This window comes from Endozoicomonas arenosclerae (assembly GCF_001562015.1).
In the GTDB taxonomy this organism is placed as follows: domain Bacteria; phylum Pseudomonadota; class Gammaproteobacteria; order Pseudomonadales; family Endozoicomonadaceae; genus Endozoicomonas_A; species Endozoicomonas_A arenosclerae.
Map to the genome: position 1 here is coordinate 1 of NZ_LASA01000167.1, position 57,671 is coordinate 57,671.

41 protein-coding genes and 1 tRNA gene (1 of these 42 running past the window's edge) are annotated in these 57,671 nt (G+C 46.6%); 14 read left to right on the top strand and 28 right to left on the bottom strand.

Features of this window, described 5'->3' with window-relative positions; genetic code table 11:
- The coding region (locus tag WG89_RS24855) for a transposase (protein ID WP_172806862.1) at window positions 1–136 on the top strand (136 nt) is incomplete at its 5' end.
- 117 nt (window positions 137–253) lie between these two features.
- Here the strand turns inward: WG89_RS24855 and WG89_RS24860 are convergent.
- From WG89_RS24860 to WG89_RS24890, 7 genes are all read right to left on the bottom strand, one after another.
- The gene (locus WG89_RS24860) at window positions 254–718 is read right to left on the bottom strand and encodes a DUF3291 domain-containing protein (protein ID WP_062270380.1); all 465 of its coding nucleotides are present in this window, start codon (window positions 716–718) and stop codon (window positions 254–256) included.
- A gap of 117 nt (window positions 719–835) precedes the next feature.
- Window positions 836–2,197, bottom strand: a complete 1,362-nt coding sequence (locus WG89_RS24865; protein ID WP_062270381.1) for a TolC family outer membrane protein — start codon at window positions 2,195–2,197, stop codon at window positions 836–838.
- Window positions 2,198–2,265: 68 nt separating this feature from the next.
- Window positions 2,266–13,623, bottom strand: coding sequence for a tandem-95 repeat protein (locus tag WG89_RS24870; protein WP_062270382.1), 11,358 nt, complete (start codon window positions 13,621–13,623; stop codon window positions 2,266–2,268).
- A 72-nt stretch (window positions 13,624–13,695) separates the two neighbouring features.
- A complete protein-coding gene (locus tag WG89_RS24875) occupies window positions 13,696–15,021 on the bottom strand; it encodes an HlyD family type I secretion periplasmic adaptor subunit (protein WP_062270383.1) in 1,326 nt (441 codons plus the stop codon).
- Window positions 15,021–17,150, bottom strand: a complete 2,130-nt coding sequence (locus tag WG89_RS24880) for a type I secretion system permease/ATPase (protein ID WP_172806911.1) — start codon at window positions 17,148–17,150, stop codon at window positions 15,021–15,023. The genes WG89_RS24875 and WG89_RS24880 overlap by 1 nt, the downstream gene beginning before the upstream one ends.
- Before the next feature lie 277 nt (window positions 17,151–17,427).
- Complete coding sequence (locus tag WG89_RS24885) at window positions 17,428–18,489, bottom strand: hypothetical protein (protein ID WP_062270385.1); 1,062 nt, start codon at window positions 18,487–18,489, stop codon at window positions 17,428–17,430.
- Between the two features lie 138 nt (window positions 18,490–18,627).
- Window positions 18,628–18,701: transfer RNA gene (locus WG89_RS24890), tRNA-Cys, on the bottom strand.
- 171 nt (window positions 18,702–18,872) lie between these two features.
- On the opposite strand from WG89_RS24890, the gene WG89_RS24895 reads away from it, so the two are divergent.
- From WG89_RS24895 to WG89_RS30675, 3 genes are read left to right on the top strand one after another with little or no spacing between them, the layout of a single operon-like run.
- Window positions 18,873–20,012 carry an efflux RND transporter periplasmic adaptor subunit gene (locus tag WG89_RS24895; protein WP_062270386.1) on the top strand — a complete coding sequence of 380 codons (1,140 nt, stop codon included), beginning with the start codon at window positions 18,873–18,875 and terminating at the stop codon, window positions 20,010–20,012.
- 11 nt (window positions 20,013–20,023) lie between these two features.
- Window positions 20,024–23,092, top strand: a complete 3,069-nt coding sequence (locus WG89_RS24900; RefSeq protein ID WP_062270387.1) for an efflux RND transporter permease subunit — start codon at window positions 20,024–20,026, stop codon at window positions 23,090–23,092.
- Between the two features lie 26 nt (window positions 23,093–23,118).
- Window positions 23,119–23,283, top strand: coding sequence for a hypothetical protein (locus WG89_RS30675; protein WP_153301814.1), 165 nt, complete (start codon window positions 23,119–23,121; stop codon window positions 23,281–23,283).
- 106 nt (window positions 23,284–23,389) lie between these two features.
- Here the strand turns inward: WG89_RS30675 and WG89_RS24905 are convergent, their stop codons facing one another.
- From WG89_RS24905 to WG89_RS24920, 4 genes are all read right to left on the bottom strand, one after another.
- Window positions 23,390–23,695 (bottom strand): helix-turn-helix domain-containing protein, encoded by a 306-nt coding sequence (locus tag WG89_RS24905; RefSeq protein WP_062270417.1) that lies wholly within the window; start codon window positions 23,693–23,695, stop codon window positions 23,390–23,392.
- A gap of 214 nt (window positions 23,696–23,909) precedes the next feature.
- Window positions 23,910–25,424 (bottom strand): DEAD/DEAH box helicase, encoded by a 1,515-nt coding sequence (locus WG89_RS24910; protein ID WP_281177725.1) that lies wholly within the window; start codon window positions 25,422–25,424, stop codon window positions 23,910–23,912.
- Window positions 25,319–26,353, bottom strand: a complete 1,035-nt coding sequence (locus WG89_RS31775; protein WP_062270389.1) for a DEAD/DEAH box helicase — start codon at window positions 26,351–26,353, stop codon at window positions 25,319–25,321. The genes WG89_RS24910 and WG89_RS31775 overlap by 106 nt, the downstream gene beginning before the upstream one ends.
- A 6-nt stretch (window positions 26,354–26,359) precedes the next feature.
- Window positions 26,360–26,962 carry a class I SAM-dependent methyltransferase gene (locus tag WG89_RS24920; RefSeq protein WP_245662974.1) on the bottom strand — a complete coding sequence of 201 codons (603 nt, stop codon included), beginning with the start codon at window positions 26,960–26,962 and terminating at the stop codon, window positions 26,360–26,362.
- A gap of 269 nt (window positions 26,963–27,231) precedes the next feature.
- Here WG89_RS24920 and WG89_RS24925 point away from each other — a divergent pair, with 269 nt between their 5' ends.
- A complete protein-coding gene (locus tag WG89_RS24925) occupies window positions 27,232–27,900 on the top strand; it encodes an AHH domain-containing protein (protein ID WP_062270390.1) in 669 nt (222 codons plus the stop codon).
- A gap of 2 nt (window positions 27,901–27,902) precedes the next feature.
- Window positions 27,903–28,475, top strand: coding sequence for a hypothetical protein (locus tag WG89_RS24930; RefSeq protein ID WP_062270391.1), 573 nt, complete (start codon window positions 27,903–27,905; stop codon window positions 28,473–28,475).
- Between the two features lie 169 nt (window positions 28,476–28,644).
- On the opposite strand, the gene WG89_RS32760 is transcribed toward WG89_RS24930, so the two are convergent.
- The 7 genes from WG89_RS32760 to WG89_RS24960 all read right to left on the bottom strand — a co-directional run bounded on the left by WG89_RS32760 (window position 28,645) and on the right by WG89_RS24960 (window position 35,792).
- Complete coding sequence (locus WG89_RS32760; protein WP_281177724.1) at window positions 28,645–28,770, bottom strand: hypothetical protein; 126 nt, start codon at window positions 28,768–28,770, stop codon at window positions 28,645–28,647.
- 90 nt (window positions 28,771–28,860) lie between these two features.
- Window positions 28,861–29,550 (bottom strand): RNA ligase family protein, encoded by a 690-nt coding sequence (locus WG89_RS24935; protein WP_062270392.1) that lies wholly within the window; start codon window positions 29,548–29,550, stop codon window positions 28,861–28,863.
- Window positions 29,540–30,082 carry a hypothetical protein gene (locus tag WG89_RS24940; protein ID WP_062270393.1) on the bottom strand — a complete coding sequence of 181 codons (543 nt, stop codon included), beginning with the start codon at window positions 30,080–30,082 and terminating at the stop codon, window positions 29,540–29,542. The genes WG89_RS24935 and WG89_RS24940 overlap by 11 nt, the downstream gene beginning before the upstream one ends.
- Window positions 30,079–31,356, bottom strand: a complete 1,278-nt coding sequence (locus WG89_RS24945; RefSeq protein WP_062270394.1) for an AAA family ATPase — start codon at window positions 31,354–31,356, stop codon at window positions 30,079–30,081. Before WG89_RS24945 ends, WG89_RS24940 begins: the two co-directional genes overlap by 4 nt.
- A 140-nt stretch (window positions 31,357–31,496) precedes the next feature.
- Window positions 31,497–33,296 (bottom strand): restriction endonuclease subunit S, encoded by a 1,800-nt coding sequence (locus tag WG89_RS24950; RefSeq protein WP_062270419.1) that lies wholly within the window; start codon window positions 33,294–33,296, stop codon window positions 31,497–31,499.
- A gap of 8 nt (window positions 33,297–33,304) precedes the next feature.
- Window positions 33,305–34,306, bottom strand: a complete 1,002-nt coding sequence (locus WG89_RS24955; RefSeq protein WP_062270395.1) for a virulence RhuM family protein/type II toxin-antitoxin system death-on-curing family toxin — start codon at window positions 34,304–34,306, stop codon at window positions 33,305–33,307.
- Between the two features lie 10 nt (window positions 34,307–34,316).
- Window positions 34,317–35,792: an N-6 DNA methylase gene (locus WG89_RS24960; RefSeq protein WP_062270396.1), complete on the bottom strand. Its 1,476-nt coding sequence runs from the start codon at window positions 35,790–35,792 to the stop codon at window positions 34,317–34,319.
- Window positions 35,793–35,887: 95 nt separating this feature from the next.
- Here WG89_RS24960 and WG89_RS24965 point away from each other — a divergent pair, with 95 nt between their 5' ends.
- Window positions 35,888–36,145, top strand: coding sequence for a hypothetical protein (locus tag WG89_RS24965; RefSeq protein ID WP_062270397.1), 258 nt, complete (start codon window positions 35,888–35,890; stop codon window positions 36,143–36,145).
- Window positions 36,146–36,148: 3 nt separating this feature from the next.
- On the opposite strand, the gene hsdR is transcribed toward WG89_RS24965, so the two are convergent.
- The 4 genes from hsdR to WG89_RS24985 form a co-directional block, all read right to left on the bottom strand.
- Complete coding sequence (gene hsdR / locus WG89_RS24970) at window positions 36,149–38,623, bottom strand: EcoAI/FtnUII family type I restriction enzme subunit R (RefSeq protein ID WP_062270398.1); 2,475 nt, start codon at window positions 38,621–38,623, stop codon at window positions 36,149–36,151.
- 85 nt (window positions 38,624–38,708) lie between these two features.
- On the bottom strand, window positions 38,709–39,140 hold the full coding sequence (locus WG89_RS24975; RefSeq protein WP_153301815.1) for an imm11 family protein: 432 nt from the start codon (window positions 39,138–39,140) through the stop codon (window positions 38,709–38,711).
- 281 nt (window positions 39,141–39,421) lie between these two features.
- On the bottom strand, window positions 39,422–40,699 hold the full coding sequence (locus tag WG89_RS24980) for a type II toxin-antitoxin system HipA family toxin (RefSeq protein WP_062270400.1): 1,278 nt from the start codon (window positions 40,697–40,699) through the stop codon (window positions 39,422–39,424).
- Complete coding sequence (locus WG89_RS24985; protein ID WP_062270401.1) at window positions 40,696–40,974, bottom strand: helix-turn-helix domain-containing protein; 279 nt, start codon at window positions 40,972–40,974, stop codon at window positions 40,696–40,698. The genes WG89_RS24980 and WG89_RS24985 overlap by 4 nt, the downstream gene beginning before the upstream one ends.
- Before the next feature lie 537 nt (window positions 40,975–41,511).
- Between WG89_RS24985 and WG89_RS24990 the strand changes: the two genes are divergently transcribed.
- The 5 genes from WG89_RS24990 (at window position 41,512) to WG89_RS25010 (ending at window position 45,852) form a co-directional block, all read left to right on the top strand.
- Entirely contained in the window at window positions 41,512–42,486 is a 975-nt protein-coding gene (locus tag WG89_RS24990; RefSeq protein ID WP_062270402.1) for a DUF1852 domain-containing protein, read from the top strand.
- 68 nt (window positions 42,487–42,554) lie between these two features.
- A complete protein-coding gene (locus WG89_RS24995; RefSeq protein ID WP_062270403.1) occupies window positions 42,555–43,583 on the top strand; it encodes a methionine synthase in 1,029 nt (342 codons plus the stop codon).
- 298 nt (window positions 43,584–43,881) lie between these two features.
- The gene (locus WG89_RS25000) at window positions 43,882–44,712 is read left to right on the top strand and encodes a sulfite exporter TauE/SafE family protein (protein ID WP_062270404.1); all 831 of its coding nucleotides are present in this window, start codon (window positions 43,882–43,884) and stop codon (window positions 44,710–44,712) included.
- Between the two features lie 160 nt (window positions 44,713–44,872).
- Window positions 44,873–45,229, top strand: a complete 357-nt coding sequence (locus tag WG89_RS25005; protein WP_062270405.1) for a winged helix-turn-helix domain-containing protein — start codon at window positions 44,873–44,875, stop codon at window positions 45,227–45,229.
- A gap of 17 nt (window positions 45,230–45,246) precedes the next feature.
- A complete protein-coding gene (locus tag WG89_RS25010; RefSeq protein WP_062270406.1) occupies window positions 45,247–45,852 on the top strand; it encodes a hypothetical protein in 606 nt (201 codons plus the stop codon).
- A 521-nt stretch (window positions 45,853–46,373) separates the two neighbouring features.
- Here the strand turns inward: WG89_RS25010 and WG89_RS25015 are convergent.
- From WG89_RS25015 to WG89_RS25040, 6 genes are all read right to left on the bottom strand, one after another.
- Entirely contained in the window at window positions 46,374–48,125 is a 1,752-nt protein-coding gene (locus WG89_RS25015) for a VWA domain-containing protein (protein WP_079254032.1), read from the bottom strand.
- A gap of 110 nt (window positions 48,126–48,235) precedes the next feature.
- Window positions 48,236–49,216: a DUF3150 domain-containing protein gene (locus WG89_RS25020; RefSeq protein WP_062270408.1), complete on the bottom strand. Its 981-nt coding sequence runs from the start codon at window positions 49,214–49,216 to the stop codon at window positions 48,236–48,238.
- The gene (locus WG89_RS25025) at window positions 49,216–50,217 is read right to left on the bottom strand and encodes an AAA family ATPase (RefSeq protein WP_245662975.1); all 1,002 of its coding nucleotides are present in this window, start codon (window positions 50,215–50,217) and stop codon (window positions 49,216–49,218) included. The genes WG89_RS25020 and WG89_RS25025 overlap by 1 nt, the downstream gene beginning before the upstream one ends.
- 90 nt (window positions 50,218–50,307) lie before the next feature.
- Entirely contained in the window at window positions 50,308–51,348 is a 1,041-nt protein-coding gene (locus tag WG89_RS25030) for a lambda-exonuclease family protein (protein WP_062270410.1), read from the bottom strand.
- A 6-nt stretch (window positions 51,349–51,354) separates the two neighbouring features.
- Window positions 51,355–52,347: a recombinase RecT gene (locus WG89_RS25035; protein ID WP_062270411.1), complete on the bottom strand. Its 993-nt coding sequence runs from the start codon at window positions 52,345–52,347 to the stop codon at window positions 51,355–51,357.
- A 450-nt stretch (window positions 52,348–52,797) separates the two neighbouring features.
- Window positions 52,798–53,823 (bottom strand): integrase domain-containing protein, encoded by a 1,026-nt coding sequence (locus WG89_RS25040; protein WP_062270412.1) that lies wholly within the window; start codon window positions 53,821–53,823, stop codon window positions 52,798–52,800.
- 1,008 nt (window positions 53,824–54,831) lie between these two features.
- Here WG89_RS25040 and dptF point away from each other — a divergent pair.
- Window positions 54,832–56,433, top strand: coding sequence for a DNA phosphorothioation-dependent restriction protein DptF (gene dptF / locus WG89_RS25045; protein ID WP_062270413.1), 1,602 nt, complete (start codon window positions 54,832–54,834; stop codon window positions 56,431–56,433).
- Window positions 56,433–57,671, top strand: the 5' portion of a protein-coding gene (dptG, locus tag WG89_RS25050) for a DNA phosphorothioation-dependent restriction protein DptG (RefSeq protein ID WP_062270414.1). The gene runs 126 nt beyond the window's last position; the window shows 1,239 of its 1,365 coding nt (coding positions 1–1,239); its start codon is at window positions 56,433–56,435; the stop codon falls past the right edge of the window. Before dptF ends, dptG begins: the two co-directional genes overlap by 1 nt.

Genomic DNA, 57,671 nt, shown 5'->3' on the forward strand with positions numbered 1-57,671 from the left:
GTATTGGGGTAATCACTTTTGGTCAAAAGGCTACTGTGTCGATACTGTCGGAGTAGATGCAGAAATGATCCGTAAATATGTGAAGTACCAAGAAAAGAAAGAACGTCTCCAGCAGGAGATAGATTTCAGGAAATAATCTGCAATCTTGGGGCAACTCTCACCAGCCTTCTCTGAAGGCTGGCGGTTTCAGCCCCCTTATAGGGGGGGCATAAAGCAAAACCACGTTCTAAGAACGTGGATCATTTACTAAATATTAAGTTTGAACAGTCTCCGGTATTGCCCGGGCCGTGTTAAAAGTGAACACCTTTTCGGTCGAGCCTTCCTCTTCTAACTGCTTAAGTACTTTTATAGCATCTTCAACACCAGGCAATTGTTCGACGGGAAGCCACCATAATGCTTGAGTTGGAATGGACATTTTTTCAAACCAGAGTTTTTTGTTCTTCAATAACGCCAGATGCTCACCTGAATAAACAAAGTTTTTGAGTGATTCTATATCTCTCCAGACAGACATATTGATAATGATATTCTCATCTTCAAAAGCCTGAATGGATGTTGCGTCATCCCCTTCTTCCGATTGCAGACGCCAGACAAAACCATCGGATTGTTCAGCCAATTGATTCACTCTGTCCAGCTGATCGACAAAGCCTTTCATAACTGGCGATTCAAGGGAGGCTTTGGTACGGGCAATATTGACTTGGGCTAAATGAAACTGATCCATCAGAAACTCTCACTTTTGTCATTCTATAAAGATTGATGGAGATGAATCAGAGTATTTCAAGGAAGGGGATGTCAGGCTTTCGTAAACTTCGAAAGCCTGATGGAGAATTGAACTAACTCATGAACGACACTGACTGGCCGCTTCTGGCAAGGTAGCCGACAAACCTGATGCCAGAGAACCTGTGCTCTGCAGCAAACGATATTCACTGAATTTGAGATCATTACTGCCACGAATCAGAGCATTGCTGGCATTAAAGAACTCTCTCTGGCTATCCAGCATATCCAGCAGTGTTCGGGTTCCTACCTGGAATTGTTTCTTGTAGTAGTCTCGGGATTCACGGGACAAAGTTACGTGGCTCTCCAACGGACTGAGCCTTTCCTGACCAAAGTTAACTGCAACCCAGGCCAAACGGACTTCTTCTTCAACCTGACGCTGCACCCTGTTTTTGACTTCAATGGCTTCATTCATCAACTGACTTGTTTGCGCTTTTCGAGCTGAATCCGCCCCACCGTTATAAAGGTTAAAATTAAACCTAAGCAATGCTGAATGATCATAAACCGTACCCTTATCTCCGTTTACATCTTTGCCCCAGTTTGCAGCCAGCGCTAACTCAACTGTTGGACTGAATGTGCTTTTGCTGCCTTCATATTGAGCCTCAGCGGCTTCAACATCCGTTCTGGCAATTTTCAGTACCGGATGGTTGCTGCTGGCTAACTTCAAGGCACCTTCAAGGCCTGATGGCGCATCATTGAGTGAATCCGGAGACTCAAACGTTTCAGGTAAATTTCCCACCACTCTTCGATACAGAGTTTCAGCATCTCTTAGAGCAGCCTGACTGGTGATCAGGTTAGCTTTGGCAAGCACTAATCGGCCTTCTGCCTGAGCCTGATCGGCATCAGAACTCAATCCAATATCCGCCTTGCGACGAATTAATTTCACGATTTCTTCATGCTGGGTAAGATTGTCTTCTGCACTCTCAACCAGTGAGCGATTTCGCAGGACTCCAATATAAGCTTCAATCGCATTGAGGCTGATACTCTCAACTATTGAGCAGATTTCAAGATTAGCTGCCTTACTTCTGGCTTCCTGTCGTTCAAGATCATAGGTAGTAAACTGACCATCCCACAACATCTGTGTTGCCGTCAGACTTGCCTGTCGTCTTGTTCTGTCAGCGTGCTTTTCTATCGATAAATCCCTATCAGGGTTAGAGGGGTTGGTAGCCGTTTGATAGGCACCTATAGTTGTTCCATTTCGAGTGCGCTCGTAACCTACGTTACCACTGAGATTGACCTTTGGATAAAACCCCGCCCGAGCCTGTTTCACTTCCTGACTCACTGCATTGGCAGCACTGGTTCTCACCATAATTTCCGGATTGGTGGCTAGCGCCTTGTTGACACTGTCCAGCAAAGTATCTGCGCTGGTATAGCCTGACGTCAGCAAAAAACTCAGACCCAATGTCGTGACTACTCTTGTGGCCATTAGAAATTCTCCCTTTATTGGCATTCTGTTTATTGTTGTATTTACTAAGAGTGTTTCATTGTTTTTGTTTATACGATCAGCTGTCCGTTGCCGATTAACTCTGCAAGTACTTCATCTCCTGTAGCATTTACACCCCAATCGTTACCGGTGCCTTCAAGAACAATTTTCAGCGTTTGCAAATCAGGATCCGAAGTACTGTTGAACTCGATGATCGTATTGTCCTGATCAATGGAAACAGTCAGCCCTTCACCGGCAATATCTGAAATAAACTTTGATACATCCTGAGTGTTGTCTGCTAATAGCAGGTCGCTTAAATCCAGATAGTCAGCTTCTGTATCTGAAGCCGTATCTCCCACTTTAAAATCAAGAATTCGATCGGTCTGAATGGAATCTTCTTCAAGCAACTCATCCATGGTGAACTGGAAGGTATCCGCTCCAGCATGACCGATTAAGACATCATTGCCCGTGGTGCCGGTAATAACATCATCACCGTCAGTACCGGAAATGGCTGCGCCTTTGATATGGACGGCTTTCACTGCACTGGTTGCGCCATCACTATCAACCGCTTTATATGAGAATGAATCACTGACACTGCTCTCAATAGAACTCAACACCCAGTTACTGCCACCGTCGTTGGATGATGCTGAGAAGTCCATCTGCAGAATCCCGAGACCTTCAGTATTGATCTGATACTGGTTGCCATGACCTACAGAAATGTCAGCACTGTAATCGCTGTCACTGATTCCCAGATCGCCTTTATCGAAGGTCCATACGCCCTGGCTACCATCTTCAAAGGTGACAGATATTTTAACTGCGGCATCCTGATTAGCATTGGCATCAAAGTGCCCACCCAGGCCATCAACGCCTATGACTGCAAAGGCAATGGCAGTGGAATATTGAACACTGATGGAGTTACTTCGCTTGATGCCATCATTTTTGAGGCCCAGCCCTACGCCGACATGACCAGGCTGGTTGTATTGTTCAAATTCACCATCCTGTGTGGAAGTTGTTATAACCACACCATCCTGATTACTGGTTAAAACACTGTTACCAGCATTGGCGGTTCCCCAGCCTTGGATGCCTGGCTGCAATGCAGTGCCAAGCTCTAACTCAGCCACCTCATAGTTGAGAGAATCCAGGTTGAAACGGGTATTGCCAAGATCAGATCCTGAAACATCATGCTCAACACCATTATGCTCAAGGAAAAGACGTCCATATTCAGGCAGCTGCTCAATAATGACCTGAAGCTGGGCATCCGAATGATCCGGATCTGAGACAAATTGACTGAAATCAATGCTCTGAGATGCCGGCTCTATGAGAAATCCCTGCGCTAATGGTTGATCATTAACCGCGGTAACAGTGAGCGTTGTCTCCAGAATATCACTATCCAACTCGCCATCATTGACCCAGACCTTGATATCCCGATCCCCTTCTACCGGATCTTCAGAAGTATTTTCATAACGAATTGAGGACAGCAGCGCCTGGTAATCAGCTACAGAAGCAATACCAGTGAAAGTTATCGTCAGCACACCATTCTCGAAACTGTCTTGTCGGACGACCCCTGATGGCGTTTGGGATAAATATTGATCTGACTGGGGATCAAACGGTCCGGTCACTTCAATAACCAGACTGTTTAAAGAACCATCCGGATCAGAAAGTGCCATATCTGAGAATAATGCTACCGGTTCCGACTGATTTTCCTGATAACTCTTTTCAGATGAGTTATTACTGAACAAAAGACTGGAGTCCAGTATCTGTCCATCTTTGGACACCTCCAGAACAGCACCGCCACGATTCTCCCAATAGACGATCTCAATGTCATAAAGGCCATCTGAGTTTGCGCTAAAGCTGCCACTGCTGTTACCGGGACCACGATCCCGATCAAATTCAGTGACTACCTGGCCATTAATCTTCAGGCTGAAACCATCATCGGAACGAACGGTGAAATTATGAGTACCTGCATCCAGTTTGATTTGGCCGGTAAAGCGCAAAGCCATGGTTTCAAACGGCTCACTCCCCAAGCCAGAAAGGTCACTGCCATTGTTACCGATAAAGTTACTGAGCGTATCCGGATTACCGTCGTCAAAGGCCAATATATGGGCCATGAAAGTAGCATCAGCGGTTTCATCATCCATGAAAGTTAACACTTCACTCAATGAGTTGAAGTCGCCACTTGAAGCCGGGCTGGTATCAAATACTTCTACATTCAAGCCGGAGCTGCTAGCCAACAGGGGCTTGTCATTGACAGGAGCCACTGCAATGGCAATTTCTGAGCGTGATTCTTTCGCACCACCATTGCCATTGTTTCCCAGATCATTACTGGTCATGACCAGAGAGTCATTCCCGTTAAAGTCTGGAAGCCCTTTGTACGACAGTGTTTTCAGGGCAAGATTAATGTTTTGCTGACTGCCCTGCATGACCAGACTACCAGTCCCCTGTCCACTCAAACTCAAGCCTGTAGAAGAGCCCAGAGTTAATTGTCCATGTTCAACCTGCAGAGTCACACGGATGGCGTCACCGTTGGCATCAGCATCCTGCACACTGAGATTATCAATTTGCAGAACGGTATCTTCTTCAGCCAATAAAGGCGGTTGTGATGCGAGGTCTGCATTATCGAATAGATTCTCAGGAGCATCATTCACAGCCCTGATTGAAATCTTTGAAACGACGGGCTGACCATCCCCTTCACCATCATCCACCACCCAGGTTAATTCTCTTTGAGCCGTTGATGGATTATCACCAGAGCTGTGGAATGAAATGGTTTCAAGCACATGTTCAAAATCTTGCTTCGCCAATCCAGCAGGGTTTTGAGCGGTTATCGTCAGCGTTCCAGTTGGGTTATCCCAATTGATATTTATACCGGGTTGTTCGCTGTAGACGCTCAGGACATCATGATCTTCATCGTAATTCTTACTGATGGTCAGAGTGACTTTATGAATGTGACTGCTGTCGGGATCTACCAGTGTGATTGAGTTGTCGACAAAGACTGGACTGCTGTTCTCCTCATAAGTCCAGTTTCGGACATGAGTTACGTAAGCAGCGTCGTTCACCGCAATAACATTAATCAAAGACTCAACCGGACTGCTGTTATCTTGCCCATCATTAGCCGTCCAGGTGATTTTTCTTGTCCCTTCTATTGGATCATCACTACTGTTTCTGTACTTAACCTGTCTGAGAAGGCTTTCAAACTCACTGACGGAGACTGGATTGTTCTCTGGATCTTTTGCGGTCAGTGTCAGATAACCCTGACCACTCCAATGCTCAGTGATTTTAGAGGAATCATAAGCACCGTTATCCAGATCAAGACGATCCTGCCCATTCACATAACCTTCAGAAATCCTGATCGTGACACTGTGCAGGCTGTCATTATCAACATCACTTAAAGCAGTACTGCTATCAATGATCTGGTAACCATCATTTTCCTGGTAGTCCATTGTTGAACTGCTCACCGACATTTCAGGGGCATCATTGACTGCCTGAACTGTCAGATAAGTAGTGACTGGAGCACTCCAGGTTTGGCCATCATTGATCTTTACAGACAGTAATCGTTGACCGGCTAACGGGTCTTCGGAAGTATTTTCATAGGTGACATTCGCCAATGCTGCTTCATAGTCTTCAATGCTGGCAAAACCTGTCAGCTTTAATGTTCCGGTCTGACTGTCGTAACTCTCAACACTGATGCCATTGGCTGCGGTAAATCCAAGTACATCTTCACCGGACTGAAAATTGAGAATCTTGATTTCAGCTCCAACAAGATCAAAATGGTCGTTATCACTGAGAATCAGCCCTTGATCCAGAGCAATCGCACCATCACCTTCTGTGTAAGTGCTGCTGTTCTTTAGTGTACTGGCCTGATCCAGAACTTGATAACCGTCACCACTATCAACCTCTACTTTCAAAGATGCATTAACGGCATTTTCAAAGTAAACAAGCTCGAAGGAATGGTAGCCGCCCTCTTCCAGCGCTACGTTATAGATGCCGGTCGTAGGCGCTGCAGACCTGAGTCCTTCGTACTTGGCGACTTCTTCACCATTGATCTTGAGAATAAAGCCATCGTCGGAGGTAATTCTAAAGCTGTGTGCCCCTGCGCCTAACTCAATCTGTCCACTGAAGCGAAATGCCATGGTTTCCACATTGGCCGTCGTATCACCGGTCAATCCATCGGCACCATCAGCCAGGAATTCGGCTAATGTGGGTGCTGAGTCATCGGTATAATCGATGTTTGTGGCCGTAAAAGTGGCATCAGGATCATTGTCTGCGATCAGAGCCATTGCCGCATCGAGATTTGCGATGGAGCTGTCTGTGTTAAACGCTTCGCCTATCAGACCCCGGGATAAACTAATGACCGGATCATCATTGTCGTAGTCAATAGAGTGCTCAAAAGCTTCGTTGCCATTTTCAGCGTGATCAAGTACCGAACCTTCTGCCAACTGAATACTAATATCACCGGAGTCCACACCTGGATCGAAGTCAGGAGTAATAGTGAATAAGTATTCCCCATTACCCAGGTCCTCTATGGAATTGATGATGCCATTATCAACCTGAAAGTCTTCTGGACTCAGTGAAGGCCAATCATTTTCAACAAAGTAGCTAAGATCCGTTAGCGTGAAGAGAGCCGGGAAGGTATCACTATTCACCTGATCCAGACTAAACATTTCAGCAACAGGTGGCGTAGTGTCCAATGTGAAGAGATAGGCCGGGCCTTTTTTGGAAACATTGCCGGCCTCATCGCTGATTCTGGCTGTGACTTTATAATCACCGTCTAACCAGCCTTCTCCCATCAGGCGTTCAGGAATCAGAACGGTTGACTGCCCGCCCTGCAAGTCAGCAGCCGTAACGGTGTAATCAATGGTTTCAGACTGACCACCCACCTGCTTCAGCGTTAACCGAACCCGATCACCCTCTTCTACTCCGGCAGGTAAAGAGACGAGAACCTTAAAGCCACCAGAGTTTTCATCTTCATTGATAAAGCCATCATCCGGACCCAATAAGGTAACGATGGGCTTACCTGAATTATCGGGGATATGGTCACCGTCGGTATCTCCGGGAACTGTAAAGTCCAGTTCAACAACGTGACTTAAGATTGCCTCATTCGCTGAGAGATCCGCGGTAACTGCTTCGATGGATACTGAACTATGGTCGTCAAATTGACGCAGAAACTCTGAAGGTAATTCCAGAGTAAAGCGGCCATTATCGACCGTACTATTGAAAGAGAAATCAGCCAGCTCTCCGGCAATCAGACCTGAAAGCTTAATACTGACCGACTGGCCGGACTCAACACCTTGGGTTCTGCCATTGACCTTAACCAGACTGCCCGCTTCATTCCAACTGATCTCTCCGGATTTATTCAGACCCAGCGATGTAATAGAAGCCTGGTTGTCGAAGGTAACCTGTTGAACAGCGAACTCTTCCTGAGACGCTGTATTACCGGCTTCATCAACTACTCGCAACCAGTAATTGACCTTCTGACCATGAGTTCGTGCAGTTCCCTCTGACTCAGCAAAAGACCAGCTTTCGCCATCGACCATGACACCGTCAAGCCAGGTTCTGCCTTTGTCCATGGATATTTGCAGTGACTCATCTCCTGCCAATGACTGATTCAAAGAGCCTGTCAGCGTCAATCCATCAAAGTCATTGGTTCTGAAGTCATCTGCCACACCGGAATCATTACTGATAGCATCAACACTGATTTCAGTACCTGAAAGTGTTCTATCCAACTGAGTTGAATCAGAAACCGTATCGGATAGATTGCCCAGCTTATCGGTGACACTGACATCCATCTCAATACTGCCGTCATCGAAGCTTTCCAGATCAATACCGCGACCACTGGAGTGCTCAGGATTCTGCGGATACAGCGTCAGGACAAATGAGCCATCCGCTTTAACGGTCGCTTCATAATTGAACTCAGTATCACCCTGATAGAGTTTTACCTGAACCTTCTGACCCTGTTCAGCACCCTCAGTCATTCCTGAAATTTTGAACGTTTTTGCTGACTCGACACTGTTAATGCTGTCGCCTGTTGAGAAAGACAGACTCTCGGCAACAATAGCCGGAGGATTTACATCCACCAGTAAAGTGGCATCATCTGGAGTGGCTACATTGCCTGCTCGATCCGCAACGGTAGCTTCAACTGAATACTCAGTACCGTATTCATCCGAACTGTTAATCGCATCTTCTTCTGGCAGAGAAAAATGCCAGGTTCTGTCGTCTTCTCCAATAATGAAATCAACAAGCTGAACCCCCTCTTCCTGCTCGGGGAATTCACGATTCACATAAGTCACACCGTTTACGGTAATTTTCAGGTATTCATCGTCACCCAAAGGTGCTTTGAGCTTACCGGATATTTCTGGAGTGGGATCATTGGTTTTATGGTTATAAACGACAGTACCTTTCGGTGCTTTTGTGTCGAATATCAATTCATTCCGGGTCGAGTCCTGAATAAAGTTAGGATCAAGCTCAGGATTTAAAACAGTAGCCACTACCTCATATTCACCATCCGAAGGCAAAGGATACCCTGCCATATTCAGGGACCACTGACCTTCTGCATCCACCTGTAGAGGCGCAGAGCCCACTCCGGCAGTGAATAGCTGTCCATTAACCAACACCTGGAGAATCTCGTTTTCACCCAGTGCCACCTCACCCGTCAAAGTGGGCTCGGCATTATTGGTATAAAGAGTATCTACTGACGGCTTATCGAGAACAGGAACGACATCTACCGCTATCGTTTGAGGGTCGGTTGTGACCTCAGAATCTCCATCGCGGGTAACAGCGGTCACCTGAAGTTCAAAATCCTGATCACTGTTCTCAGGCGGACGAATGGTTAACTGAGCCAGATTCCAACTCAATATATCCACCTGACTCATTGAAGTAATGATCAGAGACTGATCACCATCAGAAAGCACCGATCCAACAGGCATTCCTTCAACAAAAAGGTGGGTCAGCTGCTCATTCGTATCACCAGTATCACCTACAGAGACCTGAATTCCTGAGATATCAATCGCCGTATCTTCATGTCCTGATGTGGCTTCAGGCACCTGCAAATCAGCAGGTTCAGCAACAGGTAGAATCTCAACTTCCAAAGGCTTTTGGACGGTTTCGGATGACGAACTGTTTTGTTCACTACTGGTTACGCTGACAGTAAACGTATGAGTTCCAGAATAATTGTGTGGCGGTATTGCCTTTAAGCCAACTTCGTCACCGGGATTCAAAACAAGAACCCCACCCGATACAGCCAGTTCTCCCAGATTATTGACGAACTGCCAGCCTGGAGGAATATTACTGATCGTGACGGGTGACAGAGTTTCACTGCCATCCTGGTCACTTAGCAGGGCCTGAATATCCAGGGATACCGCAGTATCTTCAGGACCACTGACATTTGTGACATTCAGGACCGGCTTATCAGCAACAGGATCGACCGTCAGAATAGCGGTCGATGGGGTCGAATCCACTCCATCTGACACGTCAAAATTGAAGGTAACCTCTCCACTCCAGTCTTTAGAAGGCTTGAAAGACCAACTCTGGCTTTCAGCATCGTAGGTCAGTGATCCACTGCCAGAAGAGACAGAAAGATTGATTGCACTCAAATCTTCAAGATCGTTATCAACATCCGACGAGCCAGCCAATAACTGTGACTGTGATATCGTAATGCTATCGTCTTCATCCGTATTATTCAGATCTATAGCTGAGTCACTGACAGTGGGAGCATCGTTACTGCCTGATATCGACAGTGTAATCTGGGCTTCTGTGCCATCAACAGATTCAACCGTGATGATGTCTTCCAGATCGGGACTGTCAGTATTGAGAGCATTAATCACCGGATTTTCATTATCCAGCGTGTATTCCCAAACACCATTGGCCTGCATCACCAGTGTGCCGTATAGGCTTGCTATCGATTTAGCCTGGAAACCGTCACTGTGATTATTATCAACGTCAGTGGCCGACAGTTTACCGGTAGCCGTTGAAGCCGGAACACCATCTTCAACCACGTCACCACCGAAGCCATTAAAGATATCTTCTATAACAGCCGGATCATTCAGTCCCTCAACAGTAATCGTCAAAGAGGCTGTATCAGTTTCTCTGCCATCAGTGACCACATAATCAAAAACTTCATCAGCCCTTTCACCTTCAGCCAATTCTTTAAACGCTAAACGATCAGGATCAAGCTCGTATGTGTAGGAACCATTCTCTTGCCAGGTCAAATCACCGTACAGACCTGTTATCACACCCGGGGTGGACTCCCCATCAAATGATTGAACGGTTAACTCATCGGTAAGATCTTTATCTGAATCATTATCCAGCACATTACCTGTAACTGACTGTAATTCAATCATCTTGTTTTGCAGAAAGTTTTCTATAACAGAAGAGTCGACACTGGGATTTTGTGGGGAAAGCTTGAAACCTTCAGCTGTCTCCTGATAACCACCTAAAGTATCCGAATCCACTATGCTGCCAGAAGTTATCTGTAAATTGCTGATATTCAGACTGGGATCAAAGAGAGTATCTCGATCATTCATTACACCCAGTGTTATCAGATAGGTGCCTGCCTCTGACGCTGTCCAACTATATTGACCCTGATCATTCTGAACACTGGCCAGCATTTGCGGGTTGCCATTAATTGACACAAAACTGAAATCGTTAAAATTCTGACTTGGATCTATGTCGGTGTAGAGCCAGTCAAAACTGAGCTCTGCCCCCTTCTCCACCTGAACTTCAAAGACAATCGCAGAACCATTCGTAGACCCTGGTTCAATCAGATCCATTTCAAGGCTCAGAGAATGCGTGTCATCAACAGCAAGGGGTTTGTCATTCGTCCCTGTGATCTTGATCGTAGCCGTAGATTCCGATTGAGCCCCTTCATTATCACTCATAGTGTAAGCGACAATAACTGTAGCCATTTCACCTTCGGCCAGATAATCAAAATCAGTGCCCGGTTCAAACACCAGCTGATTATTAACAATACTGGCGCTGCCACGACCTGATAAGGGATCACCATTGCCATCCACGACCTGAACACTGTCCAGACTGAAGTTTTCTGGACTGTCGTTATGATCCTTATCCGTATCGTTTGCCAGAACATCAATAGTGACAGACGCATTTTCTGAGGTACTGTTATCTGGATCAGCAACCGCTACGGGTGAATCATTGGTGCCTGTCACTGTGATGGTGGCGGTAGAACTCGATTCTGCATCACTGTCATCTGACATGGTGTAGGAAACGACGACATTAATGGACTCGCCAGAAGCCAGATAATCAAAGTCTTTACCCGGTTCAAACTTCAGTTGATTGTTTTCAATACTGACGGAACCTGTCCCTTCCTGGCTCAGTGCGACTGATTTAAGTGTAAAGTTTGCAGGCTGATCGCTGGTATCCTCATCCGTGTCGTTAGCAAGAACATCAACCAGTAATGCCGTATTTTCTTCAGTTGAAAGGTTTGTGTCCTCAACGGCTACAGGTACATCATTGGAACCGGTTATCGTCAAAGTAACCGTCTTTGGCTCACTGTCAGCAGAATCTGTTTCGGAATCATCTGTCGCGATATAGCTGAAGCTAACCGTTACCTGCTCACCCTCATCCAGGCTGTTAAAATCATGATTAACGACACTGTAACTACCATCAGCATTAACTGTTACAGAGGTATTCGCTGGATCAATAACACCTAGCTCACCATCATCGGTCGAGACAGAATCAGCCACCAGGCTGAAGGTATGGGTATCAGTGGTATCTTCATCAGTAACAGAAAGCTGTCCTTCGAACTTTGCTGCTTCCTGACCGTCATCACTCTCTAAATCACTGTCTTCTGTTAACGCTGAAAGTGTGACATCTTGAACGACAGGCTGGTCATTGCTCCCCGTAATAGTCAGAGTGACGGTCTGTTCTTCACTGACAGCAGAGTCGGTGCCTGAATCATCAGTGGCGATATAACGGAAAGTGACTGTTACCGTTTCACCGTCAGCCAGAGCATTAAAGTCCGGATTGATAACACTGTAAGAACCGTCAGCATTGACAGATACTGACGTATTCTCCGGATCAACGACGCCTGTCTCACCGTCATCGCTTGTGACCGACTCAGCTACCAGACTGAAAGTATGGGTATCCGTCGCATCCTCATCTACTACAGATAATGTGCCATCAAATCTGGCATTTTCATTACCATCAGACGCAATCAGATCATTGTCTTCTGTTAATTCTGAAACGGTCACACTCTCTACAACAGGCTGATCATTTCTACCTTCAATAACAACTGTGGCTGTGTTAGCGACATCTACGGTGCCGTCATTAACGTTATAAACAAACGTTAAAGTTATACTTTCTGAATCAGCAAGATAGCCAAACTGGGCGGGATCCAGTAACAGCTGACCCGATTCTTCATTGATGGCAAAAGTAATATCCGACTCAGGCGTTACGCCTGAGGCTACATTGACGGCTACTGAGTTAACATCCAGATCATCTTCATCAACATCCGATGCGGTCTGTAAAAGCTCAATGGCAAGAATGGCAGAATCTTCGTCGGTAGTGATCGGCCCAATAGCCTCTGCTATGGGGGCATCATTGACCGGATCAACAGCCACAATAAAAGATTGAGCACTGGCGGCCTGGTCCCCCCCGTTTAACTCTGTTGCCGTTGCAGTAAAAGACAGAGTAAGTGAACCATTGAAGTTCAGAGGGGGTGTCAGTGTTGTGGCAGACAGATCCCATTCAGAAACATCGATAGGACTGCCATCGGCAGTGATAGTGAAACTACCATCCGTCAGAACCGATCCTTCAGGGACACCTGAGAGTGATAAAGTGAGAATCTCTGAACCATCACTGTCTACCAGGGCTGCACTGAGGCTCAGGCTAATGGCCGTGTCTTCATCACCGGTCACATTCTGAACAACACCAGTGGGGGCAATAGCCTCAACATCGGCAATAGGCAGTTCATCTTCATTCTCTTCAGGCAGAGGGGCATTCAGAAGAGGTTCAAGAGGAATAAAGCTGTCAAAGTCAGCCACAGCCTGAGTTGATTGATTGTTGAGCTCCAGCAGTACGCCTTCATCCTGACCGCCATTGCCATCCTGCCCAGCTGCAGGTGGCTCAAGGTTGTTGAGGTCATCAACTGAAAGTGCTGATTCACTAATCCCGCCATCATTGCCCGACAGGGCAGCAAGAATGTCACTGATTTCCTCTGGTCCTGTTTCTCCAACAAAACGAAAGCCATTGAGCTCCAGATATTCGGCCAGGCTGATGCCATCTCCTTCATAAAGAACAATGACTTTGCCGTCGATCATATCGATGTGGGCGACACCGTCAGAGCCGGTGATCACCTGCTCATTTAAACGAACACTGTCACCTGCAGAAAGAACTCGCTCTTTGCCTTGAGGATCTCTGGCAATGACTTTGCCAAGTGCCAGGTGTAAAGACCCTACTTCAGTTGAAGCTGTAGCCATCAGGAAATTCCCTCTTTTAATCGTTCAATAAACTGGTTTTGATGACGACTTCTGACTTCCTGCCTTCGCTTTTTACCTTTCACTGAAAGCCAGCTGCTTGGCTCGCAGCACTGGCTTCAGAAAATAATTCAATAATGTTTTTTTTCCGGTCAGGATATCGACTGTAGCTACCATGCCAGGTATGACTGCCTTCCCCTGAGACTCCTGACCCAGAAAATTTTCTTCGGTTTCAACCAGCGCCAGATAAAAACTTTCACCGTTTTCGAGCGTGGTGGTGTCTGCACTGATGTGTCTGAGTTTACCTTTCAGACCGCCATGGACCGTAAAGTCATAGGCAGTAAAACGGACGGTAGCCTGTTGATCCGGATGCAGAAAACCAATGTCTTCCGGTCTGATCCGAACCTCAATTTTCAAACTGTCTTCAATGGGAACAATATCCAGCATGGCCATACCGGGTTGCACAACACCTCCCTCAGTGTTGACCATGATGGATTTAATGATGCCATGTACCGGTGATCGGACCCTGGTACGATCCACTCTATCCGCCAAAGCAGTACCGCTGGCTGATAATTCATTTAAAGAAGACAGTGTTTCGTTCAGTTCTTTACGGGCTTCATTAATAAATGAGAGTTCAACCTCGGACATTCTTTCCCGGGTTTCTCGCATCATAGCCGCCATACGATCCAGACTTTTGGACACCATCAGCTCTTCACCGGTGACATCGCTGACCTGACGCTCAATGCGTAACAGTTCTACTTTGGAAACAGCCCCTTCCTCCTCAAGAATCCGGGTCATTTCCAGCTCCTGATCCAGCAGTGCCTTTCTACGCTTCAAAAGAGACTCTTTGGCTTCAGCTTCTTCCAATTGTTTACGATGCTGTTCCAACTGCTCGCGATAAACCCCTGTTCTACTGGCCAGTTCCTTTTTACGACTGAGGTAGAGAGCTGATTCAGATACAGCCAATTCAGGAAATTCATTCTGCTCAGACTCTGGGGGCATAAATGATTGAGATTCAATTTCTGCCACCAAGCGCGCTTTACGCATTTTCAAAGCACTGAGGCTGGCCTTCTGTTCATCGAGATTCGAGGAAAAGCGGGTGTCGTCCATAACCAGTAGAATCTGGCCTTTCTCAACGGTTTGCCCTTCCCTGACATTGATGTCAGAAACAATCCCACCTTCCAGATTTTGTATGGTCTGAACCCGACTGGAAGGAATCACCTTGCCATCCCCCCTGGCCAGCTCATCAATTTCTGCCACAGAAGACCATCCCAGAAACACCATCAGAACCATTAACGAAAGAATGATCAGGCTGCGTCCCTGGGTCTGCCGTTTTTCATTCATTTGAGCCCGGCTGTCTTCAAGATAAAGCTGCCTGTAGGATTTTTGCTCTTCTGACATCAGGCCACCTCCATATCACGGGCCGTGGCCACCGATACTTTTGGCTGGCCCATCTCAGCACTGCTTTTAATCCCGACGATTTGGCCCTGATCCATCACAACTACTTTATCTGCACACCCAACCAGAGATTTTTTGTGGGTGACGATCAAAATAGTTTTGTCGTTGAAACGGCTCAGTGTTTGGATCAGTTGTGCTTCTGCATGATTGTCCATGGAGCTGGCTGGCTCATCGAGTATCAGAATATTTGGATCACCTAACAGTGCCCTGGCGATACCAATGGACTGAATCTGCCCACCTGACAAATGTCGCCCGGCTTCACCCACCTGAAAGTCCAGTCCCTGGGGATGTGCGGACAAAATATCTCCCAAGCCAGCCTGTTTTACAGAGGAAACCAGTCTCTCATCAGAAATACCCTGCCGTCCCATTAACAGGTTGTCTCGGATAGAGCCTGAGAAAAGCGTTATTTTTTGGGGAACATAACCTATCTTGCTGCGCAAGAATCCTGGATCAATCTGACGTATATCCAGCTCACCAATACTGATATGCCCATCCGATGGCTCCCAAAGCCCAACAATCAGTTGCAGTAAAGTGCTTTTGCCACTTCCCATCCTCCCAAGAATGGCAACGGTCTCACCGGCTTTTATCTCCAGAGTAATGTCTTTCAGAAGCGGAGGTGCATCAGGGTAAGAAAAATGAATATGTTTGAAACGAATGTCACCCCTGAAGGTTTCTGGCACCAGAAAGTGTCTGTCGTTTGTCCGTTCCTGTGGCAGGCCCATGAGAGTGTCTGTGTAATCCATTGCCTGTCGTGTACGCTGATATTGATTCAGCAAACCGATCGACTGGATGACCGGCGCAGTACAACGCCCGGCAATCATCATGACGGCAATCAAGCCCCCCATGGAAAGCTCACCCAATCCAATCAGGTAAACCCCCATAGAGATAATAAGTATGGTTCCGGCCTGAAGAATAAAAGTCGCGGCCTGACTGGAATAAAGTTGTAGTTTTCTAACGGTCAGATTCACTTCAGCGATCTGCTGGTTGGAACGTTCCCAGTGAAACTGATGATGATTTTCGGCTGAGGACGCTTTAATCGATTCCAGCCCGAGTAGCGTTTCAAGAAGAAAAGACTGTCTGTGACAGGAAGCCTGCTGGCTCTTTTCTATGGCTTTTTGCAGTGGAGAATTAATCAGAACCGCCACGCCTGCCGCTAACGCCATGCACACTAATGGAATGGCCACCAGTGAAGGAGCTATCCAGGTAATTAATGACAGAAATAAAAGAACAAAAGGCAGATCAATGAGTGTCAGTATGGTTGCAGACGTTAGAAACTGTCGAATACTGTCAAACTCAGCCAGATTATTCATAAAGCTGCCGGTAGCGCCCGGCCTGACCGCCAACTTGAGCCCCAGTATTTTTTCCAATAGCTTTGCAGACAGTCTGATATCAATCTGCTTGCCCACCTGATCAATGGCTCTTGCGCGTATAAGTTTGATCCCAAAATCAAAACTGAAGGCTATGAAGACACCGGCCACCAGCACCCAAAGGGTTTCATAAGCCTGATTAGGCACCACCCGGTCATAAACATTCATGACAAACAACGGGCTGACCAGCGCGAACAGATTCACCATAAAGCTGGCAATCAATACATCCCTAAAGGTTCCCCAATAAGGCAGAATGGCATCCCGAAACCAGGGGTAATGATTTGATGAACTTTTTTCAGAGGTTGCTTCCGAGTATTTCTTTTCGGGCTTTACCTGTATCAGATAGCCTGAATAAATACCTTCAATGTCTTGTATATCGATTTCTTTTCTATCGTTTACTGACTCGCCAATGATTGCCTTTCCTGTTTTGGCATTACACTGATAAACGACCGTCGCTTTATCATTCAGCAGTAAAAGAATAACGGGAAGATCACTTGAAGAGATCGTCTTAAGTGGTTGTTCAGAAAGAGATGATTCCAGTCCGGCTTTAGCCAGAGCTCGTTGACACTGAGAAGGTAAAAGTCCTTGCTCGGATACAGGCAAACCCGAGAGCAGCGTTTCTACACTGACATCGCAATGAAAATACCGGGTAAGTTCTTCCAGACAATTGATCAGAGGATCGTGGTCACTGTGAAACAGACTCATATGATCAGAAAATCCCTGCACTTCCATGCTGCAGCAGGAGCTGCATTATCGAAATTCTTCTTAGACTGCTAACCCCGTGTCACAACTTCCAGATTGTATTCCCTGTGACAATCATCACATATTGACATGTTGATTTTTCAGTTGGAAGAATTTTGTCACATTTTTTTCATGTAGGACTGGATTTCATTGAAGAAATACAATCTCTTGAATCTAGGGAGGTTAATAATCAGTGGTAATTCAGAGAGTTATCGAATGTACTTTTCAGAATGGAGAAAGATCACAGTAGCCCGGTACCTGCAATGGAAGACGCTTCAACTGCCCGGCGCATCAGAATATTTCTCACCCACTCTTTTTCAACAATACTGACTATTCCGGTATGAGAAGATAATCCATAACGTTCATACAATGAGCCTTTAAGCTCATCATAATTCTCATGCATTTGAATGCTGGCTTGCTGGTCTGAAATGTATTCTTTCAAAGCTGCCTGATAGCCTTTGAACTCTTTGGTGTAATCTCCTTTCACATGCTCGTTGGAAGACTTTCTCAGGCGTATAGCTTTATTTCTATAATAAACACGCTTTAAAGTGCCTTCTGCATCAATGGCCTGGCTGAATGCCTGACCGGCTTCAACATCAAGAGACTCTTTTTTCTTAGCTGCCTTGATCAGAGATCCAGGCAATTCCAACGTTTCACCCTTACCTGACCATTCAAGCAACTCTACTGCACTGTTTCTAACAACATCCCAGTGATAGCTCAAACCCACCGACTCCAAAGCTGTGCCAAGCTTCTGTGAAGACCAGCCCTGAAAAGCATTAGTAGCACGCTTCAACTGGGAGACATCATAAGCCCCAAGATGATAGAGCTCATCGGCAATATCTTTAAGGCCCTGCTCGATCAGCTTTCGATTCTGATCAGTCAACTCCGGAGTATCATTCTCAAAAACAGCATCTAAATCTTCTTCATCAATGTCATCCATATCCAGGTTATGACTGGAATAACTGGCCAGAGTCCCAAAACCAGAATCAACACTGCTCTGATGCCTTAGTTTGTCACCGGGCAGTCTGCCACGCTTGTCAGTTCTGGAGCTGTCATCTGAGCCGGATGATGAAAGTGAAAGTTGTGGGTCAACCTCATCAGGATCGACCACTTCTGTATCATAGGAAGAGAAGTGTCTGGAGTCTTTGCTAGATTTGGCGTCACGTAGCCACCGCTCCTTCTGGCTGGAGCGTGAGGTCAGTTTTCTACCTCTTTGCCTGCCTTCAGCAGAGCTGGACTTTTTAGGATCTGGCACATTGTGTGATGAGCCCGGACCCTTAGGCGGTACGCCACCAATAGACATGACAATCCCTGATATTGATCGCTTGATGAGCTAATCGGCAGCAGGATTAAAAAATTAAAGCAACAGCTATGCCAGTTAAATTTTACTTTTGGGTAGAAGTGTCTGAATTAGACTTTTGATGAATCTTAGAGAAGAGAATGGAGGCGAGTACCGGAGTCGAACCGGTCTAAATGGAGTTGCAGTCCACTGCATAACCGCTTTGCTAACTCGCCTTTATCGATTGCTTTCCAGATCAGAACTAATCTTTTTGAGATAAAAGCCTTTAAAACCAATGACTTCCGAAAGCTGGCGCTATTCTATGGGAGAACCAGACAAATGACAACGCTTTTTTGAAGCATTGTCTAAACTTCCCCCATTCATCTGACTGAAGGTTGTAGACAGTCATGGGGTCTTTAAAAGATAAGACATCGGAACACCCTGTTCGGGGTTATCTGCTGGCCGTTATGATCGCGGTCCTGCTGTTTGGATCGGTCATTGGCTATCGATATTATGTTGAATACGCCACCAACCAATTTTTGAGCAAGCAGAAACCACCCGCAGTGCCTGTAACAGCTTACACTGTCACACCTGAATCCTGGCAACCTTCTATCAAAGCCGTAGGTTTTATTGAGCCCGTGCAGGGGGTCACCCTATCCATTGCCGAATCGGGCATTATTGACGAGATTCATTTCAAGTCCGGCCAGTGGGTGGAAGAAGGTCAGGAAATACTTGAGCTGGACTCTTCAGTAGAAAAAGCCAACCTGGCTTCTTCGGTAGCACGACTCTCTGCGACCAGTCACACTCTTGATCGCACGCGCACTCTTTTCAAAAAGGGCAGTGCTCCAAAGTCTGATCTGGACAATGCCTTCTCAGCCTATCAATCCCTGGTGGCGGACATAAAAAGTCTTAAAGCCACCATAGAAAGGCGCAGGATTCTTGCTCCCTTTTCAGGCAGCCTGGGACTCAGAAATATCTACCTTGGCCAATATCTGCAGTCCGGTGATGCTGTCACAGTACTGGAGGATTGTTCAGCCATGCGAATGAACATCACCATTCCCCAGACTCAGCTGTCAGCCGTTGAAATTGGCATGCCTATCAAGATCACCACCGACGCCTATCCCGGAAAAGTCTTTAATGCCACATTACTGGCCATTAGCCCCGTCGTTGACATAAACAGTGGCACGATACAGATACAGGCGACAGTGCCTAACGCAGATCGTTTGTTGCGCTCAGGAATGTACGCCACGGCTGAACTGATATTACCCAAGCAGCAGGATGTCATTGTCATTCCACAACCCGCCATCAACTTCACGCTCTATGGCCAAATGGTTTACGTCATCGAGAAAAAAGATAAAACACTCCAGGTGGAGCAGCATGACGTTGTGGTGTCTGATCACAATGGTAAAGAGGCTTTGATCAGCAAGGGACTCAAGATGGGAGATCAGATCGTGGTGACGGGCCAGGTCCGATTATCCAATGACACACCGGTCTATCTGGTAAAACACTCTCTGCTTGATGAAAGTCAGCCAGTACCCAGGGATTGAGGCGCACCACCATGAAATTTACCGATGTATTTATCCAGCGTCCGGTGATGGCGGTGTCTGTCAGCTTGCTTATACTCCTGCTTGGACTGCAGGCTTTATATAAGTTACAGGTCAGGCAATACCCCCAAATGACCAATACGACGATCACAGTGTCAACCAGTTATTACGGTGCCGCCAGTGATGTCATCCAAGGGTTCCTGACCCAACCTCTGCAACAGGCCATTGCTGAAGCCGACAATATTGATTACATGCTCTCTACCAGCAGCCTTGGCAGCAGTAACATCCAGGCCATAATGAAAACCGGTACCAATCCGGATGCTGCATTGGCGGAAATCATGGCCAAGGTCAACAGTGTAAAATCCCAACTGCCACCTGAAGCCAAAGAGCCCCAGATCGCAAGTTCCAACGGTGAGGACTCAGCCACCCTTTATATCAGCTTCATCAGCAATCAGATGACTCGGCCTCAGGTCACAGATTATTTGAAACGAAACGTCGTTAACCGTTTGGTAACGCTATCAGGTATTTCTTCGGTAGAGACTTATGGGCCGGAACTGTCAATGCGACTGTGGCTGAATCCCGAAAAAATGGCCACACACGGCCTTTCGATTGATGAAGTAAAAAATGCACTCACCGCCAATAACTACCGTGCGGCTGCCGGCCAGATCAAGGGTCGATTCAACCTTTATGACATCACCATCAATACTGACCTTAAGAGTCCTGAAGAGTTTGAACAGTTGATCATTGCCCGAACGTCAGAAGGTTTGATTAGACTGGGCGATATTGCCCAGGCCGAGTTTGCCGCTTTATCAACAACCACCAATGCCAGTCTGAACGGAGAAAGCAATGTAGTCCTGGCGATAAAAAGCGCCCCCAGTGCCAACCCGCTCGATGTAGCAAAAAGCGTTAAAGCCCTGATTCCGGATATAGAAAAGAATCTACCCGGTGACTTGCGGCTGAATATAGCCTATGACATTTCCACCTACATCCAGTCTGCAATCAGGGAAGTACTGCAAACCATCTTTGAAGCCAGTCTGATTGTTATCGTGGTGATCTTTCTGTTCATGGCCAACATTCGGGCCATGCTGATTCCTGTCATCACCATCCCCTTCTCTCTGATTGGCGTATGTCTGGCCATGCAATTCCTGGGCTTTTCCATCAATCTGTTAACCCTGCTGGCCATGGTGTTGGCAATCGGACTGGTGGTGGACGATGCCATTGTGGTTGTTGAGAACATTCAGAGACATATAGAAGAAGGAATGCCGCCTTTTGAAGCCAGTATTGTCGGTACACGGGAGATTGCTTCCCCCGTTATAGTCATGACTATCACTCTGGCATCTGTCTTTACGCCTATAGCCTTTCTGGGTGGCGTGACGGGGGCATTGTTCAGGGAGTTTGGTCTGACACTGGCCGGAGCCGTCATTGTTTCAGGCATTGTTGCCCTAACATTGTCGCCCATGATGTGCGCCACTTTGTTAAAAGCAAGAAGCACTACCCCCTTTGAAGAGAAGGTGCGAAAACTGCTCACTGCATTGGACAATCGCTATTCAGCCTTACTGGAAAAAGCACTCGCCCATTATAAAGCAGTGTTATTGTTTGCCTTGCTCGTCTTTTTAAGTCTCCCCATCCTGTTCCATGTTATTTCCACCAGCTTTGCCCCCGACGAAGATCAGGGTTCTTTCCTGTTCATGGCCACCGGTCCAAAAAACATTAACCTCGACTATGTTGATACCTACATGAATGAATTCAGCCACAGGGTTGATGAAATTGACGGAATCACATCCATTCTCACTATCTCAGGGGTGCCCGCCAGTTATCAGGGATTTGGCTTTATCATGGAAAAGCCCTGGGATGAACGAGGCAGCAAACAAAGCATGGAGGTACTGATCAACGAGGTACAGGAAAAAACCAAAGACATTGCCGGCATGACCATTTCGATCTTCCCTATGCCTTCACTACCCGGCCCCGGTGGTGGCTATCCATTGCAAATGACCATCAAAAGCAACAACGACTATTTAAGCATTTACAAAATAGCCCTGAAGATCAAAGACGAGCTGGATAAAAGTGGCAAGTTCCTGCACACCGAACTGGACCTGACCTACGATGCGGGCAAAATCACCGCCAAAGTGGACCACGACAAAGCCGGATCCTATGGCATCACCATGCAGGAAATTGCTGATACGCTCTCAACCCTGCTGGCAGACGACAACATCAACTACATCAACGTAGACGGCAGAAGTTACAAGGTTATCCCCCAAACAGAGCGACAAAATCGCCTGACTCCGGAAATGCTAAGCAGCTACTATGTCCGTACTAACGATACAACCTCCGGAAAAAACAAAGAAATCCCACTCTCTAACCTGCTCACCTACAAAGTGGTTGGCGACACGCCGTCACTGAAACAAATGGATCAGGCTAACGCCATTACGATTGGTGCAGTAACCACCCCCAGTGTCTCAATAGGTGATGCCATCAAGTTAGCAGAAACAACCGCCTCATCGTTACTGCCAAAAGGCTTTATTTATGACTTCCAGGGTGAATCACGACAGTTTGTGTATGAAGGCTCGTCACTCTATTTCTCATTTGCCCTCGCCCTCATCATTGTTTTCCTGATCCTGAGCATGCAGTTTGAAAGTTTCCGAGACCCACTGGTGATCATTTTCTCAGTGCCTCTGGCACTTTCCGGAGCACTCACCATTATGGCCTGGGGTGTTGCCACCATGAACATATACACCCAGGTGGGCCTGTTAACCCTGATGGGATTAATCACCAAACACGGCATACTGATCTGCGAAGTCGCAAAAGTCCGACAAATCACACTGAACGAAGATAAAAAAGAAGCGGTATTCCAGGCCGCCAGAATCCGCCTGCGCCCTATCCTCATGACTACCCTGGCCATGATGGCAGGTGTTGTACCTTTGATCACAGCCAGCGGTGCCGGAGCTGTCTCAAGAATGAATATTGGGGTGGTTATCTTTGCTGGGCTTGGACTGGGGACTTTGTTTACTTTGTTTGTACTGCCTACTGTTTACACTCTGCTTGGGGCTGTTCATGGGCCTTTGAGGGAGTTTCAGGAGCAGTAATTTGTCCTTCAATAGAAGGAGGTACTATGAAAGATGATCAGAGCGAACTTGATAGCAATCAAGAGCAGCAAAACCTGATGGCACTGTTGAGAATACTGGCCATTGGGCAACGGCAGATTGAACGGGGTGATGCTCAGATTGCAGATAATGTTTTCAAGAACCTGAAACAGAAGATAGAAACCGAGAGTTAATTTATGGACAGGCTTCATCAGGACAATACGATAAACTTCTTCCACCGCTGACCTGTTGGAATCATATGTGACAACACCCCACCCGATTGTTTATCAACCATCGGAATCAGGCCAACACTTCCAGCCCTTTTTGTTCCACCAGGTTTAGCAGCTTGAGTGAAGGGCCGTTAGGTTTTTTGGCACCCTGCTCCCATTTCTGTACAGTGGACTTGCTGATATTCAGATAAGCAGCAAATACCGCCTGGCTGGCTTTTACTCGCGTGCGGATTCGTCTGATTTGCTCGGCACTGTACTGCTTGACAGGAGGGAGGCACAGAGCGTCAAACTCTCTTAGGGTAATGTCGTCCATTAAACCTGCTTCATGGAGGTCTTTGACGTCATCATGCACTGTGTCCAGTATAGATTTATCCATTGTTTTTAATCTCCTGCAGTATTCCAGCCAATAGAGCTGCCTTGTCCAGTTCTTGGTCGAAAAAAAATAAGTATGTGCAAAATTTGCAACAACTGCGTAGGCAGCATGAGTACTGGTCATTAGCTTACAGCTAGCACTAAAAGTTCACCTGAATCAACCCATATTTCCTTATCAGCACCTCATGCGATACCTGTACCTTGGGCGATTTTAGTTTTTACTCTGCCAGACTGATGTCAGGCCGAAGTCCTTTACGAACACAGTACTGCTCCAGCCTGAGTTCAACGAGCTCCTGAACAAACTGGTATAGTTGGTCTTTGTGTTCAGAGCGAACAGCTTCCTTAAATGTAAAGTTGCCTTCCCTCACCTCGAAAAGCGTGTCTTTACCTTCGGAAAAAGCCTTTATAGGATTCCCTTTCCAGTAGCTATGCCAACCTTTCTCATCAGCAGACATTGATTGCTGTTTAGCTGGAAGCTCAGACTGATAGAGAACGGGTCTTCTCTTTAGAAGGTGCCATGACTTTTCTGCGAGTTTTTCTGTTGAAGGAGGATTAAGAAAGCCATCCAGTTCTAGAAAAGCATCCAGTAATATCATTTTGAAGCACTTGCTCATGGCTGCCTTTTCAATGCCATTGAGCAGGAACTGGCCATGGATGCGGTTCACTTCACTCTCAGACGGTGTCAGGTCTTTTACCTGAGCCAGCAAGCCGAGCCAGCTGCTGTTCTGCGAGCGAACCTTGTTAAAATCAGTACCTGTTTCAGAAATATAGTGATAGAACTCAGTCGCAGTGGGCCTGTAGCCAAGCATTGATTTCAGTGACTGATACTCGTCTACCATAGTGGCTTTCTGACTCCTCACCATTCGATCCAGAAAATCAATGACTTCTGGATCGTAATTGGCAAAGCAGCCATTGGGTAGAATCATTTTCCCGGTTTTGATCTGGTCTGACACTTGGCGGTAGGAGTGTGCGCCATGAAGTGTTATCAGCTTGGTCAAAAACGACTCATGGTTACCAATAAAGTCGATAACGACCAGATGTTTCTTTTCTTTGTGACGCCGCAAACCTCGACCCAGCTGTTGCAGGAATAGGATCTTGGACTCTGTAGGTCTGATCATCAGCACAGTATCAATAGCAGGCAGGTCTGTACCTTCATTAAACAAGTCTACGGAGAAAAGAATATCCAGATCCCCCGCTGCCAGCAGCCTTAACGCCTCATTCCTGCGCAGCTCTGAATTACTATAAACAGCAGCAGCCCTGACACCCGCTTCAGTAAATACCTCCGCCATATAATCAGCGTGGCGTTTGGATATACAAAACCCCAGAGTCCTGAGTTGCCTTTTCTCCTTCCAGTGGTGCAGGACATGTTCGGCCCTTTTTCTGGAAGCAAACGCATTTTCCAGGGCATAAGGGTCAAACTTGCCATTACGCCAGGGAATTTCGTCATAATCGACATACCTGTCGTTGATACCATTGTATTGAAAAGGAGCCAGCAACTGAGCATTGATGCCATGAACCAGATTACGTTCAAACACCAGATTATTGTCGCACAGACTGATGATGTCAGCCTGATCGGTTCTTTCCGGTGTTGCTGTCAGACCCAATAAAAATGTTGGCTCAAAATGATTCAAAAGATTTCGATAGGTTTTTGCATCAGCGTGGTGGAATTCATCGACCACAATATAATCGAAATGATCTTTATTGAACTGTTGCAGATGGGCTTCTCGACCCAGCGTCTGGACAGAGGCAAACAGCATATCCGCCCCTTTGTGTTACGCTGTTTGCCATTATAAAAACCGGTATGCGCATCAGGTCGTATTTTTACAAAGGTTTGCTGGGCCTGAAGTAAAATCTCTTCCCGGTGAGCAACAAACAATACTTTCTCTGCCTGGCACTGCTGCGTATCGAATGCAGCTAACCAGGTTTTACCAAGACCGGTTGCCAATACCACCAAGCCTCGCTTATATCCTTCTTCTCTCGTAGCTTGCAACGCCTGTAAGGCCTCAAGTTGAATTTCACTGGGCGTTGGCGCTTCAACCAGTTCTTCTGCTTCTACCGCTATAAGTTTGGTTTGACGTCGCCGTTTGAGATAGCTGTCTATCCACGAGTGACTTAATGGCTGAACAAGCTCCTGATTGAATATTTCATGGAATTGACGACGGATATGGATGAACTGGAAAGTATAAGGGTCATCCTGATTGCCATTACATTGAAGGCAAAGGTTCCATTCATGTCCGGTGGTCAGGGCTGCTTTACTGATATTGCTTGAACCTACATAAGCAGAGCCCTCAATACTTTCACCATCGCAGGTATGGATGAAAATATAGGACTTCATATGGAAGCTTTGCTGACCATTGCACTGATAGATTCGAATATCAGCACCACGCTCTTTAAGCAGCATCAGCTCCCTCAATGCCTGAGGATCTGTGACATCAAGATAATCTGAAGTCAGCACACGGATTGACGCGCCACGATCAACAGCATCAAACAAAGCACCGAACAGCAGTTTTAAGCCACTGATACGAATAAAAGCTACTGTGATTTCAATTTCCTGAGCACGGTTAATGGCATCAAGTAACTTGGGCAGTAGTGGGTCATCCATACCACCCGTTGTGAGTAACGCCGAACGGGAATCTGTAGGATCGAGAGGTCTTGCTTCCATGCTGCATCAAGCCTTTTTCAAAATAGCGTTAAGCCAATGCTCATTTTCACGACCAGGCCTTAAATCCTGAGTGACCCACAGTTTGGAAATCTTCAAACCGGTAGCTTCAAGAACCTTCTCAAGCCCCGACTCATCAAGATTGGTAAAGTGTCTTCCGCCACGGTTTTCTTCACCTTCACCATATTTGAAAGAGCAGTAAAAATAACCATCGTCTTTCAAAAATTGGCATAAGTGAGAAAGGGTTACGGTCAGTTCTTGTAAAGGAGCATGAAGCAGAGAGGCACAGGCCCATATGCCATCAAACATCTTGCCTGACGTATAATCCAGAAACAGGGAATGCTCGACTGATAATCCAGTTAGCTCTGAAGCCCGTTTAGCCAGACTCTCACTGCCATCAAAGGCTGTAACCTGATAACCCTTTTTCATAAATTCAAGCGAGTCCCTGCCCGAACCACAACCAACATCAAGAATATGTCCACGTTCAGGCAGTAACGTAAGAAAGTGGTCGTACAGTGCCTGAGCGTCTATAGACACTGTGGAGTCAAAGAAAGAATCTGTGTTTTGCTCGTAAAAAGCAATGGTCTGGGTCATGACTGAGCGAATCGGCATGAAATAATGTTCCTGATGATGCCATTTTCAGATCTGTATTTGTAGCGATACAGATACCAGAAAGTCAGTAGCGAGTCATAATATTCCCAGGAAGGCAAAACATTTCGCCTATAGACCTAAATCACTCCCTGAATATCAGGATTTTGAACCTGCACCCTTAATAAATTCGTGAGCAGAGAAGGGGTCTCATACAAATGGAATCTTTGTAAATCCATAAGGTATACTCAGGCTCCTATGGAGTTCTACAAAATCAGATACAGGATGTAGCCATGAGTGAAAAAGAGGTTATTGAATTACAACCTTATGAGTTGATAAGGGGTCTGGCAGAAGTTATCCGTCAAACTCAGCAGGAGATAGGCTATTACGAGATTAAGCCTGTTGCTGAGAACCAGATCGATGGCTTGATTAAAGAAACACTCAAGCGAGAGAAAAAGCTTCTAAAAGAAAAAGAAATACAGCGCCTTGCCGGTAAGATTTACACTGAAATAATGACAAAGAGCGTTAAGCAGGGGTTATCGCTACTGTCGAAGTATTACGCAGAAACCCAGAACATGAAGAAAAAGGACTTCTTGCTGGAAGAGCACAAAAGTAGCCGACTGGGCAGGCACCTGAAATATACGGGACAGAAGCGCCCTCCCAATACTGCAGCACATGCTATTGTCAGTGGCAGTCATGATGAAGCCAGGGCAGCCAGGAAAATCCTGGCCAAATGGAAAATCAGAATTGATGACCCTGACAATGGCGTTTTCTTACCCAGAGACTCAAGGTATATTCCACACCCAGAAATGAAAGATGCAGTGAATCATGCAAAACTACACACAGACGAATATTACGTGAACATTACTGCCATGTTGAGTCAGTCAGCAACAGAATATGAATGTAGACAAACTCTGCAGCTGATTGCTCAATCCTTACAGAATGGCTCATTGGAGTATTGAAGATGAAGGTTTATAAGGTACTGCCTGATACTGATTTTAGCCTGATGTATCCAGAAGACGATGTATACAACTCCGATGAGTGGGAGTTCAAGGCAGAGCCCCTATTGGGAAAACTACCCAACGTTTTTAATGCCTATTTTTCCAAAAAAGGTGATAAGCCACTGCCTGATATTGCTTACATAGGCATGTCAACATTTGCTTTTAGAAAAGAAATTGCTACAGAACTCGTTGACATACTAGAAGAGGCTGGTGAGATGCTGCCATTTTATGTGGATGAAGAGTTATGGTACTGCCTGAATGTAACGGTTCAGTCCAATGCGCTTGGTGAAGAGAACTCTAAATATAAGATTAACAATGGCATTATCAAGATGCATTTAACAGAATATGTATTTATAGAGAGTAAACTTCCCAGTTCCTCACTATTCAAAATCCCTGATGACAATTTCACTCATATATTCTGTGCAGACAGAAGAGACAACGATGAACATGTTCTGAACAATTTTTTTTGTGCCGTTTCAGCGAATGAGTACACTGGCCTGAGATTCGAAGAAGTTTTCGACTCAACCATTAATTAGCAATCTGATATTGGTCAACAATAGTCCTTATGAAGGATTACAATTACGCAACTGTATTGATGAGTGGAATCGCTGAGCAGTTCAAATCGCCTTTGCCGATTATTACTGTCCTTATACAGAAGGTGTCCCTTGGATGTCCCCGGCATGTTTTAGAATTGTTACGAAAGTTTTATTCGAAAAAACCATCCTGAATGATGGTTCCACGGGTAATTAGCCCTCTGGGTACTTCACCCAGGCGGATCAAGTAGATTCTATCTCTTTTTGCTACTGCAGGACCAGGCGACCTCGTCGCCATCTTTATTTTGCCTTCCACATGTGCCCACATTACGGTTAGGACTTCTTTTTTAATGATGGGCTGTTACTTCAACTTACCAAAAACAGAAGATTATTTATGCACTATTATTGTCTGATTCGGCACAATACCTTTACGTGACCAGTGTTCATCAATAGCTTGAGCAAAGTCACTACGAACCAATTTTGCTCTTTTCATCAACCACTCAGCACTATCCTGACGAAGATAAATACCTTCCAGTTTTTTGGCACCATAACATGATTGAGTATCCAGAAGATGGCGTAACTGCTCTAATGAAAAATGCCCTGTTGCTATAGCTTTAACCGGATGAATATCCAATAGTTCAAACATCTCATTTCGTCTCTGGACAGTATAGAAACGGTCGTGTTGACGATCATAAATATCAAAGCCAATAAACCAGTCAGGCAGCGTCTTATAAGCCAGAGAGTGCTGTGCGTAACACCATTCACCGAACAAAATCAGATCAGTGCCCAGTACATCAACCAGGTCAGATTCATAGCGTTTCACCCAACGCCACAGGTGCTTGAACTGGCCACCGGCATCCCTCTCAATCCATGCGCCTCGATTTTGAGCTCTGAGATTACCGTCAGTACCCAGAGAAAAGCCGACATTGGCACCGTCGACTTTTTCTTCAATGGTGAGCTCTGAATCCAGCAAGTTCCGGGCAACACTTTCTGGCAGGAGTTTATCGCCTCGGGGTTCGCCAGAACCAAGCCATTGAATATGAGGTGTATGAGGAAAGCGGAGGAAATCAGCGGTCATGGTGTTCCTTCCACTTTTGGCGAGACCATTCCTCTATCAGCTGTTCAACCTGAACGCCTGCGGCTTCCAGTATCTCCTGCCAGTCATACCAGTCGGTATCGCAGGCGTTAACAATCGTGCATGGCTTTTTTTCTTCATTAGATTTCATGCAGGCTGCAACGATTTTGGTATCGGCAAGGTCATGAATGACAGTGTTCAGCTGTTCGGCCAGAGCCGCCACTTTAACTGGGTGGGAAGGATCATCAATCCACTCAACATCTACGTAATCTATTTCACCACGTGACATTTTTTCAAAAACAACACGTTGACCATAATCCTGATCCGTCAGCTTATTTTGGTATTCACTGAGTATTTCCCAGTCACTGTCAACCACCATCCTCCCGTTACCAGCCTCAAACTCCATCAACCATTCGAACACTTTTTGTGCCGCATCAGGGTCTTGAACAGGATGGTTTTCAGACGAAAAAGGTGATTCAGAATGCTCGCCACTGGCTACGATGAAAACATTAGTATCGACAACATGGCGACTCATGAGGATTTACGCTCCTGCTTCATCCGAAGCATGGTTTGTTTGGCCTGTTCCCGAACTTCACCTGTAGCATCCCCAAAGAAATTATCAGGCCAGTTCGACAGTCTCCCGTAAGCGTCCATATCCAGTGACTTCAGAACAGCGTCAGACCTCTTTCTTTCGACAAAATACAGAGCACACTGTTCTGGTGAAGCCTTCTTTTGAGCGACCAGTGTCTGCATACGGCGAAACAGGTGTTCAGAGTGTGTTTCAACAATGAACTGGACATGCCGCTTTTTGCTGACCTCCAGAAAGAGCTCCGCCAACAGCGATTGCGCCAGTGGATGCAGATGAATCTCTGGTTCTTCCAGAATAATGGTGGAATATTTGGGAGCAAAAAAAGCCAGTACCAGTACAGGCAGAACCTGAGAGATACCAATACCGACATCTCTCAGGTTGGCAGCAACACCGTCTCTGTGAATAAGCACGTTATAGTGACCGGCGCTGAGCTGTTTTATCTCCAGCTTTTCAGCCACTTTCATCTTCTTCAACCATTTAGAAACCGATGAAACCAGATTATCACCCGCTTTTTTATTGGCCTGTGCACTGGCCAGCAATGCGGGAATAGCATTGCTGCCATCATCACCAATAATGCCGGGACGGGTACGATTCCAGATATAGGTACGTTTAGGGCGGCTTCTTAAGGGGCCAAGATAAGCAATAGATTCAAGCTCTCTGCGTACCTGAAGGCTGATATCCTGGACGATTTTACCCTCTGTCCCCAAAGCGGCTATAGCATCTGCGGAAAAGGCAATACCTCGCTCAGGTGCATAATCACGGCTCTTCAGGCTTGTTCGTGTTTCTCCTGGCTTGTAGAGGTTAAATGCGCTCCGCTCAGTTCTCGAACTTCGAAACCAGTTCTCGTTATCATTACTGAGTTTCAGTATGTCAACAACCGGACTCTTCTTTGAGTCCTGTGCGTATTCAACAGAAAAATAGCAGGCTGTTTTTTCATGCTGAGCATCAATTTCAATGCCGACCTTCCGCTCCTTTGGCTTGTGGGTCAGCAAATCTTCAAAGGACCCCATATCAACATAATCGTTTACTTCATCACCGCCCAGATTGAGATGTACCATACGGTCGGGGGAGGCAGCTGTCTGCTTCATTAAAAGCAGACTTTGCAACAGGCTGGATTTGCCGGTGGAGTTCCCCCCCAGTAATAGTGTGACCGGAGCAAGGCGAATATCTCCAGAAGCACGCCATGCCTTAAAATTTGAAAGTTTTAAACGTGTTAACATAATTACTATTTCCTTAGCTGCTCTGCTTTTCCTGCTGACCAGCGCGATTGAGCGGTCTGAATCTGGCTCGGCTCACCCATCTATTACTGCCCTCCCTTAGGTTACAGTATCCTGGGCAGCCTTCAAAAAATGTTCAGCGTCTACGCCAACGCCCCCTCAACCATGGCATCGGCCAGATGCAGGCGGTTTTGTTGGACTTGTTGGAGGTGGGTTTTGAGTTGGTTGCAGAGAATCATTAACTGTTTCACTTTAATGGTTATTCGGCACTGCTCTTCAAGCGGAGGAATGGGCAATACAGTCGATGCAACCTTTGCAACATTAAGGTTAGGCTGAGCCCCTCCAGCAGCAGCACTTCTCAGCTCCTCATAGGCCTTGATGAAGAACAGTTTTACGAAGGCTCTGTGGTCTACATGCTTTTCAAATAAACGTATAGCCGCGCACGCCTGGTTTGTACCTGCTTCAACCAATAGCTCTGTGATCTGCCCTCTTGTTTTGCCTTGGCCATACATGGCAATAACCAAGGTTCCTTTTGGGTATACGGTTACGTTGGTTTCTTTCACAGCAGTAATAGATACTTTCTCTTTAGTATCGGCGACGTATAGTTCACTAGTTTCGCCGCTACTTACCCAATTAATTTCGGCATCAGACCAATACTCTGGCTTGGCTCTTGATGGCGTTGCACCCGTGCCAACCTGAGAAAAAGTACCTATTCGCTCCCACTCCCACCCAACAGGCAACCCAAACGGCTTCTCATCTTCCCCAACCGGTGGCAGTGCCTTCTGCTTCTTGACCTTCTTCTCTTTAATCAACTGCGCCTTTTCAGCGGCGATTTTTTCCAGCAGTACAGAAGCCGGTTCATAGTCCGGACTCTTTCTCGCCTCGCGGCTGGCTTGGGGCACCAGCTTGCCCATGACGGCCAGTTGCAGCACGGTTTGTTTGAGCTGGTCGATGCTCTCTTCGGTGGTGAACAGGGTGGTGAAATGTTCGGCAATGCGGTGCCAGTTCTGCTCCAGTTCTTCTGCATTTCCGCTATTAGTCAGCGTAGCCAGCAGGTTTTCTACCAATGTCGTATGGGCGGCGAGGCTGGTTTCGGTTTGCTGTTCCAGCTGGTCGCACAGGGACATGAGTTCGTTGACTTTGGTGACTATGCGGTGTTGTTCTGTCTGAGGAGGAACAATTGCGACAAGATGCGTTAAATCTCCTAAAGACACATTTGGCATCGCACCTCCTCTAGCTTTTTCCTTTGTTTTTGATGCGACAAAGGAGTTCAAGAGAATAAGAAGAAATCTCACGTCAAAAACTAAAGATGTCCCCTTTATGATGGCTAGTGCCTGATTAGTATTTGCAGGTAAATCCTCTTTGGTAACAATGCAGGTTTTTCCTATTGTGCCAGCTATAGAAAATAATACATCGCCTGCTTCTAAGCTTGACCGTTCTAAGGCAGCATGCGTTTCTTCTGAGATATGCTGGCTTATGGCCGTTTTTTGGATTCGATTATTTGCAATATTCTCAACTTTTATGAAACTGACCCCGGAAGCCGTAAATTGATAGCCGACAGAGGTTGGCGTTGTCCCTTTGGTTATGACTAGGGATAGCTCTCCAAGCCTCGCTACGGCCCATTGTTCGGGTAGTTTGAAAGGATGGTCATCGACTGTCACTTCAGGAAGCTTTTTTGATTTCTTGATTTTCTTGTCTTTAATCAAGAGCGCCTTTTCAGCTGCAAAATGTTCCAACAGCAAAGAGGCTCGCTCATCCTCTGGATTCTGAGGCACCAACTTACCCCGGACAGCCAGCTCCAGAATCAGCTCCCGAAGCTTCTTAATGCCATACAGATCAATCTTTTTGCTGGAACCCCGACCCGTCGTCGAACGCTGCTGAATAGCAGACGCCCAAAGTCCCAGGTTTTCCGTAATTACAGCCGGTGTATCTAATTGGTTCATAAAGTCGTTCAATTCGGTTCTGCCGCCAGCATATTCATAACCAAGCGGATCAATGTCTCTTTCTGCTTCGGGTCGGATTCGGCGACCAGCAGCGTCAGGGCAGCCAGGCCTGTGTCGTTAATGACGGGTTCGCCGGTATCGTTCAGTAATCGGCCATTGCGGTGCAGAAAATCCACAAACAGGAAGGCACCGCTGCGTTTATTGCCATCGGTAAAAGGGTGGTTCTTGACCATAAAGTAGAGCAAGTGGGCAGCTTTACTCTCAATGGTTGGGTACGCTGGTTCACCAAAAGCGGTTTGATCAAGGTTGCCCAATAGTGCACCCAGGCCATCACCCCGAGGTTTGGCAAACAGATCTGTGGCTTCGCCCCGTTCGATCAGATTTTGTTTCAGTTCTGCCAGTGAGGCCTCAGCTTCCTGCTCTGTAGGCAGAGTGCCGCCCTGCTGGCCGGAAGGTTTATTCAGCAAACCTTCATCGTAGCGCTGCAGCCAAAGAAAGGTTTGGGTGTAACGGCTGACAATTTCTACCAGCCCACGCCCAGTACTGCTGTTTAGTTCAGGTGATGATGCAGCCTTTCGCACCAGTTTGAGCGCAGCCTCAAGTTCCAGCGCATTTTGCTCAAATCTCTGCTGATTGATGGTATAGCCACGGGTGAGGTGGTCATTGATTATGCGGGTAGCCCATTGCCTGAACAGCACAGCACGTTTGGAGTTTACTCGATAGCCAACAGAGATAATGGCGTCCAGATCATAATGCTTCAGGTTCCGGCGCACCTGCCTTTTACCTTCAGTTTGAACTACTAAGAAATCCTTAGAAGTTGAATTTTCTTCAAGCTCCTGCTCATGAAAGATGTTCTTCAAGTGCATCAGAATGTTTTCTGGAGTGGTGTCAAACAGTTGCCCCATCTGGCGCTGTGTTAACCAAATGGTTTCCTGGCTCAGTTGTACACTGATTTCACCATTCTCACTGGCAAAAATTTGAATTTCATTCTGATCGGGCTGACCGGGCATTCGTTAATCCCTATTGATTTTGAGTGAGCGCCTTGCCAAGAATAGCCTTCAGCTCATTGTGCAGACCAGCAATTTGCTCTTGTTGCCGGGCATAATCTGCCAGCAGCTCTTCCGGATCATGGCTGATGACTTCGCCTTCGTGAGGATTCTTGATATCCAGATTGAAGTTGCGCTCAATCACTTCATCAATGCTGACTTTCCAGGCGTGTTCGTTTTCTACCCGTGCGGCAAAGCCGTCGGCTTCATCGCCCCACCATGCCTGTTCTGCCTTAAATTCTTCAAACTTCATAGGCTTGGTTTTGCTGTAGTTCTTCACACCTTCCGGATACGGGTGCTCGTAGAACCAGATATCCTGAGTCGGCTGACCTTTGGTGAAAAATAGAATGTTGGTTTTAATGCCGGTGTACGGATTAAACACGCCGTTGGGCAGGCGCACAATGGTGTGCAGGTTGCACTCCTCACAGAGCAGTTTCTTGATCTTGGTTTTTACGCCTTCGCCAAACAGGGTGCCATCGGGTAATACGACAGCGGCTCGGCCACCTTTCTTTTCTGAAGAGTCGGCCAGGATTTCAATAATCAGCTGCAGGAACAGATCTGCCGTTTCACGGGTTTGCAGTTCTGCCGGGAAGTTCTTCTCAATGCCATCTTCCTCGGTGCCGCCAAAGGGAGGGTTGGTGACGATCACATCAATCTCTTCGTCCCAGCTGCTCAGAGGCTTGTTGAGGGTGTTGCCGTGTTTGATCTGTACCGGCACTTCAATGCCGTGCAGCAGCATATTAGTGGTGCAGAGCAGGTGCGGAAGCTGTTTTTTCTCAACACCGTGAATACTCTTTTGCAGCGCCTGATGGTCTTCGGTGGTTCTTACCTGAGGTTTCAGGTGGTCTACCGAGCAGGCCAGGAAGCCGCCTGTACCACAGGCAGGGTCCATAATGCTTTCGCCCAGTTGCGGGTTCACGCGATCGACCATAAAACGGGTGACGGCACGGGGCGTATAGAACTCACCGGCGTTACCGGCGCTTTGCAGGTCACGGAGAATCTGTTCGTAAATATCACCGAACAGGTGTCGTTCTTTGGAGTCGGTAAAGTCTACCTCGTTCAGCTTATTGATCACCTGTCGTAGTAGAGTGCCGTTCTTCATGTAGTTGAAGGCATCGCTGAAGGCCTCTTTCACAACAAAACCACGAGGATTGGTGTGAATGGGGGCGGTCAGGTTTTTCAGTCTTGGGAACAGGTCTGCGTTGATAAACTCCAGCAGTTCTTCGCCGGTCATGCCCTGGTTGTCTGCTGCCCAGCTTCTCCATAGATACTGCTCGGGAATCGGCAAGCGATAATCGTCCAGCTCAAATTCCAGTTCTTCTTCCTGAGCATCGAACACTTTCAGAAACAGCAGCCAGGACATCTGCCCCAGTCGTTGAGCATCGCCATCAACACCGGCGTCTTTACGCATGATGTCCTGAATGGATTTGATTACGGAACTGGTCGACATATTAATCTCTTGATCACTATAAAAGTCGCTGAAGATAAGGCTGAAAATTGTCTGCTATGCTACTGCAACGACTAATAAAAAACAGGGTATGTAGTATGGGTCTGGAATCGCAAGTGCTTCAACTTCAGGCAAAGCATAAAGCATTGGATGAAGCCTTTCTCGAATATCATCAAATTGTTACCGGAACACAGGATGTTGTCGCCCTGATGCTCAAGGAACAGCGCGAATACCATGGTAAAACGGACTATCGCCTGGACTGCATTGAACGCTCTCTGGAAGCCTTCAAGGATGAAACCCGTGAGAACTTCAAGCAACTTCAGTTACTGATTACCCAGCTTCATTCAAACCATTGACCGTCAGCCCACTTTATAAATCTCGGCTTCGAGTTCGCTGATGGCTTTCTCATAATCAGCGGGCTTGCCAAAGCCTTTTTCCACAATTTGTTTGGGTCGGCCCATCTGGGGAAAAGGTTCTACCTTCAGAACACTCTTCTTCTCGATTTCCAGCACGCCTTCATCGGCGTATTTTTCCAGCAGCGCGCCAAGAACTGCTTGGGCGATTTCGGAGTATTTTGTGAAATAGTTGCGCTTCTTTACATTATCTGCGCGTTCTTTTCGGGTCAGTGGTGGCTGATCGTAGACTACGTGACAGATGAGATCAAAGGGATCCATGGCCTTGCCCAGTTTCTGTTCCACTTCCTGAGACAATAACTCCCAGAGTATACCCTCGCCTTCCAGCTCTTCTATGATAGCCTGCTTGCGTTCCGCATCATTCCACTTTTTAGTGAACTCATCCAGAGACGCAAACTGCTTTGCCATGGTTTTACGGGTGTAGTCCTTGAAGGATTCAGTCACCAGTTTGCCGTCGGTGTCATAATATTGCACCCGTTCGGCAATGGCTTTGACTGTTACACCATTGACGTGGAACTTGCGAACCTTATGATCATCGTCACCTTCGTCCACCCAGGGGCTTTCAACATCAGTGTCAACATTGTATTCCCCCTGCTCTTCATTGACCTGATCTAAATCGTCATTAACATTTTCAGGCTGGTCGATAGCATCATCATCTAACAATGCTTCGAGATCCGAGTCGTCATTGTTGATGTCATCCGGACGGGTGTTGAGTATTTTCTCGGGTATACCATCAAAGCGTTCATCTGCAAACAGCTCAGTGGCTTTCTTGAAATCAAGGATGGTAAACCAGAGCTTATTGAAGCGGTCATCAATACGGGTTCCCCGGCCAATGATCTGTTTAAACTTGGTCATGGACTGAATGTTCTGATCCAGTACCACCAGTTTGCAGGTTTTGGCATCCACGCCTGTCGTCATTAATTCTGAGGTTGTGGCAATGACCGGATAAGATTTTTTGGGATTGATAAAGTTGTCGAGCTGAGCCTTGCCCAGATCATCATCACCCGTGATTTTCATCACGTATTTGTCATTTTTGGCTACCTGTTCAGGGTTCAGGTTGACCAGTGCACGGCGCATACGCTCAGCGTGATCAATGTCGTTACAGAAGACGATGGTCTTTGCCATCGGGTCAGTACGCTTCAGATAATTGGTAATAGTTTCAGCCACCAGCTGAGTGCGCTCGTCGATGACCAGGGTTCGGTCAAAGTCTTTCTGGTTGTAGATACGGTCTTCAATCAGCTCGCCCTGTTTATCAGTCTGGCCTTTGGTGGGTCGCCAGCCTTGAAGGTCGATATCAATGTCTACCCGAACCACTTTATAGGGAGCCAGGAAGCCATCTTCAATACCTTCTTTTAAGGAGTAGGTGTAGGCCGGATCACCAAAGTAGTCGATATTCGAGACTTCATCGGTTTCTTTGGGCGTGGCGGTAAGACCGACCTGGGTGGCATTGCTGAAATATTCCAGAATCTCTCGCCAGGCACTGTCTTCAGAAGCACTGCCTCGGTGGCACTCGTCGATGATAATCAGGTCAAAGAAATCCGGGTCTACCTGTTTGTAGGCTTTCTGGTGCTCTTCCGGACCGGTGAGTGCCTGATAAAGTGCCAGATGGATTTCATAGGCGGGATCAACGGAACGCTTTTCAACCTTCGTCATGGCATTGCCGAAGGGCTGGAAGTCGTTAATTCGGGTCTGATCGACCAGAATATTTCGATCTGCTAAAAACAGAATGCGTTTTTTATTCTTGGCCTTCCATAAACGCCAGATGATCTGAAAGGCTGTGTAGGTTTTGCCTGTGCCCGTTGCCATCACCAGCAAAATCCGATTCTGACCGGCAGAAACTGCCTCTACGGTTTTGTTGATGGCTTGTAATTGATAGTAGCGGGGCGACTTGCCGCTGCCGTCATCGTAATAATCCTGGGTGATGATGGGTAGCTGTTGTTCGGTGTAGCCTTTCCAGATGCAGTATTTCTGCCAAAGTTGCTCCGGGGTTGGGAAGTCTTCCAGACGAATTTCTGTTTCCAGCTGTGCTGGGTTGGTCTTGTCATGGAAAATAAAGCCATCGCCATTGGAGGCAAACACAAAGGGGACGTCCAGCAGACGGGCATAATCCAGACCTTGCTGCATGCCCTTGCCTATTTCGTGTTTGTTGGCTTTGGCCTCAATCACTGCCAGTGGCATGCTGGGCTTGTGATACAGCACGATGTCAGCTGATTTAACTTTCTTTCGCGCTGCCACACGACCACGGACCACCACCTTTCCATCACGCAGTTTGACTTCCTGACGTATCTGGGTCATGTCGTTCCAGCCAGCGTCTTTAATCGCTGGCAGGAGAAATTTAGTGATGATGTCTGTTTCAGTCAGTTTTGATTTGTCGATGCTGGCCACTTTTGCGCTTCCGTCCGCTCTACACCCATCAGCCATTGTCGCACATTATTATTCAGGGTAAATAGGGAGTTATTTGAAGCCAATGATCATATACGCAGGAAATGGCTTAACTCAGAATGGCTCAAACTGTATCTATTTGCTCGAACGCTATGCCAGTCAGTTCAGCCACTTGCACAAGCTCAACAAATCTCTCACTGCAATAGAGGTACGAATAATGACCAAAGGGAGAAGTCCAGACAGTTTGACCCTCAATATCACATGACTTGAAAGCAATTTTATCAACCTGGCTGAATTCATTTTGATGGCTATTGCTCTCGTCAGCATCTATAGCCTTTAGCACATTTAGAAAATACCAATCAGCCCCCTGGTAGGTAACCGGAAGAACCTCTCCAACTTCTGTCAATATTGGTTTAAGCACACTGTAAGCTTTCTCTGAGAGCATCAACTCATTTACCTGAAGCCTGCAAATATCACCAGGTGCCAGATCATCTTCTAAAACACCTTCACACTTTACCCAATATTCTGACAACTGCTCACCTTCATCCATAGCCATGGCCAGCTCTGAAGGCTTCTGACTTTGGGCAATGATAGACTCCATATTTGGAAAAAGCTCTCCATACTGATCATCACTAACTATTTTGAAGAAGGTCATAATTCAACTCTCTTTTATATTTATTTAGCTGGAGTCTCGGAGTAGCTGACTTATGTGGACACAAACCACACTTATAAGTGTTTTTGTGTCTACTTAACGTGCATGTGCGACCCTCAGGCATCATGAGAATGTTGCATCTAGCAACACGGGAGAGAAAGAATTAAACAGCTCCATTGTTGCAGCTATAGCAGCCTCTTATTTGCCTTCCAGGTTTCATCAAGCTGCCTGCCAATGAGTTTCTTCGTACTCGGTTTAACGTCCAAGTCTGCTGCAATTTCAGACCAGTTTTGCAGCGCATCCACTACTCGTTCTATGATTTTTTTTGCTTGATTCCAGGTGGCGATATTAGCCTGTTTTGCCAATTTCTGGACTGCTTTGACTGGAGGCTCTGAGCCATGACCGAGATAGGCCATCATATGCTGGTTATAGGGTGAAGGGCTGAAAGTAACATCATAAAAAGGAGCCAGGGACCACTGCCCAGCATCATCCATTAGAAATGACCAGTTTTTGGTGTGATCATCCTGATTTAGACCAAATAAGTTGAACATGGCGCGGACAAACTGTTCCTGAGCAGCAGCCGGGCTCTGACAGAGCACCTGACTCACTTTCAAGAGATCATCATAATCCATAGACGGTTTTCTATAATCAGCATCCATAAGCCCGCATAAAGTATGCATATGCAAACGACCTGGTTCAGGCTGTTCTTGAGAACAATCAAATCGCTGAAGTGCCAGCCAGGCAACCGCTTCAGAACTTCCAGTGTCGTGAATCAGCTCCCACTTTGGAACCATTAACCCGGCATCGGCTGCCATGGTTAACCAGGCGGCTTCACAAAGTCCCTCTTCATGTCCTAATGGCAAGTTTTTGGACGTAAACTTTACCAGCCACGGCGATAAACCCTGTTTTGCAAGGGTGCTGACTTTGTGGGGGTTATCGGGATCAAGCCAAACTGACGCCTTTGGCCTTGCACCACCGGAGCCACCAGCTTGAGCCAGAGCAGGCAGGACATCGTCTGTCTGACCTTCAAATAACTGCTGAGCTTCCAGCCCAAGCATTGCAATATCCGTCAGCCTTCCATCTTGCTCTTTTTCATAATCGGTAGCAGGAAAATAACGGAGTGACCCCATTCCTCTTTGCCCAATAAAAGCCAGGCGATCCAGTGGAGTGATTTGATGAGGAAGAATCCCTTGCTGACGAAAAACTCGATCCATCAGAAGAAGGCCCCAGCCATCCGGCAATGAATCAGCAAACACTCCATGCAAACCTTGATGAGGCTCTTGAGGCCCCCGATGAAGCGATTCATTAAATGGTAATGTAAAAGGCGAAAGGCTTTGATGTTGTTCGATATAGCTTTTGTCGTACTGAAAGAAAATGCCTTGCTGATTCTGAGCAAGCTCCCCTACTTTCTTTTTTGAGCCATCACTTAAACGGCGATGCACTTCAAGCTTGCGAACCTTCATTGCCTCAGCACCTCATCAATACTGGAGGGAAGCAGATCATCCTCTTTAGTCAGGGAAGAAAGATTCTCAAGCTTATCGACACACTGCCAGAGCAGGATAAACTGTCTGAGCGAAATCTGACCGGTAGCTTCAAACTTCTTTATGGTGGGAGCAGGTACACCACTCTGCTCAGCCAGGGTCTGCCGCGACCATTTTTTAGATTTCCTCTTGGCCATAACCGCAGCAGCCAGTTGTTCCTGCACTTCGGAAGGCGTCAGTAAAGAGAGTAAACTCATACTTAACCCTTATCATCCATATAGACATTATTGTAGCTAAAATATCACAAATTACAAACAAATGGATACTATAGTAACCATATTTTAAAGATGTAACCGATCCCTCCAGAAAGAAAATCAGGTTCTGAACAAGGCATAACCAATATCCCCCCCTTAGACAAGCTCAGGGCGAACGGAATCCCTATGTAAATCGGGTAATTATTTTGAGACAAACTCTTAGTGGGATAATTCTTGTGAAAGTCACCACCAGGTCAAATGCAGACAGTATCGGCAGTAGGTTGATGCATCCCAACAGAACTTGAGCCACATTCAATATTAATTGAAATTAAATCAATTTTATTCATAAAGCATTCCAAGTATAAAGTGTATTCAGCTCTTAACATCAGACCATGTCACAGTGATTCTTGATCAGGCCACAAGGCACAAGCAAGAAACCGCAGAGACTGGCTGAAAACATTAGAAAAGAAATACAGAGAGACCTGAAAGAGCAAGGACTTGATTCAGGATTAGTCTTATAAAACAGGATATCAAAGCACAATGAATAAAGACTTTACGTTTAGCGTTAAGAGCCTATCGTTTGATGAAAACTATCAGCCAGCAGACAATACGCGCATCACTACCAACTTTGCGAATTTGGCCAGAGGTGAGAGCCGCCAGGAGAATTTGCGCAACGCTTTAAGGATGATTGATAACAGTTTTAATGCCTTGGCGCACTGGGACAACCCGAAAGGTGATCGCTACTCTGTCGAACTCGAAATCATTTCCGTGGATATGGATATCGAAGGCAGCGGCCATAGCTTTCCATCCATTGAAATATTAAAAACCAATATCGTTGATCATAAAACCAACGAGTGCATCGAAGGCATTGTAGGGAATAACTTTTCCTCGTATTTGCGCGATTATGATTTCAGTGTGCGCTTACTGGATCATAATAAAGATCAGGCCAGTTTTAGCATTCCAGACAATTTTGGTGACCTGCATGGCAAGCTCTTTCAGCACTTTGTGAACTCAACTACTTACAGACAGAATTTCAAAAAGCCACCGGTTATATGCCTTAGTGTTTCCGATAACAAGATCTATCGTCGGACTGAAAACCAGCACCCGGTATTAGGCTTTGAGTATCAGCCCAATGAATCCTCTTTGACTGAGCAATATTTCAAAAAGATGGGCTTACAGGTTCGCTATTTCATGCCGCAAAACAGTGTTGCGCCTTTGGCTTTCTATTTCTTTGGCGACTTGCTGAATGATTACACCAATCTTGAGCTGATCAGTACCATCAGTACGATGGAAACGTTCCAAAAGATCTACCGACCAGAGATTTACAACGCCAATGCCGTTGCAGGAAATTGCTATCAACCTGACTTAAACAACCAGGATCATTCTGTCACTCAAATTGTTTATGACCGAGAAGAGCGCAGCAAGTTGGCTATCCAGCAAGGAAAATTTGCAGAGGAACACTTCATCAAACCTTATCAGACTGTCCTTGAACAGTGGTCTGCTGATTACGCTTAAACAACCCTAAGCAAAACAAAAAATATTCTTCACGATAAAAAATACGAAAATAGATGACAGCGCTTACTATGAAAACTTTATTACCTACTTCAACGGCGGGCAGTTTGCCCAAACCTTCATGGCTTGCAGAACCGGAAAAACTCTGGTCGCCCTGGAAGCTGCAAGATGAAGCATTATTAGCGGGCAAACAAGACGCTTTGCGTGTGTCACTGCACGAACAGAATCAGGCAGGGGTTGATATCGTCAGTGATGGTGAACAGACTCGCCAACATTTTGTGACTACATTTATTGAACACCTCAGTGGTGTTGATTTTGAGAATCGCAAAACAGTCAAAATTCGTGACCGCTATGATGCCAGTGTACCCACTGTCGTTGGTCCTGTTTCCAGACAAAAACCTGTTTTTGTTGAGGATGCCAAATTTTTGCGTCAGCAAACCCAGCAGCCCATCAAATGGGCACTGCCAGGCCCTATGACGATGATCGACACGCTTTATGATGATCATTACAAAAGTCGGGAAAAACTGGCTTGGGAATTTGCCAAAATACTCAATCAGGAAGCCAAAGAATTAGAGGCCGCTGGTGTTGATATCATCCAGTTTGATGAGCCTGCCTTTAATGTGTTCTTTGATGATGTGAATGACTGGGGTATTGCCACCCTGGAAAGAGCCATTGAAGGGCTTAAGTGTGAAACAGCGGTACATATTTGCTATGGCTATGGCATTAAAGCCAATACCGATTGGAAAAAGACCCTGGGCTCTGAGTGGCGTCAATATGAAGAAGTATTTCCGAAACTGCAGAAGTCTAACATCGATATTATCTCGCTAGAGTGCCACAACTCTCGCGTGCCCATCGAACTCCTTGAACTGGTTCGTGGCAAGAAAGTGATGGTAGGCGCCATTGATGTGGCATCCAATACCATAGAGACCCCCGAAGCAGTCGCCAACACCCTGCGAAAGGCGCTTGAATTTGTCGACGCAGACAAGCTCTATCCTTGCACTAACTGTGGAATGGCCCCTTTATCTCGCGATATCGCCAGAGGCAAGTTGAATGCCTTAAGTGCTGGCGCAGAAATTGTCCGAAAAGAACTTTCTGCCTAGTACAGACAAGCGTTAATACTCTGAGATACTCCGTTTTGTCTGAACCTGTCGAAGCATGCTGGTAACGCACTTCGACAGGCTAACTGCTAACGGTATGGGCTATAGCGCTTTCCTGCACCATGAGGCTCCCAAATTCGTCAATCATTGGTTACCGTCTACTGAAAACCACCCAACAGTGTCGCCCAAAATGTCCTGGTTTCTAGCAAAAAGCTTCTAAAATTGAGAGGCACAGGTGGCCACTGATCAAAGAACTGACGACAAAAACTTTTTCCGCTATGAGCAATAGAAGAAATAATTAATGGATGTCATAGAGTTTTTAACCAACAACCTCTCTACTTTTTTGGCATTGATCGCCACAGGTGTATTTGCCGGAGTTTTAGCGGGGTTATTAGGCGTTGGCGGCGGTATCGTCATTGTGCCTGTGCTGTTTTTCCTGTTCCAGAGTTTTGGCGTATCACCTGAATCTGCAATGCTGATTGCAACAGCCACTTCACTGGCCACAATTGTACCCACCTCAATCAGTTCAATTCGTGCTCACCATCAAAAAGGGAATGTGGATTTTGAACTTTTAAAGCGTTGGGCTCTCTTTATTCTTATCGGTGTATTGGTGGGGAGTTGGTTAGTTACTCGTGTTGATGGGACTTTGCTGACTATATTGTTTGGTGTGATAGCAACCTTATCTGCACTGAACATGCTCTTCAGAACTGGAAAGTCTGCTCTGTTTCAAAAGCTTCCTGGTACAGCTGGACAAACAGTTATGGGAACGTCCATTGGTTTTTTCAGTTCTATGGTGGGAATTGGTGGTGGCACCATTTCTGTTCCATTGCTCACCCTGTACAACTACCCCGCCCATAAGGCCGTAGGTACAGCTGCAGCGATAGGGTTAATCATTTCGTTACCCGGTGCACTCACAATGTTAGCGCTGGGCAACACTCCAACTGATGCGCCCGCTGGAACACTGGGACTCGTCAACCTGATCGGTTTCATTTGCATCGTGCCGCTAACGGTATTGTTTGCACCTGTCGGGGCATCACTGGCCGCTCGGCTGAATGCCACAAGATTGAAGAAGATCTTTGCTCTGGTATTGCTTTTGACGGGCTTGCGTATGTTGGGGCAAGTTTTTCTGTAGAGTATTTTCCCACAAGCCAGAATTGCTTAAACCTCAAGCTCGGTGGCTAACCACTGTAATCATGAGGATCATACTGCGCATACATATACCATTATTTGTTTTATATATACCACTCTATGGTATATATTTATCCTATATTGGTAAAAAAAGTACTGCTCATATGTTCGTCTTAAGAGGCATTCTCAGGGCTGAAAGTCAGGAAAAGATTCTTATTTATCTGATGGTTAGAGAGTCCGGTTACGGAAAAGCCATTGCTGAGTTTTATGGCCTTTCTACCAACTCTGTACAAAAACAACTGGCCAGGCTGGAAGAAGATGGTGTCCTGGTCAGTCGACTGATAGGTAAACTCAGGGAGTACCAGCTCAACCCTCGCTACCCTTTTCTGGCACCCTTGAAAGAGCTGTTGAAAACAGCTCTCAATGTCTACCCTGACTCGATGATTCAGAAATTGACCATGGTAAGGAGTCGCCCCAGGGCTGCCGGTAAGCCCATAGTCGAAAACCGACCAAGAACATGAGTTAAGGGTGACAATCAATGACTGATTTTAGGAACACATCCATCATTGAGCTTGCTGCCATTGTTGCCAATCACCTCAATCAGCATGACATTAAAGTTGTACTGGTAGGAGGACTGGCCGTTGAAATCTATAGCGAGAACTTATATCTCACGAAAGATATTGATATGGTCAACACTAGTTATGATTCTGCAGGGCCACTCAAACAAGCAATGTCCGAGCTGGGATTCGAAAAACAAGGACGTGTATTTATCAACGACTCCACCGAAATCTGTGTGGAGTTTCCTTCTGCACCTCTAGCCATTGGTGACGAAATAATTAAAGAAACCACTGTCGCCCAGTCACAAAATGGCGACATCCCTATTCTGTTTGCGTCAGACGTTATCAAAGACAGGTTATTGGCTTATTTTCATTGGCAAGACAGACCTTCTTTGGTGCAGGCGTTAGCCATCATGAAGAATCACATTATCTCACCTGAAGAACTCAAGGCGTTCTGTGAAAATGAGGGAGAGGAAGGTGAATATGACTTTATTGCAGGGTTGCATGAGACTGCGATGAAGCAAAACATGAATAGCATGCTTGATTTGGAAATTATGGTGCGGAACGAGTTCCTGAAACGTTTATAACAGGTAAAAAAAAAGGTCATCGAAACTCGATGACCTTTTTTGTATGGTGCCCGGAGCCGGAATCGCTTCCCCCTGTTACTTCCGACTTTACCTCAGTTAGTGCCATTTTTTGTGCCATATAACGAATTCTTCTACATCAGATTCTACTGAAAAAACCTATCTGAATTATGGGGTTCTTATCGTCGGAGTCTAACCGGCATACATCTCAGTGACTGATTATCATGAAAGCTCAGTAGATTTTATTGACACAGACTTACCTGCAAAACTTTTTTTGATGTCCTCTTAACACCACTCCCCCCGGATAACCCATAAAACACTCCTTACGATTCAAGGAGCGGCATTGCCGCAGTAGAGGATTTTTATGGTTGCTGTTATCGCAAACGACGGTCTGGATCTCTTGAATCATCCCCGTACGTTCGGTCAGTCTTCGACCGGTCAGGGAAATAGTGTTAAGTGTAAAAACTGAAAAAAAGAAAAAAAACCCATCAATAACAAATACCGTTGTCATTGATGGGCAAGATTCAATCAACCAGCCAGTGCCTGGCCAAGTCAAATAACGTGGTTTTCAGCTCCCCAACGTGTCCAATCTTCAATCGTTTAGGGAAAAGGTTTTCATCTAACAAGACATTAATGCCTATTCCTACAACGTTTATACCTGACTGCTGACAACGGCTGACCAGATTAACCACCGCATCATGATGATCGATATCTGGTGTACCATCAGTAATCATCAAGATCAAACGACGTTCTGCTTCAGCCTGACAGACTTGATGCACCGCATGCCATAATCCAGTAGTCATGGGTGTTGAATCGTGGCTGTCCAAAGCCTCCAGTGTTACAGCAACAGCCTGAGTAGACTCTTTTCCTGTGATTATGGGAAAGACTCTGTCGTCTCTGGTTCCCGGATAAGCCGAAGCTGAAACAGTCACTCCATTTATCTGCTTCAGAGCAAACACTAACGACAAAACCGCCTCTCTTGCCAGTTTCATCCTGGGTGCCATGGACGATGAGATATCCAGTGAGATATGAACAGTAGCATTGACAGTGATGGATTCTGCCCGTCGTTTGAAAAGACGACCATCATCCAGTGCCATTCTATGTAACCGTTTGCCCTCTATCCGGATACCCCGTTTTCCGGTTCGATCTCTGGTGAGTATTTTTGCCTGAACCAGTCCCGTCAGCTGTGCGGCTAAACGGGCGGATTCTGACTGCACTTTCCAGAGCAGGACTTTTGCAGCACGTTTGTCTTCATCTGTAGTCACCACATCATCCAACCCTGGTGTTGTGGTGATGGCTGACAGGCTTGAAGACTGAGCACAACTCCATGATTCCAGCTCTCCAGCGACGGTTTCAAACAAGTCGTCCGGCCAGTCCTGATCGGTAGATTCCAGAATTTGTTTCAAGAATGGGTCTTCAGCCTTGTCTGAAGCATCGCCGTTTTTCGAAACAATCTGGTTATCACTTCCAGACAAATTTTCAGGATGATCATTTCCTCCTTCCTCAGAATCGGATTCCAGTTCAGCACCTGACACAGAATCTGTTTTATCCTCCTGATCCTGCGATTCAGGTTGCCGAGAATCGGTTCCCTGACTTTCCGAAGAACTCTCAGGTTTGTCCGAACCAATCTCACCAGAATCTTTGTTTTCAGAATGGTCATTGCTGAGATTCTGAAACAAAGCGATGATCTGTTCAGCCAGATTCAGGGCTTCCTTGGTGCTTTTCAAGCCGGGAACCTGCTTTAAAAGGCCATTCAGTGAGTCCAGTAACTGTTTGGAGAAACAGGTTTTCATCACTTCACGAGCTTTGGTCGATTCCTGCTCCAAAGCCTTCTGCCCCAGCACTTCTAACCTCAGGATGGCCAGCAAAGAGTCGTTTAACACCTTCACAGGTGAATCACTCTTTTTTGGCGCACCTAAACGACCTTTTGCTACTAACTGCCGAACGACTTCTGCAAGAGAAAAAGCAGCACCAGGGTATTCCTGGCTGATGGCCTTTTCGATCCGAATGTCCTCCAGCAAGTTAGTGAGCCTGTGTCGCAAGGTAGATCCTTTATAGTCCAGGTTAAAATCCGTGTAGCGTACATGGGCGGCCTCATGACACAAAAAACCCCAGCACAGGGCTTCTTGCTCAGGTCGCTGCAGGTCGAAGGCTGGAATCCAGATGCACTCGCCATCGGTGCATGCTTTATTTCCAGCGACTTCAACCCGAACGCCCATTTTCCTTCCCAACGCACTGCCAACTATTGGTAATGCACGTTGTAAAACAGGAGCCATATCCAAATACCTCTCTACTCTCTATATTAAGAACAAAGAAAAAAGGGACATAGCTCCTGCCCAGGCGGGTACTATGTCCCGCTTGGGATGACTGGCTTACACCAGCCGGTTTAGAAGTAGAAAGTGGCGGTAGAAGCCGTTTCCTCCGTCACTACTACCTGTTGCTTAATATCAGGTTCTTCCTGAACCTCTGCACTCTTTACTACTGGCGTCTGAGGTTGAGTTGACTCATGATTCTGCACCATCACAGGCTCAAGAGCCGTCAAACCTTCCGCACAACGCTCCATTTGTTCAACCGAACACAGCAGTAAAACCCGCTCCATCAGCTGAGTCAGCACTTCGCCTTCTAACGCTCCGTTATTCGGCAGTTGCGATAAGCCAGCATCCAGCCGTTGCACTATGGGAGAGATTCCGGGATCGACAAACGCCAGTCCATGAAGTTTGTCCCTTAGTCGAAGAATCGGATTCAGGGCTTTACGGGTGACTTTCTCTTTCCCTCTGAAGGTCTGTTCAAACAAAGCCTGAGCATCACGACTGATTTCCTCCCGCAAAGTATTGCCCAGCTGATCCACCTGTTGGTTCAGGTTGTCTGGCTGAGGCGATGCCACTACTTTGTAAGTCGTGTAACCAAACTGGAAACGCTGACCTACATGCTGAACGTCGGGAACCGCATTCCTTATAGCCTCCGCAAAATCAGGATGAGCGTTGACCCATTCCTGAATATGCTGGTCATAGCCAGTCAGAAAGGTCTGCTTTTCCTGGTTAAAGTCCTGCTGCACCTGATTAAGCTTCAGGCTTAAACCTGACACATAATGATCCGGTACCGCATACCCTCCCAGAAACCGTACACCTTCTCTGGCACAGAGCCGACACGCCTGATCTCTCAGACGATGAAACGGTTTCAGCACTTCCCGCTTACACAGTTTTTTGCTTCCTAACGAGACGACTTCATCAGACGGCAACTGCCCGCCTTTGCCCAGAACCAAATCCTCTGGTTTCAAACGACGAGCGCCTGACCAGATGGAACAGTCCAGAGCAATCACGGACATTTGCTCGAGTATCTGGGTGACTGTGGTATTAGTTGCGTTCATCACTCAATACCTCCTTCCCACAGTTCGCCAAATACATCACTGGCAATCCGGTGAATCGCCTGCCGTTCTGCTGGTTCTACTCTGGCGGTCAGAGTTTGTTCCAGAGTGTATTCAAATACTCTGGGCGCACCCTGAAAACGAAGCGATAACCTTGCCCAGCGCACCAGCCCACGGGTGGACAAAGTGACACTGAGCTGAGCTTCGCCCTCCCCTCTTCCATTTAAGTCACCAGTGAACAGACGACGAATCTCATTAGCGAGTTTCACCATCTTTTCCCTGACGACCACCGGAAGATCTGGCACCATCTGATTCAGAATCAACAGTTCAGTGAATTCATCGGGGTAGTCCACTTCAATCACACGAAACCTGTCTAACCAGGCTAACGACTGTCGAAGCACACCTTGATACAAGCCGCTGCCATCACCAGTCCCGGCACTGTTGCCTGTGGCAACAAACCGAAACCTTGGATGAACCGGAATAATTTCTCCGCCGTTTTGCGCCAGTACGAGAGGCGCACCGTCCAGCAGATCATATAATCCGGCCAGCTCACTGGGGTCAGCCACATCCATTTCATCCAGAATCAGGATATGACCTTCCTTTACCGCTGTGCTCAGCGCTCCATACTGATAAGGCGTTGAGCCTTTCTCCAGCACCTTCTGACCGAGAAGGTCATCAAGTTCCATTCTTCCGTGAACGGGTACCATCTGTGTAGGCCAGTGCAACCTTGCAGCAGCCTGTACGACCAGACTTGTTTTTCCGCAACCTGTCGGCCCAGTAAGATACAAGCCGTCGCTTTCAGGGCTATCCAGAAAGGCCAACAGCTTGCGCAGCCGGTCTCTGTCAAATACGTATGGCTGGATAGCCGGTACTGCCGGATGGCCGCACTCCTTATATCCTTCGAGCAGGATCCATTGATTGGTATCCAGATCGAAGGTTTCATTCAGCTCAAAAAACGCCGGCTGCAAACCAGCTTGCTCAGACTGAACTTCAGTTTCCATCATTGATGTCCTGCACTTTCTAAAAAACAAAAGGGCAGAATCCCCCCCGGTTGGGGAAAACAACTGCCCCACCCGGGTTAATGAAAAGCTGGATCAGAAATAGAAGGTATGGTTATTGACTGTTGGGTTTAACCAGCGTTCGTTTCCAGCGACCTCCCGTTCCGATTCACTATCGTCCACTCTATCCAACAAGGTGACTCTCACCTGCTCCCTCGACATGCGGCGAAAAGCGTCAAGGTCAGGCAACGCCAGCTGGTGTTCCTTACACAATGATTCCAGTGCTTTCTGATAGTCGATCGAACCTGTGCATTTGCTGCAACAGATTCTCAAACCATCAGATTCAGCTACCCGAAAGGCTCCCATTAACTTCTGAAAATCCTGCTGCAGTAGTTTCTGTTGTGACTTTTCGGAGTCCAGCTGATTTTTCAACTCATCCAGACGACACTGACTACGGCGATAGTCCGTTGCCAGCTTGTGCCATTGTGCCTGCACAAACAGCCCCTCCGGCACAAACACATCCAGATTCGGGTCTTTCTCAGGTTCATCACCATTCTCCACAAGCTGCCAGAAGGCTTCAGCCTCCTTTTGCAACTGTTGAATCAGGTGTTTATCCCGATTGATACAGGCCGGAAGAATGGGCAGCCCTTTATGGTAAAAGCATAACCAGGCTCTCGGTGCATCGGCGACCAGCATTTGAAATTGCACTTGTGCAAATGCTCGTCGATACCCTTCCGACTGATCTTTTAAAGCCTTAACTTCCTGATAGACTTTCTCACACGGAGCCTTCAGCTCTACCGGAATACCGTCTTTGGTAATGCCATCAAAACTGGCTCGAAGTATTCGGTTATGATCCCACTCACCACAAACAGGTAAGAGAGGTGCATCACCTAAAGCCTGCTCCATCAGGTTCCGTGCATCGTCTTCATCTTCAATACCTCGTTGGACATAGGGATTGGATGATAAATCGGGTTCCTCAAGTATTCCTGATTTCTCAGCCCATAGTTGCCAGCGTGATTTAGAGGGTGATTGCCCTGCTCTTTTTGGTAAGAGCACAGCAGCATCGCTAGCTGTTACGCCAAAACGCCTCCAATCAAGCCACTCATTTGACCGCTGCTCAAGATTGACCTGTTTCATAACAAATCACTCTTCGACAGTGGGCATCGCTGAAGCAGCCTGAGCTTCATCAAGACGCTGCAGACAGTAGTTAAGGGCGTTGGCATTCTGACCAAACCGCTCCTGAGCAAACCCCTGTGCAGCAGTAAATGCACCTGTCCCTCTGGCACGATCCACAACCTGGTTTATGAACGACAGGATTTGTGGCTCAAGATCATCAGGATTGACCGGATCAAAGTCCAGCCGGTCATGCCGATCAATCACATCGTCCTCTAAAGCCTTAACCAGCCTTTCTCGAGCTTCACTGGCAGGCAGTAATTCACCCGTTGCCGTATCCCAATCTGTGAGCGTTCCTCCGTTTTCTTGCACAGAACCGGTCACTTCAGAGCGCAGATCGGGTACCGATTCTCCCAACTGAGTTTCCAGTATCCGCTCAGCTTCATCCGGCTCAAAAAGCCCACTGAGGCCATAAGCAATACGAATAGCTTGAATCTGGCTTTTATGACGGAGCATGCGCTTAGGGCATGTTTGCCAAGGGCCAGGAAATTTTTTGCCATTCTTGATTACTGCTGGCCGATACAGCTCATCCAGATACTCACGCACCCGAATGGGATGCTCCCGGTCTTTTCTAAAGATCACGCACTCCATCCATGGATGGCAGGCCTTCATATCATCATCAAACGTAACCAGCTCATCCGGATAACTGAACTGCATACCATCGCTCTGAGGGTATGAGTTCATAATGCAAACCCAGCCATCAATCGAGATCACAGGCAGCACCCCACCCTTTCGGTCGGAAAGCGCCCATATCTGCCGGATGAAAGGATTCAGTCCATAAGTGTCTGCCACTGACAACAAAGACATCAGCTGCTCCCTACTGGGAAGCGCACCGTTTTGTTGTCTGAAAGCAGTCTGCGCCAAGGTATTCAGCAACTCATCTTCGCCAAAGCCATAACGCTCCGCAAAACGAGCCACCAAGTCATTAGCGCAAGACTCACCATTAACACAAGAGGTATTCATAAGAAGCTCTCTCTCACTTTCCGCTTACTTTAAAAACAAGAAGAAGACGCAAGACAGAACTTCCCTGCATGACAGAGAGATTCTGCCGCGCAGAGTGGACGCACACGACTATGGCTACAAAGCCGAAAGCCTGTACGCTATTGATGTGTCACCGAAGTGATTGACGGAAGCAATCACAGGCGAAGCCCGATCATGCCAATAGAAAATTAAGTACTCTGTAGGTCTGACAAATCAAGCCATCGAGCTATTCATCAAACGATTCCGGATTGCCAATTCGCTTTGGCTACCACCTCATCGCTGCGCGTGTTCTATCAGCCGGGTCTGCAAAACACACTGACCTGTGAGATCGCATTCTGATCATTACCGTTGTAGTTCTTCCATTGAAAATGAAATCACCATGCCATAGATCAGATTCCAAGAAGGAACAGTAACTATAGGACATCTGATTGCTTATTCAATGTCGTGTTTCGGTAACTGTCCTTTGTTTTTGTGTGGCTGATGGCTACCTATATAAGCGGATACTACAGTGCTTCTGTGGTGGCCGAGTTGAACAGCGATAGTCTTTCGGGCTTGATGATCAATATCTTTATTGATGAGGGTGCTACCACTTGATAGAACCGGTGCGGAACACCCTGTCATTCGATGATATTGTTCACAAGCATAAGCCGCCCGAAGGTCATGACGGTTATTCAGTCCATACTTCTTGAGAACCGGGCCACTGTGCATCCGCACCAGAGCCAGAAAATCTTCAAGTTTTTTACCGACAGGCATTAAGCAATCGTTTTTGCCCTGCAACTTTGCCGCTTGAGTTAGTACTATACGAGCATAGTCAGATACTGGTACCAGCCGCTCAACGCGTGAAGTACTGGTAGGCGTCGATTTGCCACGACCACCTTTTGTACCCCGCTCGATATCGATTCTTCCGCAGGCTTTATCCTGCTCAAGAGCTCTATGGCAATCCAGTAACACGGCTTCTCGGGAGCGAAGCCCAAGTTCCCGGCATAAGCCTAAAACTGCGGCTATTCGTTCCTGCCCTTTCAAGATTAATTCAGCTTGTGCCTGGGCCAGCTTTTCCCGACTCAGCTCGGGTGTTTCAGTGCGAACTTTCTCGCGTTTAGCCTGTAAAGCCTCAGCAGGCTTGATTCGTATATCTTCATTGCCACGCAGCGCCTTCAGCACCACATTGCAGGTAGACAGCAGATTCTGTGCTGTTGCAACCGATAAGGGGGCACCCTGTCCCTCCAGTCTCGCCCGGAGGTAAACGGCATAGTGCTTCAAAGTCTGATTATTCACCTGGTGGGCTTCACAAATATTCTGGGTCTTACTCCAGGCACAAAACTGTTTCCAACGTACAGCATGGGTTGCCACCGTACAAAACTGCCCCGGCATTATTTCTCTGAGTGCATTACGTCCGGCATAGGACAGTTGCCTGCCAAAACCAAAATTATGATCGTTACGAGTAGAAAACTGAGGCACAGCACTATCCCTCCACCCTCTCTCTATCTGCAAAAGGGGCACATCGGACAATCAGTCCCGAAACCCTGAACAAAGTTCAATTCGAAGCCACATCACGCCGTGGCCAAACGGGACAGCCTGTAACGCAAGGGTTGCGGGCAGTGACGCTCATTGCTCTAAAGAGCTGAGCCTTGCTGATGCCAGCAGCTGAGGTGATTGCCGTTATATCCAATCCTGAGGATTGACCGGGTTTAGCAAGCTCGCCTGCTTATAAAAAAATCCATCAAATGATCATAAAATGCCGATAGAAGACACTGGTCTAGCTGTACGACACGGATGCCAATACACCAAGAGGCGGTCTCTCGAAACGGCTTTTGGAAAATGCACTGCAACCAAATTTCAACACGCTTTTACCTGTGACCCGATGAGTTGGGTGATGATAAACACAGGTGTAGAGAGTGCTGTAATTTGGGCAGCAAGCGGCAGGCGTTCACATGATGATCAGAGAACCCCTGAAATCAGAGCGATCAAGCCCTGACGGCATCGCAGCAGAGAAACTGCTGAGTAGGAAGACTCGCGAAGAGTGGTCGGAGCCTCACGGCAAATGATCGGTTTTATAGCTCATTACGTCGAAGGCATTGCTTCTCCATGCGTTGCAGAAACCGATATACAGGAATCAAAAAGATAGCAGAGAAAGCGATTGAATGCTCAGAACAAAAATACGGTTGGTCGGAAAATCTAACAACAGCTTGATCGCTTATGGTTGTAAGGACAGAGCAATAGTCAGAAAATCGCACTGAAAATACAATCCCATATCTGTATATTTAGCTGACCATTTCGACGTAAATCCCCCATCTCTGCCTGCTATCAAGCCCTCACAAATTCTGGCACAATCGAACCATTTACTTATTAAATGACAATTTGCACTAAGCTATGAGACTTTCGCCTGTTCAGCCCGTAAATGGCTGTACAAAGTCCAACGGGCGGTAGCGTGCTTGCAACCAGACCACACCAACGAGCCATGTGCTTATGAAGCTCCGACAACTATTAGCGCCACTGTCCCGGTCATCGGCTGAAGCAGTCAGGACGCTCGGTAATTCTACAGGGAATCCTGTTAAAGACTACCTCTACATCAAGACCCCGATTGAAACCGATTTTCAGCGTCACGTTGAAAGTTCAAACTCTCCGGAAACCATCATTTTCCTTTGTGGCTCCAGCGGTGATGGTAAATCTGAGATATTGACCAAGTTCTACAATCAGTACCAACAACAGTTTCATTTCCATCTGGACGCAACCCATAGCTTCCAGCCGGATATGAATGCAATCCAGACACTGGATAGACAGTTCACTATCCATAAGTCAGAGGGCAAGCCCATTGTCGTTGGTATCAATATCGGTATGCTCGGAAACTACGCTGAGGAAGGGGATGAAGAACACCAGGATATTATTCAATCTATAAAATTATTCCTGAACGACGAAGAAGACAGCCTTCCAGCACACCATATCTTCCTTAATTTTGAAAACTATCCCAAATTCAGGCCTGAAGAAGATGGCGTTACTGCTGATTTTATCGAAAAGCTTCTGGTGAAGCTGACTCAGCCTACTGACAATAATGACTTTTACCAAGCCTGGCTCAAAGAGAAAGACCAATATCCTGAGATGCTGCATGCCAACTATGAAATGCTGCTAATGCCAGAAGTGCAAAAGATCATAGTCCAGAGTCTGTTAAAAGTACGCCTTAAGTATGATCAATTTCTCACAGCTCGTACACTGCTCGATTTTATCTATTCAGCCCTGACCGGTCCCGGCTACCTGTTCGATAATATCTTTATCAATACAGCGACAGAGTTGACCAGTGCTCTGGTTCATTTTGACCCCTGCACTATTCGCTCAAAAGATATCGATATTTTCCTGATCCAGCGATCCATGAAGGTTCAGGATGAACAGTTTGATCAATACAAACAAGATATTCGTCATCTGATCAATGAAGACAATATGGAAATAGGCTCATGGATACGCTGCTTCTATCTCCTTCAAAATAAATCTATCGGTAATAATTACCACCAGGAGTTCAAATCCAGCTTTACTCAGGAGCTGTATCAGAAATACGTAGAAATTTGGCGCATTCACGATCAATTTGACGGAAGAAACAGGCATCACAGGGATACCCTGCGGGAGTTCTACCAGAAGGAATTACTTGAGGCTATCTTCCGTTTTGCAAATCGCCTTGCTCCTGAACTGGGACAAAAACAGTGGTATCTGGCCGACTACAACGGCTACTGCCTGTCTACCCGCGCCGTCATCAAAGATAACTTGAAAGCATTGCCTGATAACCGCTCCAAACGACTTGGGCATTTTAATGCCATGTTGATGCTCAATGGCAAACCTCTGGAGCAACCATTACAGATCAGTGCCAATTTCCTGGAACTGATTATGAAGATCAACAGTGGCTACCGCCCCAACAAACACGATAAGAACAATATCGTGATTTTGGAAGAATTTATCGATCAGGTAACAGCCCTGCTCAGAAGCAGCAATACACTCAAAATCCATACCCAAACTCCAAAGCAACAATGGGTTTTGACCAACGACGAAGATTATGACGAGATTACTGCAGAGGAGGATTACTAATGAGTATTATTAGTCGTTTAGTAGCCCTCGGCGAGATTGAACAGGGCAAGATTGGCGATAACAACCTGAGCAACTACCTGCCCATCCGCAGTAAAAAGAATGTCCTGAATTACGACACGGTAGCTGGTAATGTTCTTGGGCTTCTGATTGGTAAGAAGCTGCACGGTTTCGACCAGAATGAGTTTGAAGAAGCCTGTCTGGATGAGCTGTCCAGCAAGCTCTCTGATACCGAGATTCTGGATCACTTCAAAAATATTTACTTCCAAAATAATGCACTTTTAAAAGTATCCCCTGAATTTTTATTACTGGGACGCCAGGGAAGTGAATCCAAAGCTAGCGGGCATCTCAGCGAAATTTTTCGAAATTTTCTGGCTCAGCAAGATCATCGTTGTGAGATCAAATCCAAAGCCAATTTTATCGAAAAAATCTTCTGGGAAAAGATGCAGAGGTATCTGAAACCCGTCAAGCAGGAAGCTTCTAATGTTGGCCCCTACCTACCTTATATATCCGACTTGTTTGCCAAAGATATCCGTTTCCTGAGCAGCAAGTCCGAGTATCTTTTAAGTCATCTGGAAAGTTTCCTGGAGCTTTACAACTTTATATATTGCTCCCAGCTGGCTCTGAATATCAGAAACTTCAAATTTGATATTCCGGAAAAACGCCCACTCTACTTTATTCTGGACACAGAAAAAGCCAGTCAGGAGCGTACGCATATCCAGGATGATGGCTATCAGCATTTATTCTCATCGTTTGGCGCCGTTTTCCCAACCCTTTCTATGTTGGAAAACATTAATAAAGCAGGCAAGGATGGGAAGAAAGGCAGGGTTGTTCCTCTGTGGCAGTACACTCAGGCATTAGAATCTGAAGGGGCGTTAAATGAACACTCTTCCGATAATGTAGCTGAAGCCATCGAATGCTTTGCCAACAACTTTCAGGAAAAAAGAAAAATAAAATCTCGAGCAGCTGTTGAGTCGACGCCTAAAGATCAGCTAACCCGTCTTTTCCAATATGCACTCGATCAATTTGAGATAAAACAGTACGACGCTGATGCAAGCCGACACGAAATCCGCGACGCTTATCAGAAGCAGTTTGTGGAACATATTGGCAAGCATTTCATTCAAAACAGAGGTCGCTCAGGACGGGTGCTGGTCATCAACCAAGACTTTTTGTTACTGCTGACCAATATTGCCATTGGCGATAACCGTCAGTTGCGTTTTCAAGAACTCCTTCAGGAGTTC

Coding starts and splice junctions, on each gene's coding strand:
- WG89_RS30675 (WP_153301814.1), top strand. CDS start 23,119: ATGAAAGATGATCAGAGCGAACTTGATAGCAATCAAGAGCAGCAAAAC.
- WG89_RS24950 (WP_062270419.1), bottom strand. CDS start 33,296: ATGAACCAATTAGATACACCGGCTGTAATTACGGAAAACCTGGGACTT.
- WG89_RS25035 (WP_062270411.1), bottom strand. CDS start 52,347: ATGAATACCTCTTGTGTTAATGGTGAGTCTTGCGCTAATGACTTGGTG.
- WG89_RS25030 (WP_062270410.1), bottom strand. CDS start 51,348: ATGAAACAGGTCAATCTTGAGCAGCGGTCAAATGAGTGGCTTGATTGG.
- WG89_RS24995 (WP_062270403.1), top strand. CDS start 42,555: ATGAAAACTTTATTACCTACTTCAACGGCGGGCAGTTTGCCCAAACCT.
- WG89_RS32760 (WP_281177724.1), bottom strand. CDS start 28,770: ATGGCGACGAGGTCGCCTGGTCCTGCAGTAGCAAAAAGAGATAGAATC.
- WG89_RS24980 (WP_062270400.1), bottom strand. CDS start 40,699: ATGAAGGTTCGCAAGCTTGAAGTGCATCGCCGTTTAAGTGATGGCTCA.
- WG89_RS24955 (WP_062270395.1), bottom strand. CDS start 34,306: ATGCCCGGTCAGCCCGATCAGAATGAAATTCAAATTTTTGCCAGTGAG.
- WG89_RS24905 (WP_062270417.1), bottom strand. CDS start 23,695: ATGGATAAATCTATACTGGACACAGTGCATGATGACGTCAAAGACCTC.
- WG89_RS24930 (WP_062270391.1), top strand. CDS start 27,903: ATGAAGGTTTATAAGGTACTGCCTGATACTGATTTTAGCCTGATGTAT.
- WG89_RS25005 (WP_062270405.1), top strand. CDS start 44,873: ATGTTCGTCTTAAGAGGCATTCTCAGGGCTGAAAGTCAGGAAAAGATT.
- WG89_RS24960 (WP_062270396.1), bottom strand. CDS start 35,792: ATGTCGACCAGTTCCGTAATCAAATCCATTCAGGACATCATGCGTAAA.
- WG89_RS24885 (WP_062270385.1), bottom strand. CDS start 18,489: ATGTCTATTGGTGGCGTACCGCCTAAGGGTCCGGGCTCATCACACAAT.
- WG89_RS24900 (WP_062270387.1), top strand. CDS start 20,024: ATGAAATTTACCGATGTATTTATCCAGCGTCCGGTGATGGCGGTGTCT.
- WG89_RS24990 (WP_062270402.1), top strand. CDS start 41,512: ATGAATAAAGACTTTACGTTTAGCGTTAAGAGCCTATCGTTTGATGAA.
- WG89_RS24975 (WP_153301815.1), bottom strand. CDS start 39,140: ATGGCTATGGATGAAGGTGAGCAGTTGTCAGAATATTGGGTAAAGTGT.
- WG89_RS24920 (WP_245662974.1), bottom strand. CDS start 26,962: ATGCCGATTCGCTCAGTCATGACCCAGACCATTGCTTTTTACGAGCAA.
- WG89_RS25020 (WP_062270408.1), bottom strand. CDS start 49,216: ATGAACGCAACTAATACCACAGTCACCCAGATACTCGAGCAAATGTCC.
- WG89_RS24865 (WP_062270381.1), bottom strand. CDS start 2,197: ATGGCCACAAGAGTAGTCACGACATTGGGTCTGAGTTTTTTGCTGACG.
- hsdR (WP_062270398.1), bottom strand. CDS start 38,623: ATGGCTGATGGGTGTAGAGCGGACGGAAGCGCAAAAGTGGCCAGCATC.
- WG89_RS24925 (WP_062270390.1), top strand. CDS start 27,232: ATGAGTGAAAAAGAGGTTATTGAATTACAACCTTATGAGTTGATAAGG.
- WG89_RS24870 (WP_062270382.1), bottom strand. CDS start 13,623: ATGGCTACAGCTTCAACTGAAGTAGGGTCTTTACACCTGGCACTTGGC.
- WG89_RS24935 (WP_062270392.1), bottom strand. CDS start 29,550: ATGACCGCTGATTTCCTCCGCTTTCCTCATACACCTCATATTCAATGG.
- WG89_RS24940 (WP_062270393.1), bottom strand. CDS start 30,082: ATGAGTCGCCATGTTGTCGATACTAATGTTTTCATCGTAGCCAGTGGC.
- WG89_RS24945 (WP_062270394.1), bottom strand. CDS start 31,356: ATGTTAACACGTTTAAAACTTTCAAATTTTAAGGCATGGCGTGCTTCT.
- WG89_RS24860 (WP_062270380.1), bottom strand. CDS start 718: ATGGATCAGTTTCATTTAGCCCAAGTCAATATTGCCCGTACCAAAGCC.
- WG89_RS24880 (WP_172806911.1), bottom strand. CDS start 17,150: ATGAGTCTGTTTCACAGTGACCACGATCCTCTGATCAATTGTCTGGAA.
- WG89_RS25025 (WP_245662975.1), bottom strand. CDS start 50,217: ATGATGGAAACTGAAGTTCAGTCTGAGCAAGCTGGTTTGCAGCCGGCG.
- WG89_RS25010 (WP_062270406.1), top strand. CDS start 45,247: ATGACTGATTTTAGGAACACATCCATCATTGAGCTTGCTGCCATTGTT.
- WG89_RS24965 (WP_062270397.1), top strand. CDS start 35,888: ATGGGTCTGGAATCGCAAGTGCTTCAACTTCAGGCAAAGCATAAAGCA.
- WG89_RS24895 (WP_062270386.1), top strand. CDS start 18,873: ATGGGGTCTTTAAAAGATAAGACATCGGAACACCCTGTTCGGGGTTAT.
- dptF (WP_062270413.1), top strand. CDS start 54,832: ATGAAGCTCCGACAACTATTAGCGCCACTGTCCCGGTCATCGGCTGAA.
- WG89_RS31775 (WP_062270389.1), bottom strand. CDS start 26,353: ATGGAAGCAAGACCTCTCGATCCTACAGATTCCCGTTCGGCGTTACTC.
- WG89_RS24875 (WP_062270383.1), bottom strand. CDS start 15,021: ATGTCAGAAGAGCAAAAATCCTACAGGCAGCTTTATCTTGAAGACAGC.
- WG89_RS25000 (WP_062270404.1), top strand. CDS start 43,882: ATGGATGTCATAGAGTTTTTAACCAACAACCTCTCTACTTTTTTGGCA.
- WG89_RS25015 (WP_079254032.1), bottom strand. CDS start 48,125: ATGGCTCCTGTTTTACAACGTGCATTACCAATAGTTGGCAGTGCGTTG.
- WG89_RS24985 (WP_062270401.1), bottom strand. CDS start 40,974: ATGAGTTTACTCTCTTTACTGACGCCTTCCGAAGTGCAGGAACAACTG.